The sequence below is a fragment of the Jannaschia halovivens genome, assembly GCF_046452375.1.
In the GTDB taxonomy this organism is placed as follows: domain Bacteria; phylum Pseudomonadota; class Alphaproteobacteria; order Rhodobacterales; family Rhodobacteraceae; genus Jannaschia; species Jannaschia halovivens.
On the sequence record NZ_JBKFDJ010000002.1, the window covers coordinates 54,277 to 107,732 of the forward strand.

The window sequence follows — 53,456 nt, forward strand, 5'->3', positions numbered from 1 at the left end:
CGATCGCCAGGAAGTCGCGTCCGGCGTCGATCACGAAGCCCCCGACCCAGAGCGTTACGATGAAGGTCGCCACCCCGGCCAGGAGCCCGAGCACGAAGCCCCGGCGCTCGACGCGGGTGAAGACCATGTAGCCGAGCGCGATGCCGAGGGCGACGAAGATCGGCGACAGCGCCGTGCCGCCCCAGATCAGCCAGTAGGCGAGGAACGGGTAGATCGCCGTCGCGATCAGCGTCCAGCGCGGCATCTTGAAGAACAGGACCGGCGGCACCGCGAGGAACAGGAGCGCGAAGGCCAGCGACGGCCGCCAGCGCAGGTAGTCGGGATACTGGAACCCGAAGAGAAGCTGCGGCCAGCGCTCGGAGAGGACCGCGAAGCAGCCCCCGCCGCTGCCCTGCAACTGCTCGCGACAGTCGCGGATGTCCTCGCCGGTCCAGGTGCCGTTCACGATCCACGGGATCAGGCCCGACAGGAGGTACCAGACGACCAGCAGGCCGAGGATGGTCATCACCGTGTTGAACCAGCCCGAGAAGAGGTTCTCGCGAACCCACTTGACGATCCCGGTCTCGGCCACCGGCGGCGGCGCGGGCGGGATCTCGCTTTCGCGGACGAAGGCGACGGAATGTGCGTGTGCGTCGGACATCTCAGCGCTCCTTCAGGGCCACGGAATTGTTGTACACGTTCATGATCGCCGAGATGGCGAGGCTGAACGTCAGGTAGAACGCCATCAGGAGAAGGATGCATTCCAGCGCCCGGCCCGTCTGGTTGAGCGTGATGCCCCCCAGCGTCCCCGTCAGGTCCATGTACCCCACCGCGATGGCAAGCGACGTGTTCTTGGTGATGTTGAGATATTGCGAGATCAGCGGCGGGATGATGACCCGAAGCGCCTGCGGCAGCACCACCAGCGACATGATCCGGCCGGGACGCAGGCCCAGGGCTGCGGCCGCCTCGGTCTGTCCCTTGGATACCGCGAGGATGCCCGCGCGGACGTTTTCGGCGATGAAGGCGCCGGTATAGATCGACAGCGCGAACCACAGCGCGATCAGCGACGGTCGCAGCAGGAAGCCGCCCTCGAAGCGGAAGCGCCCCATCTCGGGGTTCTCCATGCCGACGGGGAAGCCCAGCACCACCTGCGCGATCACGACCGGCAGGATCAGGATGGCGAGCGACGGCAGCAGCGTCGGCACCTCGCGGCCGTGATCGTAGAGCTGCTTGCGCGCGTAGCTGCGCCAGCCGAACACGCCGAGGATCGACGCCGCGACGATCGCCGCGATCAGCCAGCCCTGCCCGCTGAAGGTCAGGCGCGGGATGAAAACGCCCTGGTTGGTCGCCGCGAACATCCCGAAGAGCAGCGACCGCTCGGGGTCGGAGCCGTCGCGCGGCAGCCGGAAATCGGAGATCGCCGGGAAGGTGTTCGCCGCGACGGTGAAGATGATGATGATCCAGATCAGAACCGGGATGTTGCGGAACATCTCGACATAGACGGCCATCAGCTTGGAGATGATCCAGTTGTTCGACAGGCGCAGCACGCCCGCGATCACGCCGAAGATCGTCGCCGTCACGCAGGCGAGGACCGCCACGATGATCGTGTTGATGGCGCCGACGATGGTGGCGCGCAGATGCGTCGATTGCGACGTGTACTCGATCGGCTGCTGGTTGATGTCGTAGCCGGCCGGAGCCTGGAGGAAGTCGAAACTGATGCCGACCTGCTGCAGAACGGGGTTGTTGATCGCGTTGTTGATCATCCAACCGAAGAACAGGAACAGCAGGATCAGGGCGATGAACTGGAACGTATAGCTCCGGTATCGCGTGTCGTTGATCAGCTGCCCGAAACGGAATCCTTCCGCCTTCGGCGGATCGGTCATCGTCGTCATTGGCTTTCCCCGTGTCCCTGCGGGCACTTGGACCCCTGCGGTCCGTCGGGGTCATATGTCGCCCCGTTTCCCGCACCCGCGGGTTTCTAGTCGTCTGTGGAAGAAGAAAGGGCGCGACTTGCGCCGCGCCCTTTCAGGTCGATGTCTTACCGGAAGGGCGGCGAGTAGATCAGCCCGCCATCGGTGTATTGGGCGTTCAGACCGCGGGCCAGGCCGATGGCCGTGGACTCGCCGATGTTCGTGTCGAACACCTCGCCGTAGTTGCCGACCGCCGCGATGGCGTTCTTGGCCCAGGCGGCGTCGAGGCCGATCATGGCGCCCAGCTCACCCTCGGTGCCCAGGAGACGGTTGATCTCCGGGTTGTCGCCCGGTGCAGCGGCCATGTCCTCGACATTGCCCTGGGTCACGCCCAGCTCTTCGGCCGAGATCAGCGCGTTGAGCGTCCAGCGGACGATGTCCGCCCACTCGCTGTCGCCGTGGCGCACGAGGGGACCGAGCGGCTCCTTGGAGACAACCTCGGGCAGGATCACGCTGTCGTCGGGCGTCTCGAAGCCCGCACGCTGCGCGGCCAGGGCCGAACGGTCGGTGGTGTAGACGTCGCAGGCACCGGCCAGGAACTGCTGGACGGCCTCGGCGCCGGTCTCGATCGGCACGGGCTCGTAGGACATGCCGTTCACGCGGAAGAAGTCCGCGAGGTTCAGCTCGGTCGTGGTGCCGGTCTGGATGCAGACCGTGGCGCCGTCGAGCTCGGTGGCCGAGGCCACGCCGAGATCGGCGGGGACCATGAAGCCCTGACCGTCATAGTAGTTCACGCCAACGAAATCGAACTTGAGGTCGGTGTCGCGCGAGAAGGTCCAGGTCGTGTTCCGGGCCAGCATGTCGATCTCGCCGGAGGCCAGCGCGGTGAAGCGCGTCTTGCCGGTGGTCGGCACGAAGGTCACGGCGTCCGCGTCCCCGAGGACAGCAGCGGCGACCGCGCGGCACACGGCCACGTCGAAGCCCTGCCACACGCCGTCGGAATCGGGCTCGGCAAAGCCCGGAACGCCGGTGGTGACGCCGCAATTCAGCGTGCCACGGGCCTTGACGTCGTCCAGCGTCGCGGCCGAAGCGGCCACGGACGCCAGGCCGGCAAGGGCCACGGTGCCGAGAAATACGGATTTCTTCATAGGTTCAAACCTCTTCCTGATGGACCGCCACCGCGACATCGCGCGGGGCGGCACCGGCCCGTGAGAAAGGCCGGCTGAATTTACGTGAGGATGTTCATCCCCCTCACTGCGCGTGAAGAGGCCAGATGGGGCTGCGAAGGTCAAGGGAGGTTGCCGAGAAATGAGGCAGGCCAATGGTCGCAGAGCGCAGGATTTCCCCTTGAATCGGGCATTCCTCGCCCGAAACGGCGCTTGGTTGTGCACGGGGCGAAACCGGGCGGCATCTGCCGCGCCACGTCAGGTCGCCGCGAGCAGGTCCAGATAGCGGCGCGCCTGCAGGAAGGCGTCGCGCTTGGAGGCCGCCAGGGTCGCGGCCTCGTCGTCGACGCCCCATTGCTCAGCCTGCCAGTCCTCGTCGATGCGTGACCGCCCCCAGAGATCGTCCGCGTCGCGTCCCGCCAGCGCCGCAAGCCCGAGGACGAGGCTTCCCGACAGCGTGACGAACTCGCTCAGCGCCGTCAGCTCCCAAGGCGTAGCCGCCGCCACCGCCGCGCGCAGCGCCTCGACTGCGTTGGCGGGTTGCGCGACCGGGATGACGCCTTGCGTCACGGCCAGCCGCGCGCCCAGCTCCTCGTCGGCCCAGTCGAGCATCGGGTCCCATGCCGCCGCCTGCCGTTCGACCAATCCGTCCGGCCCCGCGGCGCGGTAGCACAGAAGATCGCTCTCGCCGTATTCGCACAGATGCGCGGCGACGGCCGCAGCCTGCGGCACCACCTTGTCGACGGTCGTATTCACCGCCCGCGTCAGCGGCATCGAAAGGGGGTCGATCATCTCGCCCTGCGCCGCCCATTCGGACGCGACACCGGCGGCGAGCGCGGGCGACGGCATCACCAGCTCGCGCTTGCCGGGCGACATCACGGGCCGTCCGTCCAGCCGCACCGCATGCCCGCCCTCGATCCGCTCGACCACGGCGTCGGTCCAGAACCGCTTCGCCTTCCATTCGCTCATCGCGCCGCTCCGTCAGTCCTCGTCCAGGAAGGGGTCAACGGGCACATCGCCCGCATCCCAGCCCAGCATGGCCCAGGTCTGCACCATGTGATCGGGCAAGGGCGCCGTCAGGTGCAGCCGCGCGCCGGTGATCGGATGCGTCAGTTGCAGCGACCGCGCATGGAGATGCAGCTTGCGGCTGATCTCGCCGCCCAGCTGCGCGCCCCAGCCGTCGCCCATATTCTCCTGGCCCGAGCCGCCATACTTGCCGTCGCCCACGATCGGATGACCCAGCTCGGCCATATGCGCCCGAAGCTGGTGCGTCCGCCCAGTGACCGGCACCAGCGCGCACCATGCCGCGCGTCCGCCCAGCGCCTCGAGCACCGCGTAATCCGTCGTCGCGTTCTTGGCGCCCTTCACTTCGCCGACCTCGTCGGGATGAATCGCGCGCATCTTCTCGGACCCCGCGCCCCCGGCCTTCACCAACCCGTAGCGCACCGTCCCCATCCGGGGATGCGGCACGCCCGCGACGGCGGCCCAGTAGATCTTGCGCGTCTCGCGGTCTCGAAACGCATCCGACAGCGCGGCAGCCGTCATCCGGTTGCGCGCCATGACGAGGATGCCGCTCGTGTCGCGGTCCAGCCGGTGGACGAGGCGCGGCTGCTCGTCCGCATCGAAGCGCAGCGCATCACCCATCCCGTCGATGTGCCGGTCGCCCTGCCCCGAGCCGCCCTGGCTGGCCAGCCCCGGCGGCTTGTTCAGCGCCAGGAGATGATCGTCGCGGTAGATCACGCAGGACCGGATCATCTCGGCATCGGCCTCGGCCACCTTCTCGCGGCGCGGAGCTGCGGGCGCCTGGCCCTGCGCCAGCGGCGGGACGCGCACCTCCTGCCCCTCCTCGACGCGGGTCGAGGCTTTCACCCGTCCGCCATCGACCCGCAGGTCGCCCTTGCGGCACATCTTCTCGACCGCGCCCTGCGTCACCTGCGGAAAGCGGCGGCGCAGCCAGCGGTCCAGCCGCTGGTCGCCCTCGCCCGCGGCCACGACGACCTTCTGCACACCGCTCATGTCAGTCCCCGCATCATCCAGACCCCCAGCGCCAGCGCGCCGACCGACAGGCCGACCGACGCCGCGACATACCCGGCTGCCTGCGCGACCTCGCCCCGTTCGAACAACGTCACCGTCTCGAGGCTGAACGCCGAGAAGGTCGTGAAGCCGCCCAGCAGGCCCGTCAGCAGGAACGGCTGCCAATCGGTCAGGCCCCGCCGCCCCAGCCACACGACCAGGAGGCCCATCAGGAACGAGCCAACGACGTTCACCGCCAGCACGGCTACCGGGAAGCCGGGGCGCATCAATTGCGCGCCGACGAGATAGCGGGCGACGGCGCCGAGCGCGCCGCCCAAGGCGACCTGGATCGTGACGGGGATCATCGCGCGGCTTTCCCGCGCGGCGGCGGCAGTGTCAACCTTTGCCCCGCTTCGCCCGCTGCTCGACGAACCAATCCAGACGGCGGCCCAGTTCGCGCTCGAAGCCTCGATCGACCGGAACGTAATAGACCGGCCGCTTCATGCCGTCGGGGAAGTAGTTCTGCCCCGAGAAGCCGTCCGCCTGGTCGTGGTCGTAGGCGTAGCCCGCCCCGTAGCCCTCGTCCTTCATCAGCTTCGTGGGCGCGTTCAGGATGTGCTTCGGCGGGGGCTCCGACCCGGTCTGGCCCGCGCCTTTCATCGCCGCCTTGTAGGCGCCGTATCCCGCGTTCGATTTCGGGGCGAGTGCCAGGTAGACGACCGCGTTGGCGATGGCGAGTTCGCCCTCGGGGCTGCCCAACCGCTCGTAGGTCTCCCAGGCCTGCAGGCAGATGCCCTGCGCCTGCGGATCGGCGAGACCGATATCCTCGACCGCCATCCGGGTCACGCGCCGCGCAAGGAAGCGCGGATCCTCGCCACCCTTGAGCATCCGCGCCAGCCAGTAGAGCGCCGCGTCCGGGTCCGACCCCCGCACCGATTTGTGCAGCGCCGAGATCAGGTTGTAGTGGCTGTCGCCCGACTTGTCGTATTGCGCCGCGCGCTTCTGGAGCCGTGTGACCAGCATTTCGCGATCGACGCGGCCGGTCGCACCCCAGCCGTGGACCTGCTCGACGAGGTTCAGGAGCGCACGCCCGTCGCCATCGGCCATCTCCTGCAGGGCCTCGCGCGCGGGGCCGTCGAGCGGCAGCTTGTTGCCCAGCACCGCCTCGGCCCGCTGTGTCAGGAGTTCCATGTCCCGCAGCGTCAGCCGGGTCAGCGTCAGGACCTGCGCCCGGCTCATGACGGCGGCATTCAGCTCGAAGGACGGGTTCTCGGTCGTGGCCCCGACCAGCGTGATCGTCCCGTCCTCCATGTATGGCAGGAAGCCATCCTGCTGCGCCTTGTTGAAGCGATGGATTTCGTCGACGAACAGAAGCGTCCCCTGCCCGTTCGCGCGCCGGTTCCGGGCGGTCTCGAACACCTTCCGCAGGTCCGCGACGCCGGTGAAAATCGCACTGATCTGGACGAAATGCAGGCCCGTCCGATCGGCCAGCAGACGCGCGATCGTCGTCTTGCCGACGCCCGGCGGCCCCCAGAGGATCAGGCTCGGGAGCGTGCCGCCGAGCATCGCGGTCAGCGCCCCCGCCTCACCCAGCAGATGCGTCTGGCCCACCACCTCGTCCAGCGACGCGGGGCGCAGCCGGTCCGCCAGCGGACCGGGCCGCGTGTCGGGAGCCGCGGGGCTGGCGGCGGCGGTATCGAAGAGATCGGCCATGGCCCCGATATAGGCGCGCAGGCCCCGCCCGGAAAGCCACCCCGCGCCGGTGGCGTCAGTGCATCCGCATCGCCATCGACGACTGGACGCACACGCACGCGACCCCGTCGATATCGCGTACGGGCCCGACGGGCGTCCACTCGAGCCCGAGCTTTCGGGCGAGCCGCTGCGACGCGACCGGCACGATGGCGAGGATCGCGGCCGCACCCAGTTCGCGCCCGGTGCGGACCATCTCGGCGATCAGCTGGATCTGGACGCGCAACCGCATTTCGGACGGCACGTCGTTGCTGATGAAGACGCGACTGCCTTCCCAGACATGCTGGGCCACGGGCGCGTCCTCCCACATCAGGTCGCGCGGGATCGTGTCCAGAAGGCCCAGCTGCGCGTCGCGGATCATGTAGGAATACATCCCGCAGCGATGGGTCGTCGGCGTCAGGCGCACCCCGGCGAGAATGCGGCCATATTCATGGACGGCGACCCAGCGGCTTGCAGGGGTGTCGTATTGATCGAACTCCATGCCGTCGGCTTCGGGTAGATCCCAGCGCGCCTGCTGGATGAAGGTGCGATGCCGGGCGCGCAGCAGGTCGGTGAAGAGCGGTCCGTGGGCGTGCAGGTTGTCGAAGGAGAGGGTCGTTACTTGCATTTGGGTCAAAGCTTTCTCTGCCAGGTTGTCGTCGACACCAGGGGACCGGGGATACTCGCGATGCAGGATTGGGCCGAGGTCTAGATCAGCCTGTATTCTCTCGCCATTCTCAGTGCCTCAGCCGTGGTGCTTGCGCCCAGTCTGCTCCGGGCGGACGAAAGACGCTTGTGCAGGACGTCCTCCGAAATTCCGATATCGGCGGCGGCGTCGGCCATGGGTTGCTGGCCATCCGCGAGGCGAAGCGCCTCGATCATGGAGGGGGTCAGGTCGTCTGCCGGCATCGCCGTCTCATGGAGCGCGTCGGTGATCTCGGCGACGACGTCGATCTCGGCATCGGTGAACTCGCGGTCGTCGCGGGCGACGCCGACCAGCGTCCGCGACGTGACCTTGCCGCAGGACGTGGTGGCCCCGTAGGTCAGCCCGTGCGCCTTGGCCTTGTCGAGAATGCCGAACGGATCGGGCAGCGAAATCTCGCTCCAGCGGGTGCGACCGCTATTGGCGATGCCCCAGAAGATCAGCGGATCGCGAAGCTGGTAGGAGTTGGAATTGTAGGTGTCCTGCCAGGCCTGCGGGAAGGTGTTCCGATAGTACATCGGTTGCGCGAACCGGATATGCAGGCCGATCCCGTAGCCCATCGGAGCCACGGTGCTCAGCCGCTGCATCAGGGTCACCATCAGGCGACGTCTCTCGGTCATAATCTCAGGGTCCAGTTGGACGGGACAAGCACGCCGTGCTCACTGCCTTTAAGTGGCCACAATAGTTAACAGAGTGTAAAAGCCGGGCCGCCCGCCGGGCGTTTTCCGACCACACTGACGCAATGTCACAGGCGTGGTTGATGTTCCGTTAAACATGAAAAAAAGGGCCCCGCCGAATGTCCGGCGGAGCCCTCGAAATTCGTGTCCGTCGGAGGTGAGGTCAGTCCTCCAGCGCATCCTCGGCTTCGAGCCGGGCGCGGTCGGCGGCGCCCTTGGCGTCCTGGTCGCGCTCGACGAATTCGATGATCGCCATCGGGGCCATGTCGCCATAGCGGAACCCGGCCTTGAGGACGCGGATATAGCCGCCCTGGCGGTCGGCATAGCGCGGCCCGAGCACGTCCATCAGCTTGGCGACGGCGGCGTCGTCATGGAGCCGCGAGGCCAGCAGGCGGCGGGCATGCAGGTCGCCGCGCTTGGCCAGCGTGACCATCTTCTCGACGATCGGGCGCAGTTCCTTGGCCTTGGGCAGCGTCGTCTTGATCTGCTCGTGCTCGATCAGCGAGGCCGACATGTTCTTGAACAGCGACTTGCGGTGTTCGTGGGTCCGGTTGAGGCGGCGGTATCCGCGGGCGTGGCGCATGGGAAATCTCCAGATTTATGCTTTGTCCGACGGTCCTGCGTTGGGACCGTCTCCTTGGTGGGGCGTCATTGCCCGGGGTCGTGCGGGAGGCGGGTCCAGCGACCCGCCCAGCCCGGCGTGGCGTATGGCCTCAGAAGTTGTCTTCGAACTTCTTGGCGAGATCCTCGATGTTCTCCGGCGGCCAGTCGACGATATCCATCCCGAGATGCAGACCCATGCCCGAGAGCACTTCCTTGATCTCGTTGAGGGACTTGCGACCGAAGTTCGGGGTGCGGAGCATCTCGGCTTCGGTCTTCTGGATCAGGTCGCCGATATAGACGATGTTGTCGTTCTTCAGGCAGTTGGCCGAGCGGACCGACAGCTCCAGCTCGTCGACCTTCTTGAGAAGAAGCGGGTTGAACTCCAGATCGTCGTCGGCACCGGAATCGCGGGCGGCCTCGGGCTCGTCGAAATTGACGAAGACCTGAAGCTGGTCCTGCAGGATGCGGGCCGCATAGGCGACCGCGTCGTCAGGGGCCAGCGAGCCGTCGGTGTCGAGCTTCAGCGTCAGCTTGTCGTAGTCGAGAACCTGACCTTCGCGGGTCGGCTGGACCTCGTAGGACACCTTCTTGACGGGCGAGTAGATCGCGTCGATCGGGATCAGGCCGATCGGCGCGTCCTCGGGCTTGTTCTTGTCGGCCGAGACATAGCCCTTACCGGTGTTGACGGTCAGTTCCATGTAGAGGTCGGCGCCGTCGTCCAGGTGACAGATCACGTGGTCGCGGTTCAGCACCTCGATGCCGTTCGATTCCGAGATGTCGCCGGCGGTGACGACCATCGGGCCCTTGGCCGAGATCGAGACGCGCTTGGGCCCCTCGACTTCCATCTTCAGGCTGACGCCCTTGAGGTTCAGGATGATGTCGGTGACGTCCTCGCGGACACCCGAGACCGAGCTGAACTCGTGCAGGACGTTGTCGATCTGCACCGACGTGATCGCGGCGCCCTGGAGCGACGACATCAGGACGCGGCGCAGCGCGTTGCCGAGCGTCAGGCCGAAGCCCCGCTCGAGCGGTTCGGCCACGACGGTGGCCTGACGGGCGGGGTTGGTCCCCGGACGGACATCAAGCTGCGCGGGCTTGATCAGCTCTTGCCAATTCTTGTGGATCATGTGGCCCATCCCTCCATTCTCGTCCGGCTCCGGGGCGGTTGAGCGGACACTCGAGGTTAAAACGGCGTGGCAGGGGCCGCGGATCGCAGCCCCTGCCGGGTCGGTTGTCGTGGGGTCAGACGCGGCGACGCTTGGGCGCGCGGCATCCGTTGTGGGCGATGGGCGTCACGTCGCGGATCGCGGTGATCTGCAACCCGACGGCGGCCAGCGCGCGAAGGGCGCTTTCGCGACCCGAACCGGGGCCCTGCACTTCGACCTCGAGGGTCTTCATGCCGTGCTCCTGGGCCTTCTTTCCGGCGTCTTCGGCGGCCATCTGGGCGGCGTAGGGCGTCGACTTGCGCGATCCCTTGAAGCCCATCGTGCCGGCGGACGACCACGAAATGGCGTTGCCCTGCACGTCGGAGATCAGGATCTTGGTGTTGTTGAACGACGAGTTCACATGCGCCACACCGGCGGCGATGTTCTTGCGTTCCTTGCGCTTGGGGGCGCGGCGAGCTTCACGAGCCATTGGTCAGACCCTCACTTCTTCTTGCCGGCAATGGCCTTCGCGGGGCCTTTGCGCGTGCGTGCGTTGGTGTGGGTGCGCTGGCCGCGGACCGGCAGGTTGCGACGGTGGCGCAGGCCCCGGTAGCAGCCCAGATCCATCAGGCGCTTGACGTTCATCTGCGTCTCGCGGCGCAGGTCGCCTTCGACAGTGACGTTGGCGTCGATATATTCACGGATCGACAGCACCTCGGCATCCGAGAGGTCGTTGACGCGGCGGGTGCCGTCAATGCCGGTGGCCTCGACGATTTCCTTCGCTTTCGCCGGGCCGATGCCCGTGATATAGGTGAGGGCGATCGGAACCCTCTTCCCCGTGGGGATGTTGACGCCTGCAATACGAGCCAAATGGAGCTTCCTTCTTCGTTGCGGGTCCGTAGTTCCAGACCCTTTTTTCACAACGCCATCCGCATGCGGACGGCCTGAATGTCGGCCGCCGGGATTCGTGGGAACCCCGGCGGAGACTGCGACCTATGGTCTTCTGCCGCGCGCGTCAAGCGCTGCGCGGCGACCTGTCAAGAACTTTCTTCGAGAACGCTTGAGATGGCGCCCGCGACCACGTCGATCTCTCCCAGCCCGTCGACCGAGGCCAGCGTCTCCTTGGCCCAGTAATAGCCGATCAGCGGCGAGGTCTGCTTGTAGTAGGCCAGAAGACGCGTGCGCAGCGATTCCTCGTTGTCGTCGGCGCGGCGCTTGAAGTCGGACGCGCCGCAATTGGAGCATTTGCCATCCGCCGGCTGGGGCTTGGTGACGTCATTATAGACCTCGCCGCAGGCCCCGCAGGTCGAGCGGGCGGTGATCCGGCCCACCAGCGCGTCGTCGTCCACGCGCATCTCGACCACCCGGTCCAGCGTCGCGCCGTGCTTGTCCAGAAGCGCGCCCAGCGCGTCCGCCTGCGGCAGCGTCCGGGGAAAGCCGTCGAAGATGAAGCCGCCGGCGCGGTCGCCTTCCAGCTTCTCCTCGATCAGGCCGATGACGATCTCGTCGGTGACTAGCTCGCCCGCATCCATCACCGCGGCGACGCGGTTGCCCATCTCGGTGCCCGACGAACGGGCCTCGCGCAGCATGTCGCCGGTCGAAAGCTGCACCATGCCCCGCTCCTCCACGAGACGCCGTGCCTGGGTTCCCTTGCCCGCCCCCGGCGGCCCCAGAAGTATGATGTTCATCTGCGTGCGGCTCCCTTTTTGCGTCCACGATTCTTGCCGCGCAGCTGGCTCTTCTCGATCAGCCCCTCGTATTGATGGGCGAGCAGATGGGACTGCACCTGCTGGATCGTGTCCATGCCCACCGACACGATGATCAGGATCGACGTGCCGCCGAAATAGGCCGTGATCGCAAGTTCCTGACGCACCATCTCGGGGATGAGGCAGACCAGCGCGAGATAGCCCGCACCGAGCACCAGCACCCGATTGACCACGTATTCGAGGTATTCCGCCGTCCGCTTGCCGGGCCGGATGCCCGGAATGAAGCCGTTCTGGTTCTTCAGGTTGTCGGCCACGTCGTCGACCTTGAAGGCGACGTTGTGGGTGTAGAAGTAGGTGAAGAAGATGATCATGCCCGCGAAGAACAGCAGGTAGAGGATCTGGCCGGGGCCGAAATAGGCCAGGATCGTCGACATGATCGGCCCGGTGTTCTGGCCCGAGAAGGTCGCGATCGTCGTCGGCAGCAGCAGGAGCGACGAGGCGAAGATCGCCGGGATCACGCCCGCCGGGTTCACCTTGATCGGTAGATGGCTGGAGCCGCCGTCATAGACCTTCATGCCCACCTGGCGGCGGGGGTACTGGATGTGGATCTTGCGCAGACTGCGCTCCATGAAGACCACGAAGACGAGCGTCGCGAGAAGCATCAGCACCACGCCGAGGATCACCGGCGTCGACAGCGCGCCGGTCCGCCCGCTCTCGAAGAACTGGGCCAGGGCTGCGGGCAGCTCGGCCACGATGCCGACAAAGATGATGAGCGAGATGCCGTTGCCGATGCCGCGCGCGGTGATCTGCTCGCCCAGCCACATCAGGAACATCGTGCCGCCCACCAGCGTCACGACGCAGGCCGCGCGGAAGAACCAGCCCGGATCGGTCACGAGACCACCCGATTCCAGCGACACGGCGAGGCCGTAGGCCTGCACGGTGGCCAGCGCCACGGTGCCGTAGCGCGTGTACTGGTTGATCTTCTTGCGCCCCTGCTCTCCCTCTTTCTTGAGCTGTTCGAGCTGGGGGACCATCGCCGTCATCAGCTGCACGATGATGCTCGCCGAGATGTAGGGCATGATGCCGAGGGCGAAGACCCCCATGCGCCCGATCGCACCGCCGGTGAACATGTTGAGCACGCCGCCGAGGCCCGCGCTGGCCTGCTCGACGAAGTCGCGCAGCGCCGTGGCGTCGATGCCGGGGACGGGAATGTAGGTGCCGAAACGGTAGATGATCAGCAGGCCGATCGTGAACAGGATGCGCTGGCGAAGCTCCTTGGCCTTGCCGAATGCACCCCAGCTCATGTTCGCGGCCATCTGCTCTGCAGCGGATGCCATGCGGGTCCCTCTTTAGCTGGAACGCCGCCCGACGGGCTCCCCGTGGGCGGCGTCCGAAATACGTGAACCGATGTAAGCGCCGCCGGGGACGCTCACAACCGCCTTTACTCGGCCGCTGCCGGAAGCGTGACCGAACCGCCGGCCTTCTCGACCGCCTCGACCGCGCCCTTGGACGCGCCGGTGACGGTGATCGCGGTCTTCGCGGTCAGCTCGCCCTTGCCCAACACGCGGACGCCGTCGAGCTTGCGGCGCACCAGCCCCGCCTCGACCATCGCGTCCTCGGTGACGTTGGCGGCGTCGAGCTTGCCCGCGTCGATGAATTCCTGGATCTTGCCGAGGTTCACCACCGCGAAGCTCTTGCGGTTGGGCTTGTTGAAGCCGCGCTTGGGCAGGCGCTGGTAGAGCGGCATCTGTCCGCCCTCGTAGCCCTTGATCGCCACGCCGGAGCGGGACTTCTGGCCCTTGATGCCGCGGCCGCCCATCTTGCCGGTGCCCGAGCCGGGACCGCGGCCGACGCGCTTGGGCTTGTGGGTGGCGCCGGGATTGTCGCGCAGTTCGTTGAGTTTCATGTCGCTTCTCCTTGGCCGGACGCGCCCCCGAAGCGATGTGGGGCGGACGCGGCGTATCGTGATGGTGCGTGGCACGTTCGGCCACCGCGCGGCCCTACAGCCGGGGCGCGGGCGATGCAAGGGGGCAAGCGAGGGGGCCCGCCCCCTCGCGCTCCCCGGCCCAAGGGGGGCGCGGCCCCCGTTGGCGAACCCCGCGAGGTATTTCGGGCCAGAGGATCAGGGTTTGGTGCGCGCGCGCCTCTGTGGCACCCTTGGCGGCATGCGCGCCCTCGCCCTCTCCGCCCTCCTCGCCCTGCCCGCCGCGGCGCAGGACTGCGCCACGGATGCGATGCTGGTCTTCGACGGCTCGGCCTCGATGGCGGAGATCACGCTCGAGACCGGTCCCGCGACCCGCATCGCCGAGGCCCGGCAGGCGGTGGCCCGCGCCCTGCCGCTGATCGAGGGCATCCGCCGCATCGGCCTTCTGACCTACGGACCCGGCGATGGCGGCGCCTGCGACGGGATCGACCTGCGCTTCCTGCCGCGCGACCGGGCCGCCGCACCGGTGATCGCGGCCATCGACACGCTGGAGCCCGACGGGCTGACGCCCCTTGCGGCGGCGGTCGAGGCGGCGGCCGAGACGCTGGCTTACCGCAGCCGGCCCGCGATCGTGGTGCTGGTGACCGATGGCAACGAGACCTGCGGCGGTACGCCCTGCGCCACCTCGCGCCGGATGATGGACGGGGCCGCGGACCTGACGGTCCATGTCGTCGGCTTCCGGGCCACCCGCGACTTCTTCGCCTGGGACAATCCCGAGCAGCAGGAGTTCGGCGGCGACACCGTCGCCAAGTGCTTCGCGGATCGCACGGGCGGCCTCTTCGTATCGACCGAGACCGTGGACGAGTTGGTCGCGGCGCTGCAACGGACGCTCGGGTGCCTCGTGATCGGGGACCTCGCCCCCCGCGGGCGGCCCTGAGCGGTGGCGCGCCGGGGTCTCGCCGCGCTTCTTTCGGCCGCGCTGGCCGTCCAGAGCGCGCAGGCCGAATGCACCGTGGACGCGATGCTGGTCTTCGACGCCTCCGCCTCGATGATCAGCCCCGGCCTCGGCGGCTCGACCGTGCAGCGCATCCACGAGGCGCGCGAGGCTGTGGCCGAGGTCCTGCCCCGCGTCGAGCACACTCGGCGCATCGGCCTCGTGACCTACGGCCCCGGCGGGCCCGGCGCCTGCAGCGGTATCGACCTGCGCTTCGGGCCGCGCGTCGCGGCGGCGGACCCGGTGATCGCGGCCGTCGATGCGATCCGGCCGGGCGGCCTCACCCCGCTCTCCGCCGCCGTTGACCTCGCGGCGCGCACGCTCGACCACCGGGCCCGGCCGGGGGTGGTCGTGCTGGTGACCGACGGCAACGAGAGCTGCGGCGGCACGCCCTGCGCGATGGCCGACCGGCTGGCCGCCGAGGCCGTAGACCTGACGATCCACGTCATCGGCTTCAAGGCGGTCTGGGACACCTTCGCCCGCAGCTACGGCACCCAGCGCTCGGGGGGCTTCTCGGGCGAAATCATCTCGCGCTGCATGGCCGACCGCACCGGCGGCATCTTCGCCTCGGCGGACACGGTGGAGGAGCTGGTGGCCGCGTTGGAGCGGACCTTGGGGTGCCTGGTGGTGGGGCGGGCCGAGGCCTCACCGGCGACCCGCCCGCCCGCGTAGCGGGTCATACGTTGGTGGACCACAGCTCGATATCTTCTGTGGTGCGATGGATCACGAACCATCCCCATACGACGCTTTCCGCTTCAGTGAGGTCGTAGTTGGATGTGTAGCTGTTTAAGTACCACGCCCCTGCCTCCCCGGTGGCTCCAGGACAATGCGAGTAATCCATTTCGTATCCTTGGCCGTTGGCTTTCGGTCTAACTGTTGCCGATGTATCGACGACCCTGCCGCTCGCCGCGTGACAGATCGTTGCAGTCATGATGATCGGAAAGGCGGGCTTCGTTCAACTCCGGTTGTGTCGACATGTTCGCTATCCGAAGGGCGTATTCGAGGCCTAATGAGCGGCCAATGCACCACCCTAAACCGATACCAGTAAAGAAAACGCCCCGGCCGTTTCCGACCGGGGCGCTTGAACTCTTCACCGTGGGTCACCCCACCGAACCGAAAGGCCTCAGCCCTTCTCCTCGATGATCTCCACCATGTGGGGGATCTTGGCGACCATGCCGCGGACGGAGGGGGTGTCCTCGAGTTCGCGGGTCTTGTGCATCTTGTTGAGGCCGAGGCCGATCAGCGTGGCGCGCTGGTCGGCGGGGCGGCGGATCGGGGAGCCGATCTGCTTGACGACGATCGTCTTTGCCATGGATCAGGCCTCCTCTGCGACGGGCGCTTGCTCGCCGTCCATCTTGGGTCCGTCATCCTTGCGCAGGATTTCGGCGACCTTCTTGCCGCGACGCTGCGCGACCGAGCGGGGCGACGATTCCTTCTGGAGGCCGTCCAGCGTGGCGCGGATCATGTTGTAGGGGTTCTGCGAGCCGATCGACTTCGAGACCACGTCCTTGACGCCCAGCATCTCGAACACGGCGCGCATCGGGCCGCCGGCGATGATGCCGGTGCCTTCGGGGGCGGTCCGCATGACGACCTTGCCGGCGCCGTGACGTCCGGTCATGTCGTGATGCAGCGTTCGTCCGTCGCGCAGCGCGACGCGGATCATCTGGCGCTTGGCCTGCTCGGTGGCCTTGCGGATGGCCTCGGGGACCTCCTTGGCCTTGCCCTTGCCGAAGCCGACGCGGCCCTTCTGGTCGCCGACGACGACGAGTGCGGCGAAGCCGAAGCGCTTGCCGCCCTTCACCGTCTTCGAGACGCGGTTGATGGCGACCAGGCGGTCGGCGAATTCGGGGGTCTCGTCGCGATCGCGGCCTCGGCCCCGTCCACGGTTGTCGTCACGTCCTGCCATGCGGCATCTCCTGTCTCGGGGCACGCAGCCCTGTCATGTCGATCCAAGTGCGCGGTTGCGCCCGGATCATCGAGGGGGCGGCGGCCGCCCCCTGCATCGTCTGCGTTCGCGAAGTCACCTCCGCGCGACCGATGGGCGGGGGTCTCCCCGCCCCGGCCGTCAGAACTTCAGGCCACCTTCGCGGGCGGCATCGGCCAGGGCCTTGACCTTCCCGTGGAAGAGGAACCCGCCGCGGTCGAAATAGACCTCCTCGACGCCCGCCTTCTTGGCGCGCTCGGCGATTGCCGCGCCGACCTTGGCGGCCGCCTCGACGTTGTTCTGACCCTTGAGGTCGATCCCCTTGTCCATGGTGGACGCGGCGGCGAGGGTCTTGCCCGCGACGTCGTCGATCACCTGGACGGAGATGTTCTTGTTCGAGCGATGCACCGACAGGCGCGGACGCCCGGCGGCCATCTTGCGAAGCTTGTTCCGGACGCGCAGGCGGCGCTTGAGGAACAGATCCCGTTTGCTGTTTGCCATCTGACTGGTCCTTACTTCTTCTTGCCTTCCTTGCGGAAGATATACTCGCCCTTGTAGCGAATACCCTTGCCCTTGTAGGGCTCGGGCTTGCGCCACTCGCGAATGTTGGCCGCGACCTGGCCGACGAGCTGCTGGTCAGCCCCCTCGACGGTGATCTCGGTCTGCTTGGGGGCCGTCACGGTGACGCCCTCCGGCACGGCGAATTCGACGTCGTGGCTGTAGCCTAGGGCCAGCTTCAGGGTGTTGCCCTGCATGGTGGCCCGGTAGCCGACGCCCGTGATCTCCAGCTCTTTTTTGAAGCCGGTGGTCACGCCGGTCACCAGGTTCTCGACCATGGTGCGGGACATGCCCCATTGCTGGCGCGCCCGCTTGGACTTGCCGCGCGGGGTCACGGTCACCGAGCCGTCCGCGACTTCCAGCACCACGTCGTCGGTGGCGGTGAACTCGCGGGTGCCCTTGGGGCCCTTGACCGAGATGGTCTGGCCCGAGACCGAAGCCTCGACGCCCGAGGGCAGGTCGACGGGTCGTTTTCCGATACGAGACATCAGATTCTCCTCAGAACACGGTGCAGAGCACTTCGCCGCCGACATTGGCGCTGCGTGCGTTTGCGTCCGACATGACGCCCTGGGACGTCGACACGATGGAGACGCCGAGGCCCTGACGGACCGACGGCAGGTCGCCGACGCCGAGATACACGCGACGACCCGGCTTGGACACGCGCTTGACTTCGCGGATCACGGGGACGCCTTCGTAGTACTTCAGCTCGATCTCGAGGGTCGGGTGACCCATGCGATCGGACGAGGTCTCGTAGCCGCGGATGTAGCCTTCGTCGGCCAGCACATCCAGGACGCGCGCGCGCAGCTTGGATGCCGGGGTGGAGACGGTGCCCTTCCCGCGCATCTGCGCGTTCCGGATACGGGTCAGCATATCGCCGATGGGATCATTCATGGTCTGATCTCCTTACCAGCTCGACTTGACCATGCCGGGGATTTTCCCCTGGCTGGCCAGTTCGCGCAGCATGATGCGGGACAGCTTGAGCTTGCGGTAATAGGCACGGGGCCGACCGGTCAGCTGGCAGCGGTTGTTCAGGCGGACGGGCGACGAGTTGCGGGGCAGCTCGGCCAGCTTGAGGGTCGCCTTGAAGCGCTCCTCCATGGGCTGGCTCTCGTCGCGGATGATCTCCTTCAGGGAGGCCCGCTTGGACGCGTATTTCTTCACCAGGCGCTCGCGCTTCTTCTGGCGTTCGATCATGGATTCCTTGGCCATTGATCAGTTCCTCACGAATTGAACGGCAGGTTGAAGTGCTTGAGCAGCGCCTTCGCCTCGCCATCCGTCTGCGCCGTGGTGCAGATGATGATGTCCATGCCCCAGACCTCGTCGACCTTGTCGAAGTTGATCTCGGGGAACACGATATGCTCCTTGAGGCCCATGGCGTAGTTGCCGCGGCCGTCGAAGCTCTTGCCGGAGACGCCGCGGAAGTCGCGGACGCGGGGCAGCGCGATGGTCACGAGGCGATCCAGGAATTCGTACATCCGGGCGCCGCGCAGCGTCACCTTGGTGCCCAGCGGCATGCCTTCACGGACCCGGAAGCCGGCGATCGACTTCTTGGCCTTGGTGATGACGGCCTGCTGACCGGCGATGGCGGTCAGGTCGTCCTGGGCCGACTTGGCCTTCTTCGAGTCGCGCACGGCTTCGGCACCGGCCCCGATGTTCAGGACGATCTTGTCCAGACGCGGGATCTGCATGTCGTTCTTGTAGCCGAACTCCTCCTTCATGGCCGCCTTGATGCGGTCCTTGAAGTCGGCCTTCAGACGCGGGGTGTAGTTCGCTTCGTCCAGCATCAGATCACGTCTCCCGTGGTCTTGGCGAAACGCACCTTCTTGCCGTCTTCCATGCGGAAGCCGACGCGGGTGGCCTTGCCGTTGGCATCGACGATGGCGAGGTTCGACATGTCGATGGGCAGCGCCTTGGGGATGCGTCCACCCTGGGACGCCTGGCTCTGGCGGGTGTGGCGGATCGCCATGTTCACGCCTTCGACGATGGCCTTGCCGGCCTTCGGATCGACGGACACGATCTCGCCCTGCTTGGACGCGTCGCGGCCCGTAAGCACGACGACCTTGTCACCCTTGCGGAGTTTGGCAGCCATCACAGCACCTCCGGCGCGAGCGAGATGATCTTCATGAAGTTCTTCGCGCGCAGCTCGCGAACCACCGGACCGAATATACGGGTGCCGATCGGCTCGTTGTTGTTGTTGAGGATGACGGCCGCGTTCCGGTCGAAGCGGATGGCGGTGCCGTCGTCGCGGCGGACTTCCTTGGCGGTGCGGACGACGACGGCCTTGCGGACGTCGCCCTTCTTCACGCGACCCCGCGGAATGGCTTCCTTGACCGACACCACGATGATGTCGCCCACGGAGGCATACTTCCGCTTGGACCCGCCCAGGACCTTGATACACTGAACGCGGCGCGCGCCGCTGTTGTCAGCAACATCCAGGTTGGTTTGCATCTGGATCATTGGTTTCTCCCGACCTTTGGGGCGGCGATGCGTGCCGGTGCCCCCAGGGTTTCGAATTGATGGCCGCGCCGATTATTCGGCGATGACCTCCCACCGCTTCGTCTTGGACTTGGGCGGGCATTCCTGAATGCTGACCGTGTCGCCGACGTTGAACTGGTTGTTCTCGTCGTGGGCGCGGTACTTCTTGGACTTCCGGATCGTCTTCTGGAGGAGCGGGTGCTTGAAGCGGCGCTCGATCGAGACGGTGACGGTCTGGGCGTTCTGGTTCGACGTGACGACGCCGGTGAGGATGCGCTTGGGCATGGGCTCAGGCCTCCGAGGCGGCGGCTTCGGCCGCCTTCTGGTTGAGGATCGTGTTCACGCGGGCGATCGAGCGCTTCACCGTGCGCACGCGCGCGGTGTTCTCGAGCTGGTTCGTCGCCGCCTGGAAGCGCAGGTTGAACGCTTCCTTCTTGAGGTTGGTCAACTCCGTGCGGAGCTCGTCGGGGGTCTTCCCCCGGAGTTCGGTGGCATCCATGCCGGTCGTCCTTTGCAACATCACCGGAGGGCCCTGCGCATCGTGCGGGTCACCCTGATTCCGGTGGAGATCAACGGTAGAGAGGCGCGCATAGACGGGTTGGTGCGGGTTGGCAAGGGGGCGGCGCAGGTTTTCGGGCGCAATCAGGCGGACCGGACCAGCCTGTCCGCGAACCATGTCCGCGCCTCTTCAAAATCCGCGCTGCCCTCGGCCAGAGCGACCACGAGATCGTCGACTCGCTCGTCGTCGGGAATATCCAGCCGATAGCTGCTGCGGTCGATCATCATTTCGGTCAACAACCATGCCGACCGCTTGTTGCCATCGGCGAAACCATGGTTCTTGACCATGCTCTCCAAGAGCGCTGCGGCCATGTCCGCCAAGCTGTCGTAATAGCCGTGATAAGGTCAACCAATCGCGGACTCGACCATGGCCAGACTGACGATCCCCGAACGTCCACCGAAGGAGAGTGCGATCTCGTGCATCTCCAGAGCGTCGGACAAAGTGACCTGATAAACGTCGTCAGCGATTGAGAAGACGCTCCATCGCGTCCCTGCGACGATGCGCGACTGCTTCCCCGGCAGACCGGCTCGTTTGGTCAACGTAGCTCTCGGAGGCGTCGGTCCGCACAGAGATCAGCTTTCCAGTTCGCGCGTCGCGCACCAGCGTCCCACCTTCCACGGCTTCGCGTTCGATCTTGACGTCCATCTCAGGCCTTTCGCGATGCACTCGCTGTCATCTGCATCCATACAATATGTATATGCGCCCATGCATGCGGACAAGCACACCGGACCACCGGGGTTAAAGCTCTATCCCCACCGATAGCGGACAAGCACACCGGACCACCGGGGTTAAAGCTCTATCCCCACCGATAATTGAAGCTCACCGAGATCCGGTCATCCTCGGACATGTTCATCGGGACCTCGTGGCGCAGCCAGCTTTCCCAGAGGAGGACGTCGCCGACCGTCGGCGTCTCGTAGTGGAACGTCCGGAGCGGGGCGCGGGCGTCCTTTTTCCGGACCGGGGCGGCCATCATCATCGGCAGGCGCGGGTCCTCGAACTTGATGGCGCTCGTGCCCTCGGGCATCGCCACGTAGGTCGTGCCCGAGATCACCGAATGGGGATGCAGGTGGCCCGTGTGGATGCCGCCCTCGGGCAGAATGTTGATCCAGAGATCCTCGAGCATCAGGGACTTGTCGCCGAGGTCGAATTCCAGATCCTCCGCGAAGGCGGCCACATGGGCGTCGAGCGCGCGGGTCAGGTCCGCGAAGATCGGGAAGCGCCAGCCGAGATCGGTCAGCGAAGCGTAGCTGGTGTAGCCCGGAAAGTCGTTCTCCTCGCACCATGCCTGCCCCGCTTCGTCATCCTCGGCGATGGACAGGCAGGACGCCTCCAGTTCGGCCGGGTCGATCGCCGGCGCGTGCTCGGACAGGGCGGCGCGGTAAAGGCGGGTCACGAAGAGCGAGGAGAGGTCGGGCATCGGGGCGCTCCGGAGGCGTTGCGGTCGCGCGCCTCCTACACCGGCGGGCGTGGCAGGTGTAGGGCGGTCGGTGCCCCGCAGCGGGGCCGGACCGCTCCCCAGAATACGAAAGGGGCGCCCGCGATGGACGCCCCTTCCCTATTCTGAACCGGTCGAGGTCCGGCAGCCGAGCTGCCTATATCCCGTCCCGACGGCGGAGCCGTCGGGTCACCAATCCTCGCGCTGGACCGTGCGGGTCTTGACCGGCAGCTTCATCGCGGCGAGGCGCAGCGCCTCACGCGCGACGGCGTCGGTCACGCCGTCGATCTCGAACATCACGCGGCCCGGCTTGACCTTGCAGGCCCAGTAATCGACCGAGCCCTTGCCCTTGCCCATGCGGACTTCAGTGGGCTTCGACGTCACCGGCAGGTCCGGGAAGATCCGGATCCAGACCCGGCCCTGACGCTTCATGTGGCGCGTCATGGCCCGGCGGGCGGCCTCGATCTGGCGCGCGGTGACGCGCTCCGGCTCGGTCGCCTTCAGGCCATAGGTGCCGAAGTTCAGGTCGGACCCGCCCTTGGCTTCGCCGTGGATGCGGCCCTTGAAGGCCTTGCGGAACTTCGTCCGTTTCGGTTGCAGCATCTGATCTACTCCTTACCGGCGCGGGCCGCGGGGACCGCGGTCGTCACGACGGCCACCGGCGCCACGGGGGCCCGGACCGTTCTGCAGTTCCTCGGCCTTGCGATCGCGGGCCGACGGGTCGTGCTCCATGATCTCGCCTTTGAAGATCCAGACCTTGATGCCGATGATCCCGTAGGGGGTCTTGGCCTCGGAATGGGCGTAGTCGATATCGGCGCGCAGCGTGTGCAGCGGGACGCGACCCTCGCGGTACCATTCGGTCCGGGCGATCTCGGCGCCGCCGAGGCGGCCGGCCATGTTGATCCGGATGCCGAGGGCACCCATCCGCATGGCGTTCTGGACCGAGCGCTTCATGGCACGGCGGAACGAGACGCGACGCTCGAGCTGCTGGGCGATGCTTTCGCCGACCAGCTGGGCGTCGAGTTCGGGCTTGCGGACCTCGACGATGTTGAGGTGCAGCTCCGAGTCCGTCATCGCGGCGAGCTTCTTGCGAAGCACCTCAATGTCGGCGCCTTTCTTGCCGATGATGACACCGGGACGGGCCGTGTGGATCGTGACGCGGCACTTCTTGTGCGGACGCTCGATCACGACGCGGCTGACGCCGGCCTGCTTGCACTCTTCCTCGATGAACTCGCGCATCTTGAGGTCTTCGAGAAGTAGGTTCCCGTAATCCTTGGTGTCGGCGTACCAGCGGCTGTCCCAGGTGCGGTTCACCTGGAGCCGCATCCCGATCGGATTGACTTTATGGCCCATCAGACTTGCTCCTCGACTTGCCGCACCTTGATCGTCAGTTCCGAGAACGGCTTGACGATCTTTCCGAAGCGACCGCGCGCGCGGGGACGTCCGCGCTTCATGGTCAGGTTCTTGCCCACCCAGGCTTCGGCGACGATCAGCTCGTCGACATCCAGATTGTGGTTGTTCTCGGCGTTCGCGATGGCCGATTGCAGGCACTTGCGCACGTCAATGGCGATCCGCTTCTTCGAGAAGGTGAGATCGGCCAGCGCCTTCTCGACCTTCTTGCCGCGGATCATCGCGGCCACGAGGTTCAGCTTCTGCGGGCTGGTCTTCAGCATGCGCAGCTTGGCCATGGCCTCGTCATCGGCCACGCGGCGGGGATTCTTTTCCTTGCCCATGGCTTACTTCCTCTTGGCTTTCTTGTCGGCGGCGTGACCGTAATAGGTCCGCGTCGGCGAGTACTCACCGAACTTCTGGCCGATCATGTCCTCGGAGACGTTGACGGGAATGTGCTTGTGCCCGTTGTAGACGCCGAAGGTGAGCCCCACGAACTGGGGCAGGATGGTGGAACGGCGCGACCAGATCTTGATCACGTCGCTGCGGCCCGACTCGCGGGCGGCTTCGGCCTTCTTGAGGACATAGGCGTCCACGAAAGGCCCTTTCCAAACGGAACGGCTCATTCTCAGCGACCCTTCTTCTTGGCGTGACGCGAGCGGATGATCAGCTTCTGCGACGCCTTGTTCTTGTTGCGGGTGCGGGCACCCTTCGTCGGCTTGCCCCAGGGCGTGACCGGGTGGCGGCCACCGCTCGTCCGGCCCTCGCCACCGCCATGCGGGTGGTCGATCGGGTTCATGACGACGCCGCGGACCGAGGGACGGATCCCCTTGTGCCGGTTGCGCCCCGCCTTGCCGAGGTTCTGGTTGGAATTGTCCGGGTTCGAGACCGCGCCGACCGTCGCCATGCACTCCTGGCGGACGAGACGAAGCTCACCCGAGGAAAGGCGGATCTGGGCGTAGCCGCCGTCGCGGCCGACGAACTGGGCGTAGGTGCCCGCGGCGCGCGCGATCTGGCCGCCCTTGCCGGGCTTGAGCTCGATGTTGTGGACGATCGTGCCGATTGGCATGCCCTGGAACGGCATCGCGTTGCCGGGCTTGATGTCGGCCTTGGCCGAGGCCACCACACGGTCGCCCACGGCGAGACGCTGCGGCGCGAGGATATAGGCCTGCTCGCCATCCGTGTAGCGGATGAGGGCGATGAAAGCCGTGCGGTTCGGGTCGTACTCGATCCGCTCCACATTCGCCTGGACGTCCAGCTTGTTGCGCTTGAAATCGACGATCCGATAGAGGCGCTTGGCCCCGCCGCCCTTGCGGCGCATCGTGATCCGTCCGGTGTTGTTGCGTCCACCATGCTTGGTCAGACCCTCGACGAGGGACTTGACCGGGCGGCCTTTCCACAGCTCCGAACGGTCGATCAGAACCAGCCCACGCTGGCCCGGCGTCGTCGGCTTATACGACTTGAGTGCCATGTTACCTGTCTTCCGTTGTGTGTCGGACGGAGGCGCACATGGCGTCCCGCCCTGGATGTAAGGGCCCCGAAGGTCCCCGGTGATGGGTTCGTTCAGGCCGAGGCCGGAACGAACAACGTCAAAGCCCCGGACGAATCCGGGGCCTGCCGATGCGGTCGTCTATGGGGGTCGCCGGGTGGGGTCAAGGCCTGTCCCCCCGCGGCGCGACGCGTCGGATCATCCTTACCGAAGACCGATCCGCGGACCCGGCGGTTACGGGCCGAAGGCACCGGTGCGATGACTTGCGCCTAGGTTGCGTGCGGAAAGCGCCATAGCCTCCCCGAAGCTGGCCCGGCGCACGGGCGCGGTCGCTGGATTTCGGGAATTGGCATCGGGGATAAACGCGCAATGAAAAATATCCGGGCCGCGGCCGCCGCCGCCCTCCTCGCCTCCGCCGCCGCGGCACAGGACGCGCCGACCTTTTCGGGCGACGCGATCAACCCGGCATCCTTCGTGCTGATCGACGGCGACGGCCCGAACGCCTTCGATCGCGATGCCTGGATCGACGCGGTGGCGCAGTCAGAGGGACAGGTTCTCGCGGTCCGCCTGAGAACGGAGCCACGCCCGTTCGACGCGGCCGCCGCCGCAGCGCAGGAGGCCGGGGTCGTCGAGAACACCGTGACGCTCGAGACGGTGAACGTGCCTGCGGAGAAGTCGACCGCCTTTGCCCGCAGCCGCGCCCGGATGGACGAGGTCATGCTGGAGGAGAATGCCGCGATGGGCTGGCGCCTCGCGGTCGAGTTGCCGATGTGCGCCCTCTATCACCGCGAGGCGGGCCCGGACGAGCGCGCGCCCTCTGCACTGCTCGCGGTGATGGACGAGGACTACGCCCAGCTCTTCTGCTACCGCACGGCCATCGCATATTACGCGTCCCGGCGGGACGAGACCGGCGCGCGGACGCCGCCGATCTATATCGACGCGCAGACCATCACCATGCAGGAGATGATGCCCCCGATCGGGGTCCACTCCGCCTATCTCGCCCACAAGGATCGGCGCGACGACCGCGGCCGCTACCTCGCGCGGGAGAGCAATGTCTATGCCCCGAACGAGGAGATCTTCCTGCGCGCCTATCTCGAACATGTCGCCCGTTCGGCGCCCGGCACGATGGACATGCGGTTCGAGATCGACCTGCATCTGCGCGTCGCGGACGAGAGCGGTGCCGAGCTGGGGCGCGCCAAGCTCCACACCTACGCCGCGCCCTCGACCTTGCTCTACCCGGTGGACGAGACGCAGTTTTGGAACAACATCACCGCGGGGATGAGCCTGCCCGATCCGGGGCGCTACGAACTGACCTTCATCTTCACCGACATGACCCGCGCCGGTACGCCTTCGGCCGAGGTGTCGTTTCCGGTCGTGATCGATGCCGCGTCGGAGCCGCAGGGGCGTGTTCAGGGGTCGGAGTGAGGCGGCGGGCGGTCGAGACGACCGCGACCGGGATGTCCGACCGCCGGCTCAGCCGGTCGCGCCGACGGGCTTGACCCCCACCACACCGGATTGCGCCGCGTTCGCCACGGCCGCGCCCGCGATCACCGAGGCCAGCGCCACGAGGGCCGCGACCGACAGCGCGCCGCCGCCTGCGATGCCCGCGCCGATGGTGCAGCCGCCGGTCAGCACCGCGCCCGCGCCCATCATCGCCGCGCCCGAGGCGTAGCGGAGGGTCTGGCCGGGGGTCTCGAAGCTCTGGAGCCGCAGCTCGCGCCGGGCGGCGGCCGAGGCGAAGGCCCCGGTCACGACGCCACCGATGAAGCCCACCCCGAAGGAGGCCGGGATGGCCGTGGACGCGATGGTCCAGAAGAGCGTGTCCGTCCACGGAAGGGTGAAGGCCGCGCTCTGGACCGGAAGGGGGTCGAATTCATCGAAGAGCAGGACGGAGGTGCCAGCCCAGCCGGCCGCCGCCACCAGCCCGACCAGCCCCCCGAGGAGGAGGTCGGTGCGGCGCGCGTCGGAGCGCCACGCGAACAGAAGGAGCGGCAGGACCGCGACGGCCGTCCAGAGCCACACGCCGCCCGGAAGTTGCGTCAGGGTCGCGACCGGGCTCTCGACCGTCACGCTGCCGATGGCGCTGCGGACCGGGGCCAGCACGCCCTTCAGCATGGCGTGGGCGGTGACCGCGAAGACCAGAATGACCGTGACCGCGCGCAGATTGCCGGAGGATGCGAGGACGCTGAGCCGCGAGATGCAGCCCCGCGTCAGGACCATGCCCACGCCGAACAGAAGCCCGCCGACCACGAGCGCCGCGACCGGCAGGTCCGAGGACAGCCAGCGGTGATCGCCGAGATCGATATATCCAGCCGTGGTCAGACCCTGCACGGCGAGGATCGCGACCGCGAGGCCGGTCATCCAGACACCCGCAGCCCCCGACCGCTCGACGGGATCGCCCGCCACGGCCCGGCGCAGGCAGAAGCGCGAAATCTGAGCCGCGATGCCGAAGACGAGGCCGATTGCTGCCCCGAGAAGGACGTGAAGGACGCGAGGCTCGAGCCCCAGATCGAATTGTTCCAGCAACATGTGCGCCTCCGCCCGTTCCGCAGTCAGCGGGACGTATGGCCCTTGGTGGGACGGATCAAATGGCTGCGGCGGGAGGACGTCCTTCCGAACCACCCGCTTGCGGGACATCGTTCTGCCGGAGTCGCACACCGCAGGGGGCATCGGTCCGCGCGCGCGGCGGCGGGCGGGATATCGAACCTTTTCGTCGCGTCGCCGGTGGGCCCGGCGCATTGCATCGGCCCGCAAAGGGAAAGGGCCCCGCCGTTCCCGGCGGGGCCCTTCAATCGCAGACCACCGGCGGGGTGACCCCGCCGCCCCGTCAGAGGCCCGTGGTCACGTCGATGGTGTTGCCCTCTTCAAGCGTCACATACGCTTTCTTGACGTCCTTGCGACGGCCCATCTGGCCGCGGAAACGCTTGACCTTGCCCTTGGTGATGGTCGTGTTCACGGCCTTCACCTTGACGCCGAAGAGCTCTTCGACGGCGGACTTGATCTGAGGCTTGTTGGCGTCGATTGCGACCTCGAACACCACGGCGCCCGTCTCGGACGCCATCGTGGCCTTCTCGGTGATGATCGGCTTGCGGATCACGTCGTAGGTGTTCATGCGAGTCGCGCCTCCAGAGCTTCGACACCCGCCTTCGTGAGCACGAGCGTGTCACGCTTGAGGATGTCGTAGACGTTCGCGCCCATCGAGGGCAGCACGTCCACGTTGCCAAGGTTGCGCGCGGCCTGCGCGAAATCCTCGTTGACGTCCGCGCCGTCGATGATCAGCGCGCGCTTCCAGCCGAGATCCTTGACCTGACGCGCCAGCGCGGAGGTCTTGCCCCCCTCGAGATTCGCGGCGTCGAGGATCACCAGCTTGCCCGCGGCCGCCTTCGACGACAGCGCGTGCAGCAGGCCCATGCGGCGGACCTTCTTGGTCAGCTCATGACCGTGGCTGCGGGGCGTGGGACCCTTGTAGACACCACCCTTGCGGAAGATCGGCGCCTTGCGGGAACCGTGGCGTGCGCCGCCGGAGCCCTTCTGACGGACGATCTTCTTGGTCGAGTAGCTGACCTCGGAGCGGGTCTTGACCTTGTGGGTCCCGGCCTGCGCCTTGTTGCGCTGCCAGCGGACGACCCGGTACAGGATGTCGCGGCGCGGCTCCTGGCCGAACACCTCGTCGCTGAGTTCGACGGAGCCGGCCTTCGAGCCGTCCATCTTGATGACGTCGAGTTTCATTCGTCACCTTCCTTCTTCTCCACGTCCGAGTTGTCGGCATCCGACGACTCGTCCGCGATTTCGGCTTCGGCGGCCTTCAGGGCCGCTTCCTCGGCGGCGGCCTGCTCGGCGGCCAGCGCCTCCTCGGCGGCCTTGGCTTCGGCCTCGGCGGCGGCGGCGGCTTCCTCGGCAAGGCGCTGCGCTTCCTTCTTCGAGGACATCAGCGCGGCGGGCAGGATCGCGTTCTCGGGGAACGGCTTCTTGACCGCGTCCTTGATCGTGACCCAGCCGCCCTTGGAGCCGGGAACGGCGCCCTTGACCATGATGAGTCCGCGGTCGGTGTCGGTGCGGACGACCTGCAGGTTCTGCGTGGTCACGCGGGCTGCGCCCATGTGACCGGCCATCTTCTTGCCCTTGAACACCTTGCCGGGATCCTGGCACTGGCCCGTCGAGCCGTGCGAGCGGTGCGAGATCGACACGCCGTGCGTCGCGCGCAGGCCGCCGAAGTTCCACCGCTTCATCGCACCGGCGAAGCCCTTGCCGATCGAGGTGCCCGAGACGTCGACATACTGACCTTCGAAGTAATGGTCGGCGATGATTTCCTCGCCCACTTCGATCAGCTTGTCCTCGTCCACGCGGAACTCGACGATCTTGCGCTTGGGCTCGACACCCGCGGCCTTGTAGACGCCGCGCATCGCCTGGGACGTGCGCTTGGCCTTGGCCGTGCCCGCGCCCAGTTGGACGGCGGTGTAGCCATGCTTGTCCGCGGTGCGCTGGCCGATGACCTGAAGGCCGTCCAGCTGCAGCACGGTGACGGGCACCTGACGCCCGTCTTCCTGGAAGATGCGGGTCATGCCCACCTTCTTCGCGATCACTCCGGAACGCATCATCTGGATACCCTCCCTCAGACCTTGATCTCGACGTCGACGCCCGCGGCGAGGTCGAGCTTCATCAGCGCGTCCACGGTCTGCGGCGTCGGGTCGACGATGTCGAGCATCCGCTTGTGCGTGCGGATCTCCCACTGGTCTCGCGACTTCTTGTCGATATGCGGGCCGCGCAGGACGGTGAAGCGCTCGATCTTGTTGGGAAGCGGGATCGGCCCGCGGACCTGGGCACCCGTGCGCTTGGCGGTGTTGACGATTTCCTGGGTGCTGGCGTCCAGCACGCGGTAATCGAACGCCTTGAGCCGGATGCGGATGTTCTGGCTTTTCATGTCGTTCTTCCGACAGGGGGCGGGCCGCGGACTATGGCGACCGGCCCGTTCAAGTTGAGAGGAGGAGACAGGACCACCCGGCCCCCTCGTCGAACCCGAACGGAAGCGGGGCCGCGCGTCGCGACCCCGTCCGTGGATGGGGGCGGATAGCCCAGGTCGCCCCGTCCCGCAACCCCCTGCACACGGGAAACTCGCGCCCCCGTCACGCAGCCTTGGGACAACGTGAAGAGACGCCCGCGCACGAGTGGGTTAGGATGGCCGCGTAGCCAATCGTTCCGAGGAGCCGAGACCATGACTGACCGCCACCTGACCCGCCGCGCCCTGCTGGCCTCTGCCGCCGCGATCGCCGCCACGGCGCCCGCGCTGCGCGCCGAGGAGATCGTCGCCCCCTCCGGTCGGACCATCGCCCAATACGTCCCCGAGACCAGCGACTTCCCCTTCGAGGTCCAGCGCAGCGAAGCCGAATGGCGCGCCCATCTCGACGGCGACGACGACGCCTACGGCATCCTGCGCCGCGCCAACACCGAATGGCCGAAGACCACCGACCTCTGGGAGGAGGCGCACGAGGCCGGCTACAACTGCCGCGGCTGCGATCTCTTCATCTACGACGCGGGCTGGTTCGAGCCGCTCGACAAGGGCTGGGTCTTCTTCCACCACGCCGAGCCGAACGCCGTGATGTTCGGCCTCGACGGCGCGGTCCGGCAATACGGGCAGGCCGGGATGATCCAGGACGAGACCTTCGCCATGGCCGAGGTCCACTGCCGCCGCTGCGGCTCGCATCTCGGCCACCATATCGATGTGGCGGGCATGCGGCTCCACTGCATCAACGGCACGTCCCTGACGCGGGCCTGAGCACGAAGCGACCGCACGACGTCGCCCGCATCGAGGGCCGCTTCTTCCGGGGGCGGCCCGTTTTCGTGGCGGGATTCGCCGCGCCCGGCGGCGGTCGTCGATACGTATGCCGATCGGTGCGTCGCGAGCACGCACCCTGCGCCGGGCTTCGCAGGGCCTCGCGGGGGCGGACCGTAGGGTTCGTGCTCGGCACGCACCGGCCCCGGGACGAAGGTCGCGCCGGTGGGACGGCCTTCCCTGCGGGCGCGTCCGCGGGCCGCTCATGCAACAAGGGCCCCCCGAGGGGAGCCCTGCCGGCTCTCGTGACAAAGGCCCCCGAGGGGGCCTTTGCACTGCGCCGTGTCGTGACACCCGGCCCTGCGGGCCGGCTGCACTTACTCCGTGATCTTGCTGACGACGCTCTCGGGAGCGTCCGCTAGCGGACGCCCCTGTCGCGTGTCAGCAGAAATCACTCCGTGATTTTGCTGACGACGCCCGCGCCCACGGTGCGGCCGCCTTCGCGGATCGCGAAGCGCAGGCCCTGCTCCATCGCGATCGGCGCGATCAGCTCGACCCCGAACGACACGTTGTCGCCCGGCATCACCATCTCCGTGCCCTCGGCCAGCTGAACCGTCCCCGTCACGTCCGTCGTCCGGAAGTAGAACTGCGGGCGGTAGTTGGCGAAGAACGGCGTGTGGCGGCCGCCCTCGTCCTTCGTGAGGATGTAGGCCTCGGCCTCGAACTTCGTGTGCGGCTTCACCGAGCCCGGCTTGCAGAGCACCTGGCCCCGCTCGACGCCGTCCCGGTCCACGCCGCGCAGGAGCGCGCCGATGTTGTCGCCGGCCTCACCGCGGTCCAGCAGCTTGCGGAACATCTCGACGCCCGTGCAGGTCGTCTTCTTGGTGTCCCGGATGCCCACGATCTCGATCTCGTCGCCCACGTTGATCACGCCGCGCTCGACGCGACCCGTCACGACCGTGCCGCGACCCGAGATCGAGAACACGTCCTCGACCGGCATCAGGAACGGCTGGTCCACGGCGCGCTCGGGCGTCGGGATGTACTCGTCCACGGCCGCCATCAGCTTGCGGATCGACTCCTCGCCGATCTCCGGGTTGTTGCCTTCCATCGCCGCCAGCGCCGAGCCCGGGATCACCGGGATGTCGTCGCCGGGATACTCGTAGCTCGACAGAAGCTCGCGGATCTCCATCTCGACGAGCTCCAGGAGCTCCTCGTCATCGACCTGGTCGACCTTGTTCATGTAGACGACCATGGTCGGAATGCCGACCTGGCGGCCGAGCAGGATGTGCTCGCGCGTCTGCGGCATCGGGCCGTCGGCCGCGTTCACCACGAGGATCGCGCCGTCCATCTGGGCGGCCCCGGTGATCATGTTCTTGACGTAATCCGCGTGGCCCGGGCAGTCGACATGCGCGTAGTGGCGGTTCTCGGTCTCGTACTCGACATGCGCCGTCGAGATCGTGATCCCGCGCGCCTTCTCCTCGGGCGCACCGTCGATCTGGTCATACGCCTTGAAGTCGCCGAAATACTTCGTGATCGCAGCCGTCAGCGTCGTCTTGCCGTGGTCCACGTGACCGATCGTCCCGATGTTCACATGCGGTTTCGTGCGTTCGAATTTTGCCTTCGCCATGGGAGGGCTCCTTCTCAAATTGGCGAGGATGCGTGCCGCGCACGCACCCTACGGGTTTGGGGTGACCGGTGCGTGGGAGGCCCACGCACCGTGATCGGATCAGGCGAACTTCTTCTGGATCTCTTCCGAGATGTTCTGCGGAACCGGGTCGTAATGGTCGAACTGCATCGTGAACTGCGCGCGGCCCGAGGACATGGAGCGCAGGGTGTTGATGTAGCCGAACATGTTGGCCAGCGGCACGAAGGCGTCGATGGCGATGGCGTTGCCGCGCGGCTCCTGCCCCGAGACCTGGCCGCGACGCGAGGTCAGGTCGCCGATGATGCCGCCGGTATACTCCTCCGGCGTGATCACCTCGACCTTCATCACGGGCTCCAGGAGCTTGGCGCCGGCCTTCCGCATGCCCTCGCGCATGCCCATGCGGGCCGCGATCTCGAAGGCGAGGACCGACGAGTCCACGTCGTGGAACTTGCCGTCCAGCAGCTGGACCTTGAAGTCGATCACGGGGAAGCCCGCGAGCGGACCCGAGTCCATGACCGAGTTGATGCCCTTCTCGACGCCCGGGATGTATTCCTTGGGCACGGCACCGCCGACGATCTTCGACTCGAACGAGTAGCCCTCGCCCGGCTCGGTCGGCGAGATGAGGAGCTTGACCTCGGCGAACTGACCCGAACCACCCGACTGCTTCTTGTGGGTGTAGGTGTGCTCGACCTCGTGACCGATGGTCTCGCGGTAGGCGACCTGGGGCGCGCCGATATTGGCCTCGACCTTGAACTCCCGCTTGAGGCGGTCGACCAGGATGTCGAGGTGAAGCTCGCCCATCCCCTTCATGATCGTCTGGCCCGACTCGAGGTCGGTCTCGACGCGGAAGGACGGATCCTCGGCGGCGAGGCGCTGGAGGCCCTGGGACATCTTCTCCTGGTCGGCCTTGGTCTTGGGCTCGACCGCGATCTCGATGACCGGATCGGGGAAGGTCATCGTCTCGAGCACAACCTGATCGTTCACGTCCGAGAGCGTGTCGCCCGTCGTCGTGTCCTTCAGGCCGGCCAGCGCGATGATGTCGCCCGCGAAGGCCTCGGTGATTTCCTCGCGGTTGTTGGAGTGCATCATCATCATCCGGCCGACGCGCTCCTTCTTGCCCTTGGTGGTGTTCTGGAGCGTGTCACCCTTCTCGAGCTTGCCCGAGTAGATGCGCGTGAAGGTCAGCGAGCCCACGAAAGGGTCGTTCATGATCTTGAACGCGAGGCCCGAGAACGGCATCGAGTCGTCGGCGCGACGGGGGATGTTGCGGACTTCGTCCTCGTCGCCGGGCTTGAAGCCCATGTAATCGACGACGTCGAGCGGCGACGGCAGGTAGTCGATGACCGCGTTGAGCAGGGGCTGGACGCCCTTGTTCTTGAACGCGGAGCCGCCCAGCACCGGGACGAACGCCATCGACAGCGTGCCCTTGCGGAGCAGCTTGCGCAGCGTGTCGACGTCCGGCTCGGCGGCGTCCATCAGATACGCTTCCATCGCGTCGTCGTCCATTTCGACGGCGGCCTCGATCATCTTGCCGCGCCACTCGTCGGCCATGGCCTTGAGGCTGTCGCGGATGGGCTTCTTGATCCAGGACGCGCCGAGGTCTTCGCCTTCCCAGACCCACTCTTCCATGGTGACCAGGTCGATGAGGCCCTCGAGCTCGTTCTCGGCGCCGATCGGGATGCCGACGGGCACGGCGCGCGCACCGGTGCGGTCCTCGATCATGCGGACGCAGTTGAAGAAGTCGGCGCCGATCTTGTCCATCTTGTTGACAAACACCATCCGCGGAACCTTGTAGCGGTCGGCCTGGCGCCAGACGGTCTCGGTTTGGGGCTCGACACCGGCATTGGCGTCGAGCACGGCGACCGCGCCGTCGAGCACGGCGAGCGAGCGCTCGACCTCGATGGTGAAGTCGACGTGGCCGGGCGTGTCGATGATGTTCATCCGGAACTTGGTGTCGGACGTGCCGTCGGCCGTCGGCTCTTCCTGGCGCTGCCAGAAGGTCGTCGTCGCGGCGGACGTGATCGTGATGCCGCGCTCCTGCTCCTGCTCCATCCAATCCATCGTGGCGGCGCCGTCATGGACCTCGCCGATGTTGTGGGACTTGCCGGTGTAGAACAGGATACGCTCCGAGCAGGTCGTCTTGCCGGCATCGATATGGGCCATGATGCCGAAGTTGCGGTAGCGTTCGAGGGGATAGTCGCGGGCCATGGGCTCGTACCTCTGAATGGAGGAGAAAACAGGTTCGGGGGCCCCGGACGGGCCCCCGTGATCAGAACGTCAGATAAGTGCGGCGGATCACCAGCGGTAGTGGCTGAACGCCTTGTTGGCGTCGGCCATCTTGTGCGTGTCTTCGCGCTTCTTGACGGCGGAGCCACGGGACTGGACGGCGTCGATCAGCTCACCGGCCAGACGCTCTTCCATAGTATTCTCGTTGCGCGAGCGGGCGGCATTGATCAGCCAGCGGATCGCCAGCGCCTCGCGGCGCTCGGGGCGGACCTCGACGGGGACCTGGTAGGTGGCACCGCCGACGCGGCGCGAGCGGACCTCGACCGAGGGCTTGATGTTGTCGAGAGCCTCGGCGAACACCTCGATGGGCGAGCGCTTGATCTTGGTCTCGACCCGATCCATCGCGTTGTAGACGATGCGCTCGGCGACGGCCTTCTTGCCGTCGATCATCAGGTTGTTCATGAACTTCGTCAGAACCTTGTCGCCATACTTGGCGTCGGGCAGAACTTCGCGCTTTTCAGCGGCGTGGCGGCGGGACATCGGTGTATCCTTCGTTTGAATGCGGCGGGCGGGGCGGCACGGCGCCCCGCATCAGAATTGGGCGGGACCCGGTCTCACTTCGGACGCTTGGCGCCGTACTTGGAGCGGCGCTGACGGCGATCCTTGACGCCTTGCGTGTCGAGCACGCCGCGCAGGATGTGGTAGCGCACGCCCGGAAGGTCCTTCACCCGGCCCCCGCGGATCAGCACGACCGAGTGCTCCTGCAGGTTGTGGCTCTCGCCCGGGATGTAGGAGATGACCTCGTAGCCATTGGTCAGGCGCACCTTGGCGACCTTCCGCATGGCCGAGTTCGGCTTCTTCGGCGTGGTGGTGTAGACGCGCGTGCAGACGCCGCGCTTCTGCGGGCAACCCTCGAGGTGGAGGGATTTCGAGGTCTTGCGCTTGGGCTGACGCGGCTTGCGGATCAGCTGCTGGATCGTCGGCATGTGGGGTGTCCCCGTCTATCGTTCACGTTCAAATCTCTCGTCCGGACCCCGACGCGCCAAAGACCGATGGCCGCATCCGCCCGGAATTCCGACCTGGACGATGCGGTTGGGTGACAGAGGATGCGGGAAACAGTATCCCGGATCGTGTGCGACGGTTCTGGCTTGCCGACACGGGCGCGCGACGCGCACCCGGACCGAATTGCGGGCCTGATAGGGGAATCGCGGTGGGGTGTCAACGCAGGCCCCGCGCTTGTCGGCCCCCGCGAATGCGGGCACCGTCGGGCTCATGTCCGATCTGCAGATCATCGCCATCACGCGCTTCGCCTATCCCGGCTCCGGCGGCTTCCAGATCGAGCATGACAGCGTCGCCGAACGGCAGGCGCATCTGTGGGCGCCCGACCGGCTGGAGGCACGGTTTCGGACGCTGGAGCACGTCTGCCTGCGCACGCTGGCGGCCCAGACGGACCCCGACTTCCGCGTCCTCGTCGTCACGGGCGATGCCCTGCCCGAGCCGTGGCGCGGGCGGCTCGAAGCGCTCTGCGCCGCCCTGCCCCAGGCCGAGCTGATCCTCCATCCGCCCGAGAACCAGCGCTACGCGATGGAGGCGATCGTCAATGACCGGATCGACCCCGAGGGACCGCCGGTGATGCAATTCCGGCAGGATGACGACGATGGCGTGGCCCGGAGCTTCGTCGAGCGCGCCCGGCGCATCTTCGGCGAGGTCCGCCCGCTCTGGGAGCGGCATGGCCGTCTGGCGGTCGATTTCAGCCGCGGCTACGTCATGCGCCCGACGCCCGAAGGTCCGCTGGTGCAGGCCGCGACGCGCAGCCATCTGGGTGTGGCGCAGGCGCTGTTCCTCCAGCCGTCGATCCGGCGCACGGCGATCCATTTCCCGCATCACCGGGTCGGCGCGCTGATGCCATCGGTAACGATCCCGGACGCGCCGATGTGGCTCAGGGGCGTGGACGGGACCAATGACAGCCCGATGCCCGGGCAGCTCGACCGCCTCGTGCATGCCACCTCGGAGGAGCGGGTCGACCTGCGGGATCGGTTCGGACTGGACCTCGACGCGCTGGCCGCGAGCTTCGCCGCGGCCTGAGCGTCAGCGCGGACCCGTGGCGCGCGGCATGGGCGCCACCCGGCCCTCGCGCCAGAGGGTATAGAGGCCTGTCGCCGCGATCAGCGCCGCCCCGATAAGGGTCAGCGTCGCGGGCCAGTCGCCGAAGACCAGCCAGCCGAGGATGAGCGCCCAGACCAGCGAGGTGTAGCGGAACGGCGTGACGGCCCCGACCTCGCCCACGCGCATCGCCATGACCGAGCAGAGATAGGCCGCGAAGATGAAGCCCGCGGCGGCGAGGATCATGCCGCCCTGCCCTGCCGTCGGCCGGCCCCATGGCTCGGCCAGCGACAGCGCCAGGCCCAGCAGCGTCACCATCGCCGCCGTGATCGCCGCGACGTTGAGCGACGGCGTGTCCCGCGACAGACGCCGCGTCAGCAGATCGCGCGCCGTGGCCAGTAAGACGGTGATCATCGCGACGGCGGACCAGGCGTTGAAGCCCTCGGTCCCCGGCCGGACGATCAGAAGGACGCCGACCAGCCCGACCCCAATCGCGGTCCAGCGTCGCCAGCCGACCCGCTCGCCCAGGAAGAGCGCGCCCGCCGCCGTGATCGAAAGCGGGAGAGCGGCGAGGATCGCGGTGATATTGGCCAGCGGCATGTTCTGGAGCGCGAGGAGGAACGGCAGGAACGCCGCCGTCTCGGCCGCCGAGCGCCCGAAGGCCCAAGGGCGGTCGGCCCGCGCGATGCCGCGGCCCAGCGTCCCCATCGCCCAAGACAGAAGGACGATCAGCGTCGTCGCCACGCAGCCGCGCAGGAACGTCACCTGGAAGGCGGGCAGATCCTCGGCCAGCCATTTGAGCGCCGCGTCGTTCATGGTGAACGTCGCCATGGCGCCCATCATCAGGAACGCGCCCTTCAGGTTGTCCTGCATATCAGTCCTGCGGCGGCGCGGGCATCAGCGCGAGGGCCGCATCGGCATCGAGGCCGAAGCGCTCGGCCATCAGCTTGCGGCCCTTGCGGGTGGCCATGGGGGTCGCGTGGGGCGGAATGGAGCGGCCGCTGTCGTTGTGGTCGTGCAGCGTCCGGAGGAACATCTGCGCGTCGCCCGGCAGGGTGAAGCCGGGGACGTGGCAGGGCAGCCGACGATGGTTGTAGCGATAGATGCAGGTCGGCAGGTCGGCGGTGGTGATCATCGCGCAGGCGAGGCCGAGGGGCTGGGGCTCGCGAAACTCGTGGAAGGGTTCGGCGGGATCGTGGAGGTCCCAGTAGATCCCGCGCATGAAGCTGAGCGTCGTCGGCCCCTCGGCCAGCCCGGCGGCCAGAAGACGGTCCGAGATGTCGCGCGTGCGGGCGATGTAGTCGACCGCCACGGCGTCGTCGTCGTCGATGCGAAAGCCGGTGACATGGGTGGTGCCGTCGTCGAGGCCGCGCCGGAAGCTGCGCTTGCCCGCGGCCAGTGCGCCCATCCGCTCCATGAAGACCGTCTTGAGGAAGGGAAAGGCCTCCTCGAGGGCGCGCAGCCGTTTGCGGTGCCGCATCGGCAGCGTCGTTCCGGCGAGGATCACGCAGCGGAACGCAGGGTCGGTCTGGGCGGCGAGCGACGGCAGGGTGATGGTCTCGAGATAGCGGAACCGCGTCTCGATCCGGCCGGGCTCGTAAAGATGCCGCTCCAGCTGGGCCTCGTCCAGCCCGGAGACCGAGAAGCCTTCCTTCGCCGGGTAGGAGAAGCGCAGCACGCCGATGATCTGGTTGACGATGGCCATGGCGGATCGCTCGCACGGGTGCGGGAACCGGGCAAGTCCTATCGCCGGTCGGGGCCGGTGCGGCCCGTCGTCGGTCTCGGTGATGCGTGGGATGGGCGGGCCCGCCCGGTGTCGGGTGGACGCCCCTGGGTGTCGGCGCGGATGTGGCCGCGCCGGTCGGTCGAGGTCGGGCCCGACCCCGGTGACCCCGCCCTCGTCCGGGCGGGTCTGGGGTCGTCCTGTCGAAATGGCGGGGTGTCAGTCCCGCCGGATGCGATCGCGGAGATGGTTCTGAGCCGGAGCGGTTAACGGGCGGTGAACGCGCGCGGCGAATGGCTTCGGTTTGCTGGGTGGGTCCGCCTTGTGGGTCCGAGCGGTGCCGGGGCGCTCGCTGGCCGGGCAATGGTCCGGCGTCCCCCCTTGACGAAAAACCCCGCCGGATCGCTCCGGCGGGGGTGTTCTTTATGCCATGCGGCCGGGGATTACTCCTCGACGGCGGGCGCCTCGGCGAAGACGTCCTCGGCCGAAGGCTCCTCGGTCGGGGCAGCCAGTGCCGCGGCCTTCTCGGCCTCGGCGCGGGCCTCCTCGATCACGACGTTGTCGCGCGCGGTGGCGATGGCGCGCATCGCCTGGGTCGCGCCACCGGTGCCCGCCGGGATGAGGCGGCCGACGATGACGTTTTCCTTGAGGCCGACCAGCTTGTCCTTCTTGCCCTGCACCGAAGCCTCGGTCAGGACGCGCGTCGTCTCCTGGAAGGAGGCGGCGGAGATGAACGAACGGGTCTGGAGCGACGCCTTCGTGATGCCGAGCAGGATCGGCTCGGCCCGAGCGGGACGATCGCCCCGCTTCTCGGCCTTCTCGTTGGCCTCGACCAGCTCGGCCTTGTCGACATTCTCACCCTTAAGGAGCGTCGTGTCGCCCGAGTCGAGGATCTCCCACTTTTGGAGCATCTGCCGGACGATCACCTCGATATGCTTGTCGTTGATCTTCACGCCCTGCAGTCGATACACGTCCTGCACTTCGTCGATCAGGTAATCGGCCAGCGCCTCGACGCCCAGGATCCGCAGGATGTCATGCGGCGCGGGGTTGCCATCCATGATGTAGTCGCCGCGCTGGACGAAATCGCCCTCGGCCACCGGGATGTGCTTGCCCTTGGGCACCATGTAGTCGATCGGCTCGAGACTGTCGTCGGACGGGATGACCGTGATCCGGCGCTTGTTCTTGTAGTCCTTGCCGAACTTCACCGTGCCGTCGGCCTCCGCGATGATCGCGTTGTCCTTGGGCTTGCGGGCCTCGAACAGTTCCGCCACGCGCGGCAGGCCGCCCGTGATGTCCTTGGTCTTGGTGCCTTCGCGCGGAATACGCGCGACGACGTCGCCCGCCTTCAGCATCTGGCCGTCCTCGACCGACAGGATCGCGTCCACCGACATCTCGTAGGTGATCGGATTGCCGGCCTCGTTGCGGACGGGCTCGCCATCCTCGCCGGCCACGATGACCTGCGGCTTGAGATCGGAGCCCTTGGGCGCGGAGCGCCAGTCGGACACGATCTTCTGGGTCATGCCGGTGGCGTCGTCGGTCTCGTCGCGCACCGAGATGCCCGCATAGAGATCGACGAACTTCGCCTTGCCGTCGGATTCGGCGATGATCGGCAGGGTGAACGGGTCCCACTCGTAGAGCTTGTCGCCGCGCGCGACCTTGGCGCCGTCGGTGACGTGCAGGGTCGTGCCGTAGCCCAGCTTGTGGGAGGCCCGCTCCTCGCCGTTCTCGTCCATGATCGCGAGGGTCATATTGCGACCCATCACGACCACGCCGCCCGCCTCGTTGGTCAGCGTGTTGGCGTTCTGGAAGGCGACGGTGCCCTCGGCGGAGGCTTCCATGAAGGATTGCTGTCCGCCCTGGGCGACGCCGCCGATGTGGAAGGTCCGCATCGTCAGCTGGGTGCCCGGCTCGCCGATGGACTGGGCCGCGATGATGCCGACGGCCTCGCCCTGGTTCACCTTGGTGCCGCGCGCGAGGTCACGTCCGTAGCAGGACGCGCAAACGCCCTCCTCGGCCTCGCAGGTCAGCGGCGAGCGGATGCGCATCGATTGCACCTGCGCCTGGTCCACGATGTCGGCGGTGCGCTCGTCGATGAGCTCGCCGGCCTTGACGATGACCTCGTCGGTGCCCGGCCGCAGCACGTCGTCGGCCGCGACCCGGCCCAGCACACGTTCGGCCAGGGTGGCGACGACTTCGCCGTCGTTGACGGCGGCCGAGGCGGTGATCGCCTTCTCGGTCCCGCAATCGTCCATGCGGACGATGCAGTCCTGCGCGACGTCCACGAGACGCCGCGTCAGATAGCCCGAGTTCGCGGTCTTGAGCGCCGTGTCAGACAGACCCTTCCGCGCGCCGTGGGTGGAGTTGAAGTACTCCAGCACGGTCAGCCCTTCCTTGAAGTTCGAGATGATCGGCGTCTCGATGATGTCGCCGTTCGGCTTCGCCATCAGGCCGCGCATCCCGCCCAGCTGCTTCATCTGGGTGACCGAGCCACGCGCACCGGAATGAGCCATCATGTAGACGGAGTTCGGCTCGTTCTCGGCGCCGTTCTCGTCCGTGCCCGCGACCGAGATCGTGGACATCATGGCTTCGGTGACCTTGTCGTTACACTTCGACCAGGCATCCACGACCTTGTTGTACTTCTCGCCCTGGGTGATCAGGCCGTCCATGTACTGCTGCTCGAAATCCTTGACCTGGTCGCGCGTCGCCTCGACGACGGGCCACTTGTCCTCGGGGATGACCATGTCGTCCTTGCCGAAGGAGATGCCCGCCTTGAACGCCTCGCGGAAGCCGAGGGTCATGATCTGGTCGCAGAAGATAACCGACTCCTTCTGGCCGCAATAGCGGTAGACGGTGTCGATGGTCTGCTGGACCTCTTTCTTGCGCAGTAGCCGGTTAACGAGGTCGAACGGCGCCTTGGCATTCAGCGGCAGCATGGAGCCGAGGCGCACGCGGCCCGGCGTGGTGTCGAACACGACGCCGACTTCTTCGCCCATCTCGTCGATCTGGGTGACACGCGCCTTGATCTTGGCGTGCAGATGCACCTCGCCCGCGTCGAGCGCGTGCGTGACCTCGTCGACAGACGAGAAAATCATGCCCTCGCCCTTCATGCCGGCCCGTTCCATCGAGACGTAGTAGAGCCCGAGGACCATGTCCTGCGACGGCACGATGATCGGCGCGCCGTTGGCGGGCGACAGCACGTTGTTCGTGGACATCATCAGGACGCGCGCTTCGAGCTGGGCTTCGAGCGAAAGCGGCACGTGGACGGCCATCTGGTCGCCGTCGAAATCGGCGTTGAAGGCCGAGCAGACCAGCGGGTGCAGCTGGATCGCCTTACCTTCGATCAGCACGGGCTCGAACGCCTGGATGCCGAGACGGTGCAGCGTGGGCGCGCGGTTCAGGAGAACCGGATGCTCGCGGATGACCTCGTCGAGGATATCCCAGACCTCGGGACGCTCCTTCTCGACCAGCTTCTTGGCCTGCTTGACGGTGGACGACAGGCCCTTGGCCTCGAGCCGCGAGTAGATGAACGGCTTGAAGAGCTCGAGCGCCATCTTCTTGGGCAGGCCGCATTGATGCAGCTTCAGCTCCGGCCCGGTCACGATGACCGAGCGACCCGAGAAGTCGACGCGCTTGCCCAGAAGGTTCTGGCGGAAGCGGCCCTGCTTGCCCTTGAGCATGTCGCTCAGCGACTTCAGCGGACGCTTGTTGGCGCCCGTGATGACCCGGCCGCGGCGTCCGTTGTCGAAGAGCGCGTCGACGGATTCTTGCAGCATCCGCTTCTCGTTGCGCACGATGATGTCGGGCGCGCGCAGCTCGATCAGCCGCTTGAGGCGGTTGTTGCGGTTGATAACGCGGCGATACAGGTCGTTGAGGTCCGATGTCGCGAAGCGGCCGCCGTCCAGCGGCACCAGCGGGCGCAGTTCGGGCGGGATGACCGGGATCACGGTCAGGATCATCCACTCGGGCCGGTTGCCCGACTCTATGAAGCTCTCGACGATCTTCAGGCGCTTGATGATCTTCTTGGGCTTCAGCTCTCCCGTGGCCTCCTTGAGGTCCTCGCGCAGCGTCGCGGCTTCCTGCTCGAGGTCGATCGCGGCCAGCATCTCGCGGATGGCCTCGGCCCCGATATTGGCCTGGAACGCGTCGGCGCCGTAGGCGTCCTGCGCGTCCATGAACTCCTCCTCGGACATCAGCTGTCCGTAGGTGAGATCGGTCAGGCCGGGCTCGATGACGACGTAGTTCTCGAAGTAGAGGATCCGCTCGAGGTCGCGCAGCGTCATGTCCAGCATCAGGCCGATGCGCGACGGCAGCGACTTGAGGAACCAGATGTGGGCGACGGGCGAGGCCAGCTCGATATGGCCCATCCGCTCGCGGCGGACCTTCTGGAGGGTGACCTCGACGCCGCATTTCTCGCAGACGACGCCGCGATACTTCATGCGCTTGTACTTGCCGCAGAGGCACTCGTAATCCTTGATCGGACCGAAGATGCGCGCGCAGAACAGGCCGTCACGCTCGGGCTTGAACGTCCGGTAGTTGATGGTCTCGGGCTTCTTGATCTCGCCGTAGGACCACGAGAGGATGCGCTCGGGCGAGGCCAGCGAGACCTTGATCTCGTCGAAGACCTTCTGGGGCGCGATCGGGTTGAACGGGTTGTTCGTCAGTTCCTGGTTCATCTTGATACCTTTGTGAAAAGGGTGCGTTGGAAGAGGAGCGGTGCGTGGGAACCACGCACCCTACCGGGCGTAGCGTGCGTGCTCGGCACGCACCGCCGGCGCGATCACTCGCTGTCTTCCTCCGCATCCAGGAGTTCCATGTTCAGGCCGAGGCCGCGCACTTCCTTGACGAGCACGTTGAAGCTCTCGGGAACGCCCGCCTCGAAATTGTCCTCGCCCTTGACGATGCTCTCGTAGACCTTGGTCCGTCCGGCCACGTCGTCGGACTTCACCGTCAGCATCTCCTGCAGGGTGTAGGCCGCGCCGTAGGCTTCCAGGGCCCAGACCTCCATCTCGCCGAAGCGCTGGCCGCCGAACTGCGCCTTGCCGCCCAGGGGCTGCTGCGTGACGAGGCTGTAGGGCCCGGTCGAACGCGCGTGGATCTTGTCGTCCACCAGGTGGTGCAGCTTGAGCAGGTACTTCACGCCGACGGTCACCTGGCGCGAGAACTTCTCGCCCGAGCGCCCGTCGAACAGGTCCGACTGGCCCGAGGTGTCGAAGCCCGCGCGGGTCAGGGCGTCGTTGACGTCCCCTTCCTTGGCGCCGTCGAAGACCGGGGTCGCGATCGGCACGCCGTGGGTGACGTTGGAGGCCGCCTCGACGAGACCGTCCTCGCCCATCTTCGCCAGGTGCTCCTCGTAGGCCTCCTCGCCATAGGCGATCTTCATGGCGTCGCGCACGGGCGTCAGGTCGCCGGAGCGGCGGAACTCGTCCAGCGCCTCGTCGATCTGAAGGCCCATGCCGCGCGCGGCCCAGCCCATGTGGGTCTCGAGGATCTGGCCCACGTTCATGCGCGACGGCACGCCCAGCGGGTTCAGCACGAAATCGACCGGCGTGCCGTCGGCGAGGAACGGCATGTCCTCCATCGGCACGACCTTCGAGATGACGCCCTTGTTGCCGTGACGGCCGGCCATCTTGTCGCCCGGCTGAAGCTTGCGCTTCACGGCGATGAAGACCTTGACCATCTTCATTACGCCCGGCGGCAGGTCGTCGCCGCGACGGACCTTCTCGACCTTGTCCTCGAAGCGGGCCTCGAGGGCGCGCTTCTGGATCTCGTACTGTTCGTTCAGGGCCTCGACCTGCTGAGCGGTGCCCTCGTCCTCGACGGCGATCTGCCACCACTGGCCGTAGGTCAGCGCCGAGAGCGCCGCGTCATCGACCTTGGAGCCGGACTTGAAGCCCTTGGGGCCCTTCACGCCCTTCTGGCCCTCGATCATGCCACGCAGGCGGGCATAGATGTTGCGGTCCAGGATCTCGCGCTCGTCGTCGCGGTCGCGCGCGAGGCGTTCGACCTGCTCGCGCTCGATCTGCAGCGCGCGCTCGTCCTTCTCGACGCCGTGACGGTTGAAGACGCGGACTTCCACGACCGTGCCGTAGTCGCCGGGCTTCACGCGCAGCGAGGTGTCGCGTACGTCCGAGGCCTTTTCACCGAAGATCGCGCGGAGGAGTTTCTCCTCCGGCGTCATCGGGCTTTCGCCCTTGGGGGTGATCTTGCCCACGAGGATGTCGCCCGGCTCCACGTCGGCGCCGATATAGACGATGCCGGCTTCGTCGAGGTTGCGCAGCGCCTCCTCGCCGACATTCGGGATGTCGCGGGTGATCTCCTCGGGTCCGAGCTTGGTGTCACGCGCGGCGACCTCGAACTCCTCGATATGGATCGAGGTGAAGACGTCGTCGCGAGCGATCCGCTCGGAAATGAGGATGGAGTCCTCGTAGTTGTAGCCGTTCCACGGCATGAACGCGACGACCACGTTCTTGCCGAGCGCCAGCTCACCCATGTCGGTGGACGGACCGTCGGCCAGGACTTCGTCCTTGGTGACCGTGTCGCCGACCTTCACCAGCGGACGCTGGTTGATGCAGGTATTCTGGTTGGAACGCTGGAACTTGCGCAGGCGGTAGATGTCCACGCCCGCGTCGCCCAGCTCGAGGTCCTCGGTGGCGCGCACGACGATACGCTGCGCGTCGACCTGGTCGATGACGCCGCCGCGCTTGGCCATGATGGCCGCCCCGGAATCCTTGGCGACGACCGCTTCCATGCCGGTGCCCACGAAGGGTGCGTCCGCCCGCAGGAGCGGCACGGCCTGACGCTGCATGTTCGAGCCCATCAGCGCGCGGTTGGCGTCGTCGTTCTCGAGAAACGGGATCAGCGCCGCGGCCACGGAAACGAGCTGCTTGGGCGACACGTCGATCAGGTCCACGTTGTCGCGCGATTGCAGCATGTAGTCGCCGGACTGGCGGGTCGAGACCAGCTCGTTCTGGAACCGCTTGTCATCGGTCAGCTGCGCGTTGGCCTGCGCCACGGTGTGACGCATCTCCTCGGTGGCGGACATGTACTGGACGTCGTCCGTCACCTGCCCGTCGACCACCTTGCGGTAGGGCGTTTCGATGAAGCCGTACTTGTTCACGCGCGCGAAGGTGGCGAGCGAGTTGATCAGGCCGATATTCGGGCCTTCCGGCGTCTCGATCGGGCACATCCGGCCGTAGTGGGTCGGGTGCACGTCGCGCACCTCGAAGCCCGCGCGCTCGCGCGTCAGGCCGCCCGGTCCAAGCGCCGAGAGGCGACGCTTGTGCGTCACTTCAGACAGCGGGTTCGTCTGGTCCATGAACTGCGAGAGCTGCGACGAGCCGAAGAACTCGCGCACGGCGGCGGCCGCAGGCTTCGCGTTGATCAGGTCCTGCGGCATAACCGTGTCGATCTCGACCGAGGACATGCGCTCCTTGATGGCGCGCTCCATGCGCAGAAGGCCGACGCGGTACTGGTTCTCCATCAGCTCGCCGACGGAGCGGACGCGGCGATTGCCGAGATGGTCGATGTCATCGATCTCGCCGCGGCCGTCCCGCAGCTCCACGAGGGCCTTGATGCAGGCGAGGATGTCCTCGTCGCGCAGGGTCCGCATCGTGTCCTCGGCGTCGAGGTCGAGGCGCATGTTCATCTTGACCCGGCCCACGGCCGAGAGGTCATAGCGCTCGCTGTCGCGGAAGAGCTGGTCGAACAGCGTCTGGGCGGCGTCGACGGTGGGCGGCTCGCCCGGACGCATGACGCGGTAGATGTCCATCAGCGCCGTCTCGCGGCCGAGATTCTTGTCGGCGGCCAGCGTGTTGCGGATGTACGGACCCACGGTGACGTTGTCGATGTCGAGCACCGGCAGCGTCTCGACGCCTGCGTCCAGCAGCTCCTTCAGGGTGCCGCCGGACACTTCGCCCGCCTTGTCCAGTTCCCACGTCAGCTCGTCGCCGGCCTCGACGAAGATGGCGCCGTTGGTCTCGTCGATGATGTCGCGCGCGGCGAACTTGCCGATGATGGCGTCGAACGGCACGAGGATCTCCTCGACCTTGCCCTCCTCGCGCAGCTTCTTGACCTGGCGCGGCGTGACCTTCTTGCCGGCCTCTATCACGACCTCGCCGGTGGCGGCGTCGATGACGTCCATCGCCGGCCGGGTGCCGGAATAGCGCTCGGGGAAGAACTTCGTGGCCCAGCCCTCACCCTTGCGATGGGTGTAGGTCACGGTGTCGTAATAGGTGTTCACGATCGCTTCCTGGTCCATGCCGAGGGCATAGAGCAGCGTCGTCACCGGCAGCTTCCGGCGGCGGTCGATGCGCGCGAAGACGAGATCCTTGGCGTCGAACTCGAAGTCGAGCCAGGAGCCGCGATAGGGAATGATGCGGCAGGCAAAGAGCAGCTTGCCCGACGAGTGCGTCTTGCCCTTGTCATGGTCGAAAAACACGCCCGGCGAACGGTGCATCTGGGAGACGATGACCCGCTCGGTGCCGTTGACGATGAAGGTGCCGTTGGGCGTCATCAGGGGCATGTCGCCCATGAACACGTCCTGCTCCTTGATGTCCTTGACGGACTTGGCCGAGGTGTCCTCGTCCACATCGAACACGATCAGGCGCAGGGTGACCTTCAGCGGGGCCGAGTAGGTCATGTCGCGCTGCTGGCATTCCTCGACGTCGTACTTGGGCTCCTCGAGCTCGTACTTGACGAATTCGAGCACCGCCGTCTCGTTGAAGTCCTTGATCGGGAAGACCGACTGGAAGGTGCCCATCAGGCCCTCGCCTTCGGAGGGCTCGGGCTGGTCGCCGGAATTTAGGAACAGGTCGTAGGAGGACTTCTGAACCTCGATGAGGTTCGGCATCTGGAGGACTTCCTCCAGCTTGCCGTAGTAACGCCGAATCCGCTTGGGGGATGCCTGCATCTGAGCCATGGATGGTCTCTTTCTCTCGGTTTCGCGCGCACGGGCGTCCGTCGGGGCTGCGGACGCCGTGGGCCAGCGAAGGGTCGTGCGAGGGGAAACCATCCGGCGCATCGTCCCACGGACGCGCCCCCGTTCCCGCCTCCTGACCTGGAAAGCCCCCGAAAAGGGGCTTGCCGGGACAGGAAGGGGTGGCCCCGCATGCGGCGGGACCACCCGTGTCGTTCGCTCTCGGACGGGACGGCGGGGAGATCCCCGCGCGACCGGCGCCCAAAGGGCGGGGGTGGCCCCGCCTTACTTCAGTTCGACTTCGGCGCCAGCCGCTTCCAGCTTGGCCTTGATGTCTTCGGCCTCGGCCTTGTCGACGCCTTCCTTGACGGCCTTGCCGCCGGCTTCGACCAGGTCCTTGGCTTCCTTCAGACCCAGACCCGTGATGCCGCGGACTTCCTTGATCACGTTGATCTTGGAGGCGCCGGCCGACTTCAGGATGACGTCGAATTCGGTCTGCTCCTCGGCGGCGGCGCCACCGGCGTCGCCCGCGGGACCGGCCATCATGACCGCGCCACCGGCAGCGGGCTCGATGCCGTATTCGTCCTTGAGGATGGTCTTCAGTTCCTGGGCTTCCAGAAGGGTCAGGCCCACGATGTCTTCGGCGAGTTTTTTCAGATCAGCCATTGTTCGATTTCCAGTTCGTTTAGATGTGTTCCGGTGCCGTGTCGTTCAAGACCACGACGAGGGATGACGGGATGGGCCTCAGGCGGCCTTCTCCTCGATGGTCGACAGGATGCTCGCGATGTTCGAAGCAGGCGCGCCGATGGCGCCGGCGATGTTCGAGGCAGGCGCGCCGATGCAGCCCACGATGGAAGCGATGAGCTCCTCGCGGCTGGGCATCTTCGCGACGGCTTTCACACCTTCGACGTCCAGAGCGTTCTCACCCATCGCGCCGCCCAGGATCTCCAGCTTGGAGTTGTCCTTGGCATACGCGTCGATGACCTTGGCCGCAGCCACGGGGTCCTCGGAATAGGCGAGTACGGTCATGCCCGTGAGGAAATCGGAAATGCTGCTGGCAGCCTTCCCCTCAAGGGCGATCTTGGCGAGCTTGTTCTTGGCGACGCGAACCGAACCACCCGCTTCGCGCATTTGCGAGCGAAGGTCCTGCATCTCGGCGACTGTCATGCCCTCGTAGCGGCTGACCACCACGACGCCAGAGCTTTCGAAGATCTGGCCGAGTTCCTCGACCACTTTCTCTTTCTGGGCTCTATCCACAGTTCTTCTCCAAGTCTCGCGGGGAAACCCCGCGATGGAGGGGCGGACCCCTCCGGCTCTCTTTCGTCGCGCGAATGCACGACAAGAAGTCCTTACGGGTCAGCGCAGCCCAGGGTCCCGGAAATCGGGGCCGGAATGTCTTTTCCCGTCTCGGGCAGGACTTACGGCCGAAGCCACCCACCGTCTCGGACGAATCAACGACCCGGGCGAAGCAATCCGTCCGGGTCGTCGGGGGGCCTCTTAGGATGATCGCGCCCGAATGGAAAGGGCAAATCCTCGCAGCTGCGGCATCCGGCGCGCGCCTGCCCCGGAAACGCGAAACGGCGGGGCACCCTGCCCCGCCGTTCCACCGGTTCTCTCGGGTCGCGCCGCGATCAGGCGACGGGGTCGTTGCCCGTGGCACTCTCGACGCTGACCGACACGCCCGGCCCCATTGTGGAGCTGAGCGAGATCTTCTTGAGGTAGGAGCCCTTGGCCCCCGTCGGCTTGGCCTTGGAGACCGCGTCGACGAACGCCATGACGTTCTCCTTCAGCTTGGCCTCGTCGAAGGAGGCCTTGCCGACGCCCGCATGGACGACGCCGTTCTTCTCGGCCTTGAACTGGACCTGGCCGCCCTTGGCGTCCTTGACGGCTTGGGCCACGTCCATCGTCACCGTGCCGACCTTGGGGTTCGGCATCAGATTCCGGGGACCCAGCACCTTACCCAGACGACCCACGATGGGCATCATGTCGGGCGTGGCGATGCAGCGGTCGAAGTCGATCTGACCCGACTGCACCGTCTCCATCAGGTCCTCAGCACCGACGATATCGGCCCCGGCTTCCTTGGCCTCGTCGGCCTTGGGGCCACGGGCGAAGACGGCGACGCGGACGTCCTTGCCGGTGCCGTTCGGGAGCGAGACCACGCCGCGGACCATCTGGTCGGCGTGACGCGGGTCGACGCCCAGGTTCATCGCGATCTCGACGGTCTCGTCGAACTTCGTCTTGGCGTTGCCCTTCACGAGGCTGACGGCCTCGTCGACGGTCACGTTTTCCTTGCCAGCGAATGCCTCGCGGGCCGCCGTTGCGCGCTTTCCGAGCTTCGCCATCACTTCACCTCGATGCCCATGGACTTCGCCGAGCCCACGATGATCTTCATCGCCTGATCGACGTCATTCGCCGACAGATCCTTCATCTTCGCTTCCGCGATCTCGCGCACCTGCTTGACGGTGACGGAGGCCACGGTCTCGCGGCCCGGCGTCTCGGCGCCGCGCGGACGGTTGCGCTTGCCCACGGGCTTCAGGCCGGCGGCCTTCTTGAGATAATAGGACGCGGGCGGCGTCTTGATATCCATGGTGAAGGACTTGTCCTGGTAATACGAGATTACCGTGGGGCACGGGGCGCCCTGCTCCATCTCCTGCGTCTTGGCGTTGAACGCCTTGCAGAATTCCATGATGTTGATGCCGCGCTGACCGAGGGCGGGGCCCACGGGCGGCGACGGATTGGCCTGACCTGCAGGGATCTGCAGCTTCATGGTGCCGACGAGTTTCTTCGCCATGCGTCTCTCCTTTTCGGCGGCGGGACCAGGCCCGCCCTACATGCCCCGAAGGGCGCTTTGCCGTGGTTCGGTCCGGGGCGTATCGCCCGTCGCCTCCCACGTCCGAGACCCCCGCGTGGCGCGGGGGCCGTGCCTCACGCGGCCTTGGAGACCTGCGTGAATTTCAGCTCGACCGGGGTGGCCCGGCCAAAGATCGAGACCGAGACCTTGAGGAGCTGGGCCTCGTCGTCCACCTCCTCGACCTGGCCCGCGAAGCCCTCGAACGGGCCGTCGGTCACGTTCACGTCCTCGCCCACGTCGAAGGTGATGAGCGACCGCGGGGCCTCCTCGCCTTCCTGGACGCGGTTGAGGATCTGGTTCACCTCGGCATCGCGCATCGGCATCGGTCGACCCTGCGGGCCAAGGAAGCCGGTGACGCGGTTGATCGAGTTGACCAGGTGATAACCCTCGTCCGACATCTCCATCCGCACCAGCACGTAGCCGGGCATGAAGCGCCGCTCGGAGGTCACCTTCTTGCCGCGACGGACCTCCAGCACCTCTTCGGTCGGGACCAGCACCTCTTCGATCTGGTCCTCGAGGTTCTGCTCCTCGACCGCGGTGCGTATCTGCTCCGCGACGCGCTTCTCGAAGTTGGACAGCACGCTGACCGAATACCATCGCTTCGCCATCTGCCGGTCGTCCTCGCTCGTCTCTAAAAATGTCGTCCGACCGCGCGCGGCGACCGGCCTCAAAACGTCAAACAGCGCGCATCACGAATCAATGCGCGCCGCCCGGTTCGAAGTCCGGTCCCTCTACCCCCCGCCCCGGCGGGATTCAAGGGTCGCGGCCCGCGCGCGCGGGTGCGTCGTCAGAATGCGCCCAAGAGCGTCGTCAGGCCCGTCCGGATCAGGAAGTCGACGAAGAAGAAGAAGGTCGCCGCCAGGATCGCCAGCAGGAAGACCATTACCGTCGTCAGCAGGACCTCGCGGCGTGTCGGCCACGTGATCTTGCCGATCTCGGCCCGCGTCTGCTGGATGAACTGCATCGGGTTGGTGGTGGCCATGTCGTGCCTCTCGGGATCGGTCCTGCCGGAGATAGGCGCCGGGGTCCGGCGGCGCAAGCCGGTCGGCGGTCGCGGGTCGCGGGCCTGGCAGGGGCATCAGGATTCGAACCCGAGACCTGCGGATTTGGAATCCGCTGCTCTACCAACTGAGCTATACCCCTGCAGGCGCGACAGGGCATATGGCGCGGCCGCGACGGGTGCAAGGGGGAAGCGCGGGCGGGACGCCGCCGCCGCCGCCCGGCCCCCCGACTCGACGCGACGGCAATTCGCTGGCAAGAAAATGTTGCGACGGACCGGAACCTTTGGATCGGCACCCCGTTGTATTGCCGACGCGACGACAACCACGCCGTGTTTTCTATGACCACTGCCCCTAAGGAGCACACCAATGAACCGCACGCTTACCGCCCTCGTCACCGCCACCGCCCTGACCTTCGGTGCGTCCGCCGCCATGGCCGACGCCCACGCCACGATGGGCGAAGGCTTCAACATGCTGCAGACCGCTCTGATGAGCGATTTCGAGCGCATGGGCATCCCGACCGACGCCCTGAACGACCTGACCCTCGGTCAGATCGCCGCGATCAAAGAGATCGTGGAAGGTGATGGCGCCGAAGCCCAACAGAAGGGTCAGATCGAGGCGATCATCGCCAACTGATCGGATCTTCCGACCGAGATTTGGGGCGGCGCGCCAGCGTCGCCCTTTTTCGTTGGCCGTCGCTGCTCCGCGCGGACACGGCCGACGGGCGTGGCCCGCGCCTGTGTCAAGGGCGGCATCACGGTCAAGTCACAGACGCATGATCTCACGGGTTCGTCTGGGGACACGTGATCGGGGGGCGAGGCATCTGGTCCGGGACGAGCGGTCGGATGACCCGGCCGACGTCGCACCGAACACATCGGAGAGAAGACATGAACTTCAAGATGACCGCAGCCGCCGTCCTCATCGCCCTGTCCGCCGGGGGCGCCGCCCTCGCCGACGGCCACGCCAGCCAAGGCTTCAACATGCTGCAAACCGCACTGATGAGCGATCTCGAGCGCCTCGGCATCGACCCGTCCTCGATGGGCGACGATCTGACCCTCGGCCAGATCGCGACCATCAAGGCCATCGTCGACAGCAGCGACGCGGACTCGCAGAAGAAGGGCCAGATCGAGGCCATCATCCGCAACAACTGACGCGGCATCGGGGCGGCCCGATCCGGTTCCCCCATCGGCGACCGCACGACGTCGCCCGCATCGAGGGCCGCTTCTTCCGGGGGCGGCCCGTTTTCGTGGCGGGATTCGCCGCGCCCGGCGGCGGTCGTCGATACGTATGCCGATCGGTGCGTCGCGAGCACGCACCCTGCGCCGGGCTTCGCAGGGCCTCGCGGGGGCGGACCGTAGGGTTCGTGCTCGGCACGCACCGGCCCCGGGACGAAGGTCGCGCCGGTGGGACGGCCTTCCCTGCGGGCGCGTCCGCGGGCCGCTCATGCAACAAGGGCCCCCCGAGGGGAGCCCTGCCGGCTCTCGTGACAAAGGCCCCCGAGGGGGCCTTTGCACTGCGCCGTGTCGTGACACCCGGCCCTGCGGGCCGGCTGCACTTACTCCGTGATCTTGCTGACGACGCTCTCGGGAGCGTCCGCTAGCGGACGCCCCTGTCGCGTGTCAGCAGAAATCACTCCGTGATTTTGCTGACGACGCCCGCGCCCACGGTGCGGCCGCCTTCGCGGATCGCGAAGCGCAGGCCCTGCTCCATCGCGATCGGCGCGATCAGCTCGACCCCGAACGACACGTTGTCGCCCGGCATCACCATCTCCGTGCCCTCGGCCAGCTGAACCGTCCCCGTCACGTCCGTCGTCCGGAAGTAGAACTGCGGGCGGTAGTTGGCGAAGAACGGCGTGTGGCGGCCGCCCTCGTCCTTCGTGAGGATGTAGGCCTCGGCCTCGAACTTCGTGTGCGGCTTCACCGAGCCCGGCTTGCAGAGCACCTGGCCCCGCTCGACGCCGTCCCGGTCCACGCCGCGCAGGAGCGCGCCGATGTTGTCGCCGGCCTCACCGCGGTCCAGCAGCTTGCGGAACATCTCGACGCCCGTGCAGGTCGTCTTCTTGGTGTCCCGGATGCCCACGATCTCGATCTCGTCGCCCACGTTGATCACGCCGCGCTCGACGCGACCCGTCACGACCGTGCCGCGACCCGAGATCGAGAACACGTCCTCGACCGGCATCAGGAACGGCTGGTCCACGGCGCGCTCGGGCGTCGGGATGTACTCGTCCACGGCCGCCATCAGCTTGCGGATCGACTCCTCGCCGATCTCCGGGTTGTTGCCTTCCATCGCCGCCAGCGCCGAGCCCGGGATCACCGGGATGTCGTCGCCGGGATACTCGTAGCTCGACAGAAGCTCGCGGATCTCCATCTCGACGAGCTCCAGGAGCTCCTCGTCATCGACCTGGTCGACCTTGTTCATGTAGACGACCATGGTCGGAATGCCGACCTGGCGGCCGAGCAGGATGTGCTCGCGCGTCTGCGGCATCGGGCCGTCGGCCGCGTTCACCACGAGGATCGCGCCGTCCATCTGGGCGGCCCCGGTGATCATGTTCTTGACGTAATCCGCGTGGCCCGGGCAGTCGACATGCGCGTAGTGGCGGTTCTCGGTCTCGTACTCGACATGCGCCGTCGAGATCGTGATCCCGCGCGCCTTCTCCTCGGGCGCACCGTCGATCTGGTCATACGCCTTGAAGTCGCCGAAATACTTCGTGATCGCAGCCGTCAGCGTCGTCTTGCCGTGGTCCACGTGACCGATCGTCCCGATGTTCACATGCGGTTTCGTGCGTTCGAATTTTGCCTTCGCCATGAGGGGCCCCTGCGCTTGTCGGGGCCGATGTGGCGGACCCCCTG

The 53,456-nt window shown here is 66.8% G+C and carries 62 protein-coding genes and 1 tRNA gene (1 of these 63 running past the window's edge); 7 read left to right on the top strand and 56 right to left on the bottom strand.

Annotated elements, in window-relative coordinates; translation table 11 throughout:
- From ACK8OR_RS13530 to rplO, 16 genes are all read right to left on the bottom strand, one after another.
- Positions 1-640 carry the 5' end (the start) of an amino acid ABC transporter permease gene (locus tag ACK8OR_RS13530; protein ID WP_410189967.1) on the bottom strand. 656 nt of this gene lie to the left of the window's left edge, so the window shows 640 of its 1,296 coding nt (coding positions 1-640); the start codon lies at positions 638-640; the stop codon falls past the left edge of the window.
- Position 641: 1 nt separating this feature from the next.
- Positions 642-1,871 carry an amino acid ABC transporter permease gene (locus ACK8OR_RS13535; RefSeq protein ID WP_410189968.1) on the bottom strand — a complete coding sequence of 410 codons (1,230 nt, stop codon included), beginning with the start codon at positions 1,869-1,871 and terminating at the stop codon, positions 642-644.
- A gap of 146 nt (positions 1,872-2,017) precedes the next feature.
- Positions 2,018-3,037 (bottom strand): amino acid ABC transporter substrate-binding protein, encoded by a 1,020-nt coding sequence (locus ACK8OR_RS13540; RefSeq protein ID WP_410189969.1) that lies wholly within the window; start codon positions 3,035-3,037, stop codon positions 2,018-2,020.
- Between the two features lie 276 nt (positions 3,038-3,313).
- The gene (locus ACK8OR_RS13545; RefSeq protein WP_410189970.1) at positions 3,314-4,024 is read right to left on the bottom strand and encodes an ATP12 family chaperone protein; all 711 of its coding nucleotides are present in this window, start codon (positions 4,022-4,024) and stop codon (positions 3,314-3,316) included.
- Between the two features lie 12 nt (positions 4,025-4,036).
- Positions 4,037-5,071: an RluA family pseudouridine synthase gene (locus tag ACK8OR_RS13550; RefSeq protein ID WP_410189971.1), complete on the bottom strand. Its 1,035-nt coding sequence runs from the start codon at positions 5,069-5,071 to the stop codon at positions 4,037-4,039.
- A complete protein-coding gene (crcB, locus tag ACK8OR_RS13555; protein WP_410189972.1) occupies positions 5,068-5,433 on the bottom strand; it encodes a fluoride efflux transporter CrcB in 366 nt (121 codons plus the stop codon). The genes ACK8OR_RS13550 and crcB overlap by 4 nt, the downstream gene beginning before the upstream one ends.
- Before the next feature lie 31 nt (positions 5,434-5,464).
- A complete protein-coding gene (locus tag ACK8OR_RS13560; RefSeq protein ID WP_410189973.1) occupies positions 5,465-6,781 on the bottom strand; it encodes a replication-associated recombination protein A in 1,317 nt (438 codons plus the stop codon).
- A gap of 55 nt (positions 6,782-6,836) precedes the next feature.
- Positions 6,837-7,424, bottom strand: coding sequence for an acyl-homoserine-lactone synthase (locus tag ACK8OR_RS13565; RefSeq protein WP_410189974.1), 588 nt, complete (start codon positions 7,422-7,424; stop codon positions 6,837-6,839).
- Positions 7,425-7,504: 80 nt separating this feature from the next.
- Positions 7,505-8,119 carry a helix-turn-helix transcriptional regulator gene (locus ACK8OR_RS13570; protein WP_410189975.1) on the bottom strand — a complete coding sequence of 205 codons (615 nt, stop codon included), beginning with the start codon at positions 8,117-8,119 and terminating at the stop codon, positions 7,505-7,507.
- Positions 8,120-8,339: 220 nt separating this feature from the next.
- A complete protein-coding gene (gene rplQ / locus ACK8OR_RS13575) occupies positions 8,340-8,759 on the bottom strand; it encodes a 50S ribosomal protein L17 (protein WP_298430542.1) in 420 nt (139 codons plus the stop codon).
- Between the two features lie 130 nt (positions 8,760-8,889).
- Positions 8,890-9,906, bottom strand: coding sequence for a DNA-directed RNA polymerase subunit alpha (locus ACK8OR_RS13580; RefSeq protein ID WP_298430540.1), 1,017 nt, complete (start codon positions 9,904-9,906; stop codon positions 8,890-8,892).
- Positions 9,907-10,021: 115 nt separating this feature from the next.
- On the bottom strand, positions 10,022-10,414 hold the full coding sequence (rpsK, locus tag ACK8OR_RS13585) for a 30S ribosomal protein S11 (RefSeq protein ID WP_298430538.1): 393 nt from the start codon (positions 10,412-10,414) through the stop codon (positions 10,022-10,024).
- 11 nt (positions 10,415-10,425) lie between these two features.
- On the bottom strand, positions 10,426-10,794 hold the full coding sequence (gene rpsM / locus ACK8OR_RS13590; RefSeq protein ID WP_410190689.1) for a 30S ribosomal protein S13: 369 nt from the start codon (positions 10,792-10,794) through the stop codon (positions 10,426-10,428).
- Between the two features lie 167 nt (positions 10,795-10,961).
- Complete coding sequence (locus ACK8OR_RS13595; RefSeq protein ID WP_410189976.1) at positions 10,962-11,612, bottom strand: adenylate kinase; 651 nt, start codon at positions 11,610-11,612, stop codon at positions 10,962-10,964.
- On the bottom strand, positions 11,609-12,967 hold the full coding sequence (gene secY / locus ACK8OR_RS13600) for a preprotein translocase subunit SecY (protein WP_410189977.1): 1,359 nt from the start codon (positions 12,965-12,967) through the stop codon (positions 11,609-11,611). Before secY ends, ACK8OR_RS13595 begins: the two co-directional genes overlap by 4 nt.
- Before the next feature lie 104 nt (positions 12,968-13,071).
- Positions 13,072-13,536, bottom strand: coding sequence for a 50S ribosomal protein L15 (rplO, locus tag ACK8OR_RS13605; protein WP_410189978.1), 465 nt, complete (start codon positions 13,534-13,536; stop codon positions 13,072-13,074).
- 259 nt (positions 13,537-13,795) lie between these two features.
- Here rplO and ACK8OR_RS13610 point away from each other — a divergent pair, with 259 nt between their 5' ends.
- Both ACK8OR_RS13610 and ACK8OR_RS13615 read left to right on the top strand, forming a co-directional pair.
- Entirely contained in the window at positions 13,796-14,491 is a 696-nt protein-coding gene (locus ACK8OR_RS13610) for a vWA domain-containing protein (RefSeq protein WP_410189979.1), read from the top strand.
- Positions 14,492-14,494: 3 nt separating this feature from the next.
- The gene (locus ACK8OR_RS13615; protein ID WP_410189980.1) at positions 14,495-15,220 is read left to right on the top strand and encodes a vWA domain-containing protein; all 726 of its coding nucleotides are present in this window, start codon (positions 14,495-14,497) and stop codon (positions 15,218-15,220) included.
- 451 nt (positions 15,221-15,671) lie between these two features.
- Here ACK8OR_RS13615 and rpmD read toward each other — a convergent pair whose 3' ends face one another.
- The 19 genes from rpmD to rplB form a co-directional block, all read right to left on the bottom strand.
- The gene (gene rpmD / locus ACK8OR_RS13620; protein ID WP_279965909.1) at positions 15,672-15,860 is read right to left on the bottom strand and encodes a 50S ribosomal protein L30; all 189 of its coding nucleotides are present in this window, start codon (positions 15,858-15,860) and stop codon (positions 15,672-15,674) included.
- 3 nt (positions 15,861-15,863) lie between these two features.
- Positions 15,864-16,454, bottom strand: coding sequence for a 30S ribosomal protein S5 (gene rpsE, locus ACK8OR_RS13625; protein WP_410189981.1), 591 nt, complete (start codon positions 16,452-16,454; stop codon positions 15,864-15,866).
- 159 nt (positions 16,455-16,613) lie between these two features.
- The gene (rplR, locus tag ACK8OR_RS13630; RefSeq protein ID WP_298430522.1) at positions 16,614-16,973 is read right to left on the bottom strand and encodes a 50S ribosomal protein L18; all 360 of its coding nucleotides are present in this window, start codon (positions 16,971-16,973) and stop codon (positions 16,614-16,616) included.
- A gap of 11 nt (positions 16,974-16,984) precedes the next feature.
- Positions 16,985-17,518, bottom strand: coding sequence for a 50S ribosomal protein L6 (gene rplF, locus ACK8OR_RS13635; RefSeq protein WP_410189982.1), 534 nt, complete (start codon positions 17,516-17,518; stop codon positions 16,985-16,987).
- A 10-nt stretch (positions 17,519-17,528) separates the two neighbouring features.
- Positions 17,529-17,921 (bottom strand): 30S ribosomal protein S8, encoded by a 393-nt coding sequence (gene rpsH, locus ACK8OR_RS13640; protein WP_298430518.1) that lies wholly within the window; start codon positions 17,919-17,921, stop codon positions 17,529-17,531.
- 12 nt (positions 17,922-17,933) lie between these two features.
- Positions 17,934-18,239, bottom strand: coding sequence for a 30S ribosomal protein S14 (gene rpsN / locus ACK8OR_RS13645; RefSeq protein WP_298430516.1), 306 nt, complete (start codon positions 18,237-18,239; stop codon positions 17,934-17,936).
- Between the two features lie 11 nt (positions 18,240-18,250).
- The gene (rplE, locus tag ACK8OR_RS13650; protein ID WP_410189983.1) at positions 18,251-18,814 is read right to left on the bottom strand and encodes a 50S ribosomal protein L5; all 564 of its coding nucleotides are present in this window, start codon (positions 18,812-18,814) and stop codon (positions 18,251-18,253) included.
- Positions 18,814-19,119, bottom strand: coding sequence for a 50S ribosomal protein L24 (rplX, locus tag ACK8OR_RS13655; RefSeq protein WP_298430511.1), 306 nt, complete (start codon positions 19,117-19,119; stop codon positions 18,814-18,816). The genes rplE and rplX overlap by 1 nt, the downstream gene beginning before the upstream one ends.
- Positions 19,119-19,487 (bottom strand): 50S ribosomal protein L14, encoded by a 369-nt coding sequence (gene rplN, locus ACK8OR_RS13660; RefSeq protein ID WP_013963207.1) that lies wholly within the window; start codon positions 19,485-19,487, stop codon positions 19,119-19,121. The genes rplX and rplN overlap by 1 nt, the downstream gene beginning before the upstream one ends.
- 72 nt (positions 19,488-19,559) lie before the next feature.
- Entirely contained in the window at positions 19,560-19,790 is a 231-nt protein-coding gene (gene rpsQ, locus ACK8OR_RS13665; RefSeq protein ID WP_298430509.1) for a 30S ribosomal protein S17, read from the bottom strand.
- Positions 19,791-19,794: 4 nt separating this feature from the next.
- The gene (gene rpmC / locus ACK8OR_RS13670) at positions 19,795-20,004 is read right to left on the bottom strand and encodes a 50S ribosomal protein L29 (RefSeq protein WP_298430507.1); all 210 of its coding nucleotides are present in this window, start codon (positions 20,002-20,004) and stop codon (positions 19,795-19,797) included.
- Between the two features lie 143 nt (positions 20,005-20,147).
- The gene (locus ACK8OR_RS13675) at positions 20,148-20,375 is read right to left on the bottom strand and encodes a type II toxin-antitoxin system death-on-curing family toxin (RefSeq protein ID WP_410189984.1); all 228 of its coding nucleotides are present in this window, start codon (positions 20,373-20,375) and stop codon (positions 20,148-20,150) included.
- 148 nt (positions 20,376-20,523) lie between these two features.
- Positions 20,524-20,709: a hypothetical protein gene (locus tag ACK8OR_RS13680; RefSeq protein ID WP_410189985.1), complete on the bottom strand. Its 186-nt coding sequence runs from the start codon at positions 20,707-20,709 to the stop codon at positions 20,524-20,526.
- Positions 20,710-20,860: 151 nt separating this feature from the next.
- On the bottom strand, positions 20,861-21,481 hold the full coding sequence (locus ACK8OR_RS13685) for a TIGR02466 family protein (RefSeq protein WP_410189986.1): 621 nt from the start codon (positions 21,479-21,481) through the stop codon (positions 20,861-20,863).
- 207 nt (positions 21,482-21,688) lie between these two features.
- Complete coding sequence (rplP, locus tag ACK8OR_RS13690) at positions 21,689-22,102, bottom strand: 50S ribosomal protein L16 (protein WP_410189987.1); 414 nt, start codon at positions 22,100-22,102, stop codon at positions 21,689-21,691.
- Between the two features lie 12 nt (positions 22,103-22,114).
- The gene (gene rpsC, locus ACK8OR_RS13695) at positions 22,115-22,852 is read right to left on the bottom strand and encodes a 30S ribosomal protein S3 (protein ID WP_410189988.1); all 738 of its coding nucleotides are present in this window, start codon (positions 22,850-22,852) and stop codon (positions 22,115-22,117) included.
- On the bottom strand, positions 22,852-23,232 hold the full coding sequence (rplV, locus tag ACK8OR_RS13700) for a 50S ribosomal protein L22 (protein WP_298430494.1): 381 nt from the start codon (positions 23,230-23,232) through the stop codon (positions 22,852-22,854). The genes rpsC and rplV overlap by 1 nt, the downstream gene beginning before the upstream one ends.
- Positions 23,233-23,235: 3 nt before the next feature.
- Positions 23,236-23,514, bottom strand: coding sequence for a 30S ribosomal protein S19 (rpsS, locus tag ACK8OR_RS13705; protein ID WP_298430492.1), 279 nt, complete (start codon positions 23,512-23,514; stop codon positions 23,236-23,238).
- A gap of 2 nt (positions 23,515-23,516) precedes the next feature.
- Positions 23,517-24,359 carry a 50S ribosomal protein L2 gene (gene rplB, locus ACK8OR_RS13710; RefSeq protein ID WP_410189989.1) on the bottom strand — a complete coding sequence of 281 codons (843 nt, stop codon included), beginning with the start codon at positions 24,357-24,359 and terminating at the stop codon, positions 23,517-23,519.
- Between the two features lie 387 nt (positions 24,360-24,746).
- Here rplB and ACK8OR_RS13715 point away from each other — a divergent pair, with 387 nt between their 5' ends.
- On the top strand, positions 24,747-25,802 hold the full coding sequence (locus ACK8OR_RS13715; RefSeq protein ID WP_410189990.1) for a hypothetical protein: 1,056 nt from the start codon (positions 24,747-24,749) through the stop codon (positions 25,800-25,802).
- 48 nt (positions 25,803-25,850) lie between these two features.
- Here ACK8OR_RS13715 and ACK8OR_RS13720 read toward each other — a convergent pair whose 3' ends face one another.
- From ACK8OR_RS13720 to rpsJ, 5 genes are all read right to left on the bottom strand, one after another.
- Positions 25,851-26,906: a YeeE/YedE family protein gene (locus ACK8OR_RS13720; protein WP_410189991.1), complete on the bottom strand. Its 1,056-nt coding sequence runs from the start codon at positions 26,904-26,906 to the stop codon at positions 25,851-25,853.
- A gap of 298 nt (positions 26,907-27,204) precedes the next feature.
- Positions 27,205-27,489 (bottom strand): 50S ribosomal protein L23, encoded by a 285-nt coding sequence (locus ACK8OR_RS13725; protein WP_298430480.1) that lies wholly within the window; start codon positions 27,487-27,489, stop codon positions 27,205-27,207.
- Positions 27,486-28,106, bottom strand: coding sequence for a 50S ribosomal protein L4 (gene rplD / locus ACK8OR_RS13730; protein ID WP_298430478.1), 621 nt, complete (start codon positions 28,104-28,106; stop codon positions 27,486-27,488). Before rplD ends, ACK8OR_RS13725 begins: the two co-directional genes overlap by 4 nt.
- Positions 28,103-28,975 carry a 50S ribosomal protein L3 gene (gene rplC, locus ACK8OR_RS13735; RefSeq protein WP_410189992.1) on the bottom strand — a complete coding sequence of 291 codons (873 nt, stop codon included), beginning with the start codon at positions 28,973-28,975 and terminating at the stop codon, positions 28,103-28,105. Before rplC ends, rplD begins: the two co-directional genes overlap by 4 nt.
- Before the next feature lie 14 nt (positions 28,976-28,989).
- Entirely contained in the window at positions 28,990-29,298 is a 309-nt protein-coding gene (gene rpsJ / locus ACK8OR_RS13740) for a 30S ribosomal protein S10 (protein ID WP_246947868.1), read from the bottom strand.
- Positions 29,299-29,589: 291 nt separating this feature from the next.
- Between rpsJ and ACK8OR_RS13745 the strand changes: the two genes are divergently transcribed.
- Positions 29,590-30,150: a peptide-methionine (R)-S-oxide reductase gene (locus ACK8OR_RS13745; RefSeq protein ID WP_410189993.1), complete on the top strand. Its 561-nt coding sequence runs from the start codon at positions 29,590-29,592 to the stop codon at positions 30,148-30,150.
- 448 nt (positions 30,151-30,598) lie between these two features.
- On the opposite strand, the gene tuf (ACK8OR_RS13750) is transcribed toward ACK8OR_RS13745, so the two are convergent.
- The 4 genes from tuf (ACK8OR_RS13750) to rpsL form a co-directional block, all read right to left on the bottom strand.
- On the bottom strand, positions 30,599-31,774 hold the full coding sequence (gene tuf / locus ACK8OR_RS13750) for an elongation factor Tu (RefSeq protein WP_410189994.1): 1,176 nt from the start codon (positions 31,772-31,774) through the stop codon (positions 30,599-30,601).
- Positions 31,775-31,873: 99 nt separating this feature from the next.
- On the bottom strand, positions 31,874-34,000 hold the full coding sequence (fusA, locus tag ACK8OR_RS13755) for an elongation factor G (RefSeq protein ID WP_410189995.1): 2,127 nt from the start codon (positions 33,998-34,000) through the stop codon (positions 31,874-31,876).
- Positions 34,001-34,087: 87 nt separating this feature from the next.
- Positions 34,088-34,558: a 30S ribosomal protein S7 gene (gene rpsG / locus ACK8OR_RS13760; RefSeq protein WP_298430467.1), complete on the bottom strand. Its 471-nt coding sequence runs from the start codon at positions 34,556-34,558 to the stop codon at positions 34,088-34,090.
- Positions 34,559-34,632: 74 nt separating this feature from the next.
- A complete protein-coding gene (gene rpsL, locus ACK8OR_RS13765) occupies positions 34,633-35,004 on the bottom strand; it encodes a 30S ribosomal protein S12 (RefSeq protein WP_298430465.1) in 372 nt (123 codons plus the stop codon).
- A gap of 286 nt (positions 35,005-35,290) precedes the next feature.
- Between rpsL and ACK8OR_RS13770 the strand changes: the two genes are divergently transcribed.
- Positions 35,291-36,103 (top strand): putative rhamnosyl transferase, encoded by an 813-nt coding sequence (locus ACK8OR_RS13770; protein WP_410189996.1) that lies wholly within the window; start codon positions 35,291-35,293, stop codon positions 36,101-36,103.
- A gap of 3 nt (positions 36,104-36,106) precedes the next feature.
- Here the strand turns inward: ACK8OR_RS13770 and ACK8OR_RS13775 are convergent, their stop codons facing one another.
- The 11 genes from ACK8OR_RS13775 to ACK8OR_RS13825 all read right to left on the bottom strand — a co-directional run bounded on the left by ACK8OR_RS13775 (position 36,107) and on the right by ACK8OR_RS13825 (position 50,752).
- Positions 36,107-36,994 (bottom strand): DMT family transporter, encoded by an 888-nt coding sequence (locus ACK8OR_RS13775; protein WP_410189997.1) that lies wholly within the window; start codon positions 36,992-36,994, stop codon positions 36,107-36,109.
- A 1-nt stretch (position 36,995) separates the two neighbouring features.
- A complete protein-coding gene (locus tag ACK8OR_RS13780; protein ID WP_410189998.1) occupies positions 36,996-37,826 on the bottom strand; it encodes a glycosyltransferase in 831 nt (276 codons plus the stop codon).
- A gap of 461 nt (positions 37,827-38,287) precedes the next feature.
- Complete coding sequence (gene rpoC / locus ACK8OR_RS13785; RefSeq protein WP_410189999.1) at positions 38,288-42,517, bottom strand: DNA-directed RNA polymerase subunit beta'; 4,230 nt, start codon at positions 42,515-42,517, stop codon at positions 38,288-38,290.
- Positions 42,518-42,621: 104 nt separating this feature from the next.
- Positions 42,622-46,761 (bottom strand): DNA-directed RNA polymerase subunit beta, encoded by a 4,140-nt coding sequence (gene rpoB, locus ACK8OR_RS13790; RefSeq protein ID WP_410190000.1) that lies wholly within the window; start codon positions 46,759-46,761, stop codon positions 42,622-42,624.
- Between the two features lie 282 nt (positions 46,762-47,043).
- The gene (gene rplL, locus ACK8OR_RS13795; protein WP_298430452.1) at positions 47,044-47,424 is read right to left on the bottom strand and encodes a 50S ribosomal protein L7/L12; all 381 of its coding nucleotides are present in this window, start codon (positions 47,422-47,424) and stop codon (positions 47,044-47,046) included.
- A gap of 78 nt (positions 47,425-47,502) precedes the next feature.
- The gene (gene rplJ, locus ACK8OR_RS13800; RefSeq protein ID WP_298430450.1) at positions 47,503-48,015 is read right to left on the bottom strand and encodes a 50S ribosomal protein L10; all 513 of its coding nucleotides are present in this window, start codon (positions 48,013-48,015) and stop codon (positions 47,503-47,505) included.
- A gap of 374 nt (positions 48,016-48,389) precedes the next feature.
- Positions 48,390-49,100, bottom strand: a complete 711-nt coding sequence (rplA, locus tag ACK8OR_RS13805) for a 50S ribosomal protein L1 (protein ID WP_410190001.1) — start codon at positions 49,098-49,100, stop codon at positions 48,390-48,392.
- Positions 49,100-49,549 carry a 50S ribosomal protein L11 gene (gene rplK / locus ACK8OR_RS13810; RefSeq protein ID WP_410190002.1) on the bottom strand — a complete coding sequence of 150 codons (450 nt, stop codon included), beginning with the start codon at positions 49,547-49,549 and terminating at the stop codon, positions 49,100-49,102. The genes rplA and rplK overlap by 1 nt, the downstream gene beginning before the upstream one ends.
- 134 nt (positions 49,550-49,683) lie before the next feature.
- Positions 49,684-50,217, bottom strand: coding sequence for a transcription termination/antitermination protein NusG (nusG, locus tag ACK8OR_RS13815; protein ID WP_298430444.1), 534 nt, complete (start codon positions 50,215-50,217; stop codon positions 49,684-49,686).
- Positions 50,218-50,396: 179 nt separating this feature from the next.
- A complete protein-coding gene (gene secE, locus ACK8OR_RS13820) occupies positions 50,397-50,591 on the bottom strand; it encodes a preprotein translocase subunit SecE (RefSeq protein ID WP_298430442.1) in 195 nt (64 codons plus the stop codon).
- Positions 50,592-50,676: 85 nt separating this feature from the next.
- A tRNA-Trp gene (locus ACK8OR_RS13825) sits at positions 50,677-50,752 on the bottom strand.
- Positions 50,753-50,976: 224 nt separating this feature from the next.
- Here ACK8OR_RS13825 and ACK8OR_RS13830 point away from each other — a divergent pair.
- A complete protein-coding gene (locus ACK8OR_RS13830) occupies positions 50,977-51,243 on the top strand; it encodes a hypothetical protein (RefSeq protein ID WP_298430439.1) in 267 nt (88 codons plus the stop codon).
- 251 nt (positions 51,244-51,494) lie between these two features.
- Complete coding sequence (locus tag ACK8OR_RS13835) at positions 51,495-51,758, top strand: hypothetical protein (protein ID WP_410190003.1); 264 nt, start codon at positions 51,495-51,497, stop codon at positions 51,756-51,758.
- A gap of 478 nt (positions 51,759-52,236) precedes the next feature.
- Here ACK8OR_RS13835 and tuf (ACK8OR_RS13840) read toward each other — a convergent pair whose 3' ends face one another.
- On the bottom strand, positions 52,237-53,412 hold the full coding sequence (tuf, locus tag ACK8OR_RS13840) for an elongation factor Tu (protein ID WP_410189994.1): 1,176 nt from the start codon (positions 53,410-53,412) through the stop codon (positions 52,237-52,239).
- Between the last annotated feature and the right edge of the window lie 44 nt (positions 53,413-53,456).

Coding starts and splice junctions, on each gene's coding strand:
- ACK8OR_RS13535 (WP_410189968.1), bottom strand. CDS start 1,871: ATGACGACGATGACCGATCCGCCGAAGGCGGAAGGATTCCGTTTCGGG.
- ACK8OR_RS13540 (WP_410189969.1), bottom strand. CDS start 3,037: ATGAAGAAATCCGTATTTCTCGGCACCGTGGCCCTTGCCGGCCTGGCG.
- ACK8OR_RS13545 (WP_410189970.1), bottom strand. CDS start 4,024: ATGAGCGAATGGAAGGCGAAGCGGTTCTGGACCGACGCCGTGGTCGAG.
- ACK8OR_RS13550 (WP_410189971.1), bottom strand. CDS start 5,071: ATGAGCGGTGTGCAGAAGGTCGTCGTGGCCGCGGGCGAGGGCGACCAG.
- crcB (WP_410189972.1), bottom strand. CDS start 5,433: ATGATCCCCGTCACGATCCAGGTCGCCTTGGGCGGCGCGCTCGGCGCC.
- ACK8OR_RS13560 (WP_410189973.1), bottom strand. CDS start 6,781: ATGGCCGATCTCTTCGATACCGCCGCCGCCAGCCCCGCGGCTCCCGAC.
- ACK8OR_RS13565 (WP_410189974.1), bottom strand. CDS start 7,424: ATGCAAGTAACGACCCTCTCCTTCGACAACCTGCACGCCCACGGACCG.
- ACK8OR_RS13570 (WP_410189975.1), bottom strand. CDS start 8,119: ATGACCGAGAGACGTCGCCTGATGGTGACCCTGATGCAGCGGCTGAGC.
- rplQ (WP_298430542.1), bottom strand. CDS start 8,759: ATGCGCCACGCCCGCGGATACCGCCGCCTCAACCGGACCCACGAACAC.
- ACK8OR_RS13580 (WP_298430540.1), bottom strand. CDS start 9,906: ATGATCCACAAGAATTGGCAAGAGCTGATCAAGCCCGCGCAGCTTGAT.
- rpsK (WP_298430538.1), bottom strand. CDS start 10,414: ATGGCTCGTGAAGCTCGCCGCGCCCCCAAGCGCAAGGAACGCAAGAAC.
- ACK8OR_RS13595 (WP_410189976.1), bottom strand. CDS start 11,612: ATGAACATCATACTTCTGGGGCCGCCGGGGGCGGGCAAGGGAACCCAG.
- secY (WP_410189977.1), bottom strand. CDS start 12,967: ATGGCATCCGCTGCAGAGCAGATGGCCGCGAACATGAGCTGGGGTGCA.
- rplO (WP_410189978.1), bottom strand. CDS start 13,536: ATGAAACTCAACGAACTGCGCGACAATCCCGGCGCCACCCACAAGCCC.
- ACK8OR_RS13610 (WP_410189979.1), top strand. CDS start 13,796: ATGCGCGCCCTCGCCCTCTCCGCCCTCCTCGCCCTGCCCGCCGCGGCG.
- rpmD (WP_279965909.1), bottom strand. CDS start 15,860: ATGGCAAAGACGATCGTCGTCAAGCAGATCGGCTCCCCGATCCGCCGC.
- rpsE (WP_410189981.1), bottom strand. CDS start 16,454: ATGGCAGGACGTGACGACAACCGTGGACGGGGCCGAGGCCGCGATCGC.
- rplR (WP_298430522.1), bottom strand. CDS start 16,973: ATGGCAAACAGCAAACGGGATCTGTTCCTCAAGCGCCGCCTGCGCGTC.
- rplF (WP_410189982.1), bottom strand. CDS start 17,518: ATGTCTCGTATCGGAAAACGACCCGTCGACCTGCCCTCGGGCGTCGAG.
- rpsH (WP_298430518.1), bottom strand. CDS start 17,921: ATGAATGATCCCATCGGCGATATGCTGACCCGTATCCGGAACGCGCAG.
- rpsN (WP_298430516.1), bottom strand. CDS start 18,239: ATGGCCAAGGAATCCATGATCGAACGCCAGAAGAAGCGCGAGCGCCTG.
- rplE (WP_410189983.1), bottom strand. CDS start 18,814: ATGCTGGACGAAGCGAACTACACCCCGCGTCTGAAGGCCGACTTCAAG.
- rplX (WP_298430511.1), bottom strand. CDS start 19,119: ATGGCTGCCAAACTCCGCAAGGGTGACAAGGTCGTCGTGCTTACGGGC.
- rplN (WP_013963207.1), bottom strand. CDS start 19,487: ATGATCCAGATGCAAACCAACCTGGATGTTGCTGACAACAGCGGCGCG.
- rpsQ (WP_298430509.1), bottom strand. CDS start 19,790: ATGCCCAAGCGCATCCTCACCGGCGTCGTCACGTCGAACCAGAACGCC.
- rpmC (WP_298430507.1), bottom strand. CDS start 20,004: ATGGATGCCACCGAACTCCGGGGGAAGACCCCCGACGAGCTCCGCACG.
- ACK8OR_RS13675 (WP_410189984.1), bottom strand. CDS start 20,375: ATGGCCGCAGCGCTCTTGGAGAGCATGGTCAAGAACCATGGTTTCGCC.
- ACK8OR_RS13680 (WP_410189985.1), bottom strand. CDS start 20,709: ATGGACGTCAAGATCGAACGCGAAGCCGTGGAAGGTGGGACGCTGGTG.
- ACK8OR_RS13685 (WP_410189986.1), bottom strand. CDS start 21,481: ATGCCCGACCTCTCCTCGCTCTTCGTGACCCGCCTTTACCGCGCCGCC.
- rplP (WP_410189987.1), bottom strand. CDS start 22,102: ATGCTGCAACCGAAACGGACGAAGTTCCGCAAGGCCTTCAAGGGCCGC.
- rpsC (WP_410189988.1), bottom strand. CDS start 22,852: ATGGGCCATAAAGTCAATCCGATCGGGATGCGGCTCCAGGTGAACCGC.
- rplV (WP_298430494.1), bottom strand. CDS start 23,232: ATGGGCAAGGAAAAGAATCCCCGCCGCGTGGCCGATGACGAGGCCATG.
- rpsS (WP_298430492.1), bottom strand. CDS start 23,514: ATGAGCCGTTCCGTTTGGAAAGGGCCTTTCGTGGACGCCTATGTCCTC.
- rplB (WP_410189989.1), bottom strand. CDS start 24,359: ATGGCACTCAAGTCGTATAAGCCGACGACGCCGGGCCAGCGTGGGCTG.
- ACK8OR_RS13715 (WP_410189990.1), top strand. CDS start 24,747: ATGAAAAATATCCGGGCCGCGGCCGCCGCCGCCCTCCTCGCCTCCGCC.
- ACK8OR_RS13720 (WP_410189991.1), bottom strand. CDS start 26,906: ATGTTGCTGGAACAATTCGATCTGGGGCTCGAGCCTCGCGTCCTTCAC.
- ACK8OR_RS13725 (WP_298430480.1), bottom strand. CDS start 27,489: ATGAACACCTACGACGTGATCCGCAAGCCGATCATCACCGAGAAGGCC.
- rplD (WP_298430478.1), bottom strand. CDS start 28,106: ATGAAACTCGACGTCATCAAGATGGACGGCTCGAAGGCCGGCTCCGTC.
- rplC (WP_410189992.1), bottom strand. CDS start 28,975: ATGATGCGTTCCGGAGTGATCGCGAAGAAGGTGGGCATGACCCGCATC.
- rpsJ (WP_246947868.1), bottom strand. CDS start 29,298: ATGAAAAGCCAGAACATCCGCATCCGGCTCAAGGCGTTCGATTACCGC.
- ACK8OR_RS13745 (WP_410189993.1), top strand. CDS start 29,590: ATGACTGACCGCCACCTGACCCGCCGCGCCCTGCTGGCCTCTGCCGCC.
- tuf (WP_410189994.1), bottom strand. CDS start 31,774: ATGGCGAAGGCAAAATTCGAACGCACGAAACCGCATGTGAACATCGGG.
- fusA (WP_410189995.1), bottom strand. CDS start 34,000: ATGGCCCGCGACTATCCCCTCGAACGCTACCGCAACTTCGGCATCATG.
- rpsG (WP_298430467.1), bottom strand. CDS start 34,558: ATGTCCCGCCGCCACGCCGCTGAAAAGCGCGAAGTTCTGCCCGACGCC.
- rpsL (WP_298430465.1), bottom strand. CDS start 35,004: ATGCCGACGATCCAGCAGCTGATCCGCAAGCCGCGTCAGCCCAAGCGC.
- ACK8OR_RS13770 (WP_410189996.1), top strand. CDS start 35,291: ATGTCCGATCTGCAGATCATCGCCATCACGCGCTTCGCCTATCCCGGC.
- ACK8OR_RS13775 (WP_410189997.1), bottom strand. CDS start 36,994: ATGCAGGACAACCTGAAGGGCGCGTTCCTGATGATGGGCGCCATGGCG.
- ACK8OR_RS13780 (WP_410189998.1), bottom strand. CDS start 37,826: ATGGCCATCGTCAACCAGATCATCGGCGTGCTGCGCTTCTCCTACCCG.
- rpoC (WP_410189999.1), bottom strand. CDS start 42,517: ATGAACCAGGAACTGACGAACAACCCGTTCAACCCGATCGCGCCCCAG.
- rpoB (WP_410190000.1), bottom strand. CDS start 46,761: ATGGCTCAGATGCAGGCATCCCCCAAGCGGATTCGGCGTTACTACGGC.
- rplL (WP_298430452.1), bottom strand. CDS start 47,424: ATGGCTGATCTGAAAAAACTCGCCGAAGACATCGTGGGCCTGACCCTT.
- rplA (WP_410190001.1), bottom strand. CDS start 49,100: ATGGCGAAGCTCGGAAAGCGCGCAACGGCGGCCCGCGAGGCATTCGCT.
- rplK (WP_410190002.1), bottom strand. CDS start 49,549: ATGGCGAAGAAACTCGTCGGCACCATGAAGCTGCAGATCCCTGCAGGT.
- nusG (WP_298430444.1), bottom strand. CDS start 50,217: ATGGCGAAGCGATGGTATTCGGTCAGCGTGCTGTCCAACTTCGAGAAG.
- secE (WP_298430442.1), bottom strand. CDS start 50,591: ATGGCCACCACCAACCCGATGCAGTTCATCCAGCAGACGCGGGCCGAG.
- ACK8OR_RS13830 (WP_298430439.1), top strand. CDS start 50,977: ATGAACCGCACGCTTACCGCCCTCGTCACCGCCACCGCCCTGACCTTC.
- ACK8OR_RS13835 (WP_410190003.1), top strand. CDS start 51,495: ATGAACTTCAAGATGACCGCAGCCGCCGTCCTCATCGCCCTGTCCGCC.
- tuf (WP_410189994.1), bottom strand. CDS start 53,412: ATGGCGAAGGCAAAATTCGAACGCACGAAACCGCATGTGAACATCGGG.